At 71.9% G+C, this 57158-nt stretch carries 52 protein-coding genes (1 of these 52 only partly in view); 28 read left to right on the top strand and 24 right to left on the bottom strand.

What is annotated here, in order from left to right; genetic code table 11:
• From D9V37_RS20505 to D9V37_RS14090, 4 genes are all read right to left on the bottom strand, one after another.
• Positions 1-327: TauD/TfdA dioxygenase family protein (locus D9V37_RS20505; RefSeq protein ID WP_198412555.1), on the bottom strand; the 327-nt coding region annotated here is incomplete at its 3' end.
• A complete protein-coding gene (locus D9V37_RS14080) occupies positions 324-1130 on the bottom strand; it encodes an O-methyltransferase (protein ID WP_198412556.1) in 807 nt (268 codons plus the stop codon). The genes D9V37_RS20505 and D9V37_RS14080, both read right to left, overlap by 4 nt.
• Positions 1127-2344: a sedoheptulose 7-phosphate cyclase gene (locus D9V37_RS14085; RefSeq protein ID WP_121806825.1), complete on the bottom strand. Its 1218-nt coding sequence runs from the start codon at positions 2342-2344 to the stop codon at positions 1127-1129. Before D9V37_RS14085 ends, D9V37_RS14080 begins: the two co-directional genes overlap by 4 nt.
• The gene (locus D9V37_RS14090; RefSeq protein ID WP_121806826.1) at positions 2341-3006 is read right to left on the bottom strand and encodes an HAD family hydrolase; all 666 of its coding nucleotides are present in this window, start codon (positions 3004-3006) and stop codon (positions 2341-2343) included. Before D9V37_RS14090 ends, D9V37_RS14085 begins: the two co-directional genes overlap by 4 nt.
• Before the next feature lie 112 nt (positions 3007-3118).
• Here D9V37_RS14090 and D9V37_RS14095 point away from each other — a divergent pair, with 112 nt between their 5' ends.
• Positions 3119-3940 (top strand): MerR family transcriptional regulator, encoded by an 822-nt coding sequence (locus D9V37_RS14095; RefSeq protein WP_158604479.1) that lies wholly within the window; start codon positions 3119-3121, stop codon positions 3938-3940.
• 24 nt (positions 3941-3964) lie between these two features.
• On the opposite strand, the gene D9V37_RS14100 is transcribed toward D9V37_RS14095, so the two are convergent.
• From D9V37_RS14100 to D9V37_RS14120, 5 genes are all read right to left on the bottom strand, one after another.
• Positions 3965-4444, bottom strand: coding sequence for a DNA polymerase ligase N-terminal domain-containing protein (locus D9V37_RS14100; protein WP_198412557.1), 480 nt, complete (start codon positions 4442-4444; stop codon positions 3965-3967).
• Positions 4445-4448: 4 nt separating this feature from the next.
• Complete coding sequence (locus D9V37_RS14105) at positions 4449-5147, bottom strand: class I SAM-dependent methyltransferase (protein WP_232524929.1); 699 nt, start codon at positions 5145-5147, stop codon at positions 4449-4451.
• A gap of 10 nt (positions 5148-5157) precedes the next feature.
• The gene (locus D9V37_RS14110; protein ID WP_198412558.1) at positions 5158-5973 is read right to left on the bottom strand and encodes a VWA domain-containing protein; all 816 of its coding nucleotides are present in this window, start codon (positions 5971-5973) and stop codon (positions 5158-5160) included.
• A gap of 74 nt (positions 5974-6047) precedes the next feature.
• Positions 6048-7019: an AAA family ATPase gene (locus D9V37_RS14115; protein ID WP_121806922.1), complete on the bottom strand. Its 972-nt coding sequence runs from the start codon at positions 7017-7019 to the stop codon at positions 6048-6050.
• The gene (locus D9V37_RS14120; protein ID WP_121806828.1) at positions 7016-8140 is read right to left on the bottom strand and encodes an NDMA-dependent alcohol dehydrogenase; all 1125 of its coding nucleotides are present in this window, start codon (positions 8138-8140) and stop codon (positions 7016-7018) included. Before D9V37_RS14120 ends, D9V37_RS14115 begins: the two co-directional genes overlap by 4 nt.
• A gap of 241 nt (positions 8141-8381) precedes the next feature.
• On the opposite strand from D9V37_RS14120, the gene glmU reads away from it, so the two are divergent.
• The 4 genes from glmU to D9V37_RS14140 all read left to right on the top strand — a co-directional run bounded on the left by glmU (position 8382) and on the right by D9V37_RS14140 (position 12583).
• Positions 8382-9869: a bifunctional UDP-N-acetylglucosamine diphosphorylase/glucosamine-1-phosphate N-acetyltransferase GlmU gene (gene glmU / locus D9V37_RS14125; RefSeq protein WP_121806829.1), complete on the top strand. Its 1488-nt coding sequence runs from the start codon at positions 8382-8384 to the stop codon at positions 9867-9869.
• On the top strand, positions 9866-10846 hold the full coding sequence (locus tag D9V37_RS14130; protein WP_121806830.1) for a ribose-phosphate diphosphokinase: 981 nt from the start codon (positions 9866-9868) through the stop codon (positions 10844-10846). The genes glmU and D9V37_RS14130 overlap by 4 nt, the downstream gene beginning before the upstream one ends.
• An 86-nt stretch (positions 10847-10932) precedes the next feature.
• Entirely contained in the window at positions 10933-11883 is a 951-nt protein-coding gene (locus tag D9V37_RS14135) for an SGNH/GDSL hydrolase family protein (RefSeq protein WP_121806831.1), read from the top strand.
• Positions 11884-11941: 58 nt separating this feature from the next.
• A complete protein-coding gene (locus D9V37_RS14140) occupies positions 11942-12583 on the top strand; it encodes a DUF4232 domain-containing protein (protein WP_121806832.1) in 642 nt (213 codons plus the stop codon).
• On the opposite strand, the gene pepN is transcribed toward D9V37_RS14140, so the two are convergent.
• Positions 12568-14940, bottom strand: coding sequence for an aminopeptidase N (gene pepN / locus D9V37_RS14145; RefSeq protein ID WP_121806833.1), 2373 nt, complete (start codon positions 14938-14940; stop codon positions 12568-12570). The genes D9V37_RS14140 and pepN overlap by 16 nt on opposite strands.
• A gap of 196 nt (positions 14941-15136) precedes the next feature.
• On the opposite strand from pepN, the gene D9V37_RS14150 reads away from it, so the two are divergent.
• From D9V37_RS14150 to D9V37_RS14160, 3 genes are all read left to right on the top strand, one after another.
• On the top strand, positions 15137-15838 hold the full coding sequence (locus D9V37_RS14150; protein WP_121806834.1) for a 50S ribosomal protein L25/general stress protein Ctc: 702 nt from the start codon (positions 15137-15139) through the stop codon (positions 15836-15838).
• A gap of 3 nt (positions 15839-15841) precedes the next feature.
• The gene (gene pth, locus D9V37_RS14155) at positions 15842-16432 is read left to right on the top strand and encodes an aminoacyl-tRNA hydrolase (RefSeq protein WP_121806835.1); all 591 of its coding nucleotides are present in this window, start codon (positions 15842-15844) and stop codon (positions 16430-16432) included.
• A gap of 133 nt (positions 16433-16565) precedes the next feature.
• Positions 16566-17999, top strand: coding sequence for a glycoside hydrolase family 25 domain-containing protein (locus D9V37_RS14160; RefSeq protein ID WP_121806836.1), 1434 nt, complete (start codon positions 16566-16568; stop codon positions 17997-17999).
• Positions 18000-18128: 129 nt separating this feature from the next.
• On the opposite strand, the gene D9V37_RS14165 is transcribed toward D9V37_RS14160, so the two are convergent.
• Complete coding sequence (locus D9V37_RS14165) at positions 18129-19133, bottom strand: aldo/keto reductase family protein (RefSeq protein ID WP_121806837.1); 1005 nt, start codon at positions 19131-19133, stop codon at positions 18129-18131.
• Positions 19134-19156: 23 nt separating this feature from the next.
• Here D9V37_RS14165 and D9V37_RS14170 point away from each other — a divergent pair, with 23 nt between their 5' ends.
• From D9V37_RS14170 to ligD, 3 genes are all read left to right on the top strand, one after another.
• On the top strand, positions 19157-19951 hold the full coding sequence (locus tag D9V37_RS14170; RefSeq protein WP_121806838.1) for a 3'(2'),5'-bisphosphate nucleotidase CysQ: 795 nt from the start codon (positions 19157-19159) through the stop codon (positions 19949-19951).
• Positions 19952-20010: 59 nt separating this feature from the next.
• On the top strand, positions 20011-20613 hold the full coding sequence (locus D9V37_RS14175) for an HAD family hydrolase (protein ID WP_121806839.1): 603 nt from the start codon (positions 20011-20013) through the stop codon (positions 20611-20613).
• A 74-nt stretch (positions 20614-20687) separates the two neighbouring features.
• Positions 20688-21632, top strand: a complete 945-nt coding sequence (gene ligD, locus D9V37_RS14180; RefSeq protein ID WP_121806840.1) for a non-homologous end-joining DNA ligase — start codon at positions 20688-20690, stop codon at positions 21630-21632.
• Here the strand turns inward: ligD and D9V37_RS14185 are convergent.
• From D9V37_RS14185 to D9V37_RS14195, 3 genes are read right to left on the bottom strand one after another with little or no spacing between them, the layout of a single operon-like run.
• A complete protein-coding gene (locus D9V37_RS14185) occupies positions 21629-22135 on the bottom strand; it encodes a hypothetical protein (protein ID WP_147455954.1) in 507 nt (168 codons plus the stop codon). The two genes, ligD and D9V37_RS14185, sit on opposite strands and share 4 nt — an antisense overlap.
• Before the next feature lie 10 nt (positions 22136-22145).
• The gene (locus D9V37_RS14190) at positions 22146-24038 is read right to left on the bottom strand and encodes a hypothetical protein (RefSeq protein ID WP_121806842.1); all 1893 of its coding nucleotides are present in this window, start codon (positions 24036-24038) and stop codon (positions 22146-22148) included.
• 16 nt (positions 24039-24054) lie between these two features.
• Positions 24055-24387, bottom strand: a complete 333-nt coding sequence (locus D9V37_RS14195) for a hypothetical protein (RefSeq protein ID WP_121806843.1) — start codon at positions 24385-24387, stop codon at positions 24055-24057.
• A gap of 154 nt (positions 24388-24541) precedes the next feature.
• Here D9V37_RS14195 and D9V37_RS14200 point away from each other — a divergent pair, with 154 nt between their 5' ends.
• From D9V37_RS14200 to guaA, 6 genes are all read left to right on the top strand, one after another.
• Positions 24542-26137, top strand: a complete 1596-nt coding sequence (locus D9V37_RS14200) for a succinic semialdehyde dehydrogenase (protein WP_121806844.1) — start codon at positions 24542-24544, stop codon at positions 26135-26137.
• Positions 26137-27846 (top strand): GMC oxidoreductase, encoded by a 1710-nt coding sequence (locus D9V37_RS14205; protein WP_121806845.1) that lies wholly within the window; start codon positions 26137-26139, stop codon positions 27844-27846. The genes D9V37_RS14200 and D9V37_RS14205 overlap by 1 nt, the downstream gene beginning before the upstream one ends.
• Positions 27847-27865: 19 nt before the next feature.
• Positions 27866-29128 (top strand): ABC transporter substrate-binding protein, encoded by a 1263-nt coding sequence (locus D9V37_RS14210; RefSeq protein ID WP_121806846.1) that lies wholly within the window; start codon positions 27866-27868, stop codon positions 29126-29128.
• Complete coding sequence (locus tag D9V37_RS14215; RefSeq protein ID WP_121806847.1) at positions 29125-30018, top strand: carbohydrate ABC transporter permease; 894 nt, start codon at positions 29125-29127, stop codon at positions 30016-30018. Before D9V37_RS14210 ends, D9V37_RS14215 begins: the two co-directional genes overlap by 4 nt.
• A complete protein-coding gene (locus tag D9V37_RS14220; protein ID WP_121806848.1) occupies positions 30015-30839 on the top strand; it encodes a carbohydrate ABC transporter permease in 825 nt (274 codons plus the stop codon). The genes D9V37_RS14215 and D9V37_RS14220 overlap by 4 nt, the downstream gene beginning before the upstream one ends.
• Positions 30840-31305: 466 nt before the next feature.
• On the top strand, positions 31306-32868 hold the full coding sequence (gene guaA / locus D9V37_RS14225) for a glutamine-hydrolyzing GMP synthase (protein WP_121806849.1): 1563 nt from the start codon (positions 31306-31308) through the stop codon (positions 32866-32868).
• 16 nt (positions 32869-32884) lie between these two features.
• On the opposite strand, the gene D9V37_RS14230 is transcribed toward guaA, so the two are convergent.
• The 5 genes from D9V37_RS14230 to D9V37_RS14250 are packed head-to-tail and all read right to left on the bottom strand — an operon-like array spanning position 32885 to position 38633.
• The gene (locus D9V37_RS14230) at positions 32885-33910 is read right to left on the bottom strand and encodes an amidohydrolase family protein (protein ID WP_121806850.1); all 1026 of its coding nucleotides are present in this window, start codon (positions 33908-33910) and stop codon (positions 32885-32887) included.
• The gene (locus D9V37_RS14235) at positions 33907-35568 is read right to left on the bottom strand and encodes an MFS transporter (RefSeq protein WP_198412559.1); all 1662 of its coding nucleotides are present in this window, start codon (positions 35566-35568) and stop codon (positions 33907-33909) included. The genes D9V37_RS14230 and D9V37_RS14235 overlap by 4 nt, the downstream gene beginning before the upstream one ends.
• Before the next feature lie 26 nt (positions 35569-35594).
• The gene (locus tag D9V37_RS14240) at positions 35595-36569 is read right to left on the bottom strand and encodes a VOC family protein (RefSeq protein WP_121806851.1); all 975 of its coding nucleotides are present in this window, start codon (positions 36567-36569) and stop codon (positions 35595-35597) included.
• Positions 36566-37252: a 4-carboxy-4-hydroxy-2-oxoadipate aldolase/oxaloacetate decarboxylase gene (locus D9V37_RS14245; protein ID WP_121806852.1), complete on the bottom strand. Its 687-nt coding sequence runs from the start codon at positions 37250-37252 to the stop codon at positions 36566-36568. Before D9V37_RS14245 ends, D9V37_RS14240 begins: the two co-directional genes overlap by 4 nt.
• A 34-nt stretch (positions 37253-37286) precedes the next feature.
• Positions 37287-38633 carry an MFS transporter gene (locus D9V37_RS14250; RefSeq protein ID WP_121806853.1) on the bottom strand — a complete coding sequence of 449 codons (1347 nt, stop codon included), beginning with the start codon at positions 38631-38633 and terminating at the stop codon, positions 37287-37289.
• Positions 38634-38766: 133 nt separating this feature from the next.
• Between D9V37_RS14250 and D9V37_RS14255 the strand changes: the two genes are divergently transcribed.
• The 3 genes from D9V37_RS14255 to D9V37_RS14265 are packed head-to-tail and all read left to right on the top strand — an operon-like array spanning position 38767 to position 41149.
• Positions 38767-39684 (top strand): DUF6282 family protein, encoded by a 918-nt coding sequence (locus tag D9V37_RS14255; protein ID WP_121806854.1) that lies wholly within the window; start codon positions 38767-38769, stop codon positions 39682-39684.
• On the top strand, positions 39681-40469 hold the full coding sequence (locus tag D9V37_RS14260; protein ID WP_121806855.1) for an NAD(P)-dependent oxidoreductase: 789 nt from the start codon (positions 39681-39683) through the stop codon (positions 40467-40469). Before D9V37_RS14255 ends, D9V37_RS14260 begins: the two co-directional genes overlap by 4 nt.
• 23 nt (positions 40470-40492) lie before the next feature.
• A complete protein-coding gene (locus D9V37_RS14265) occupies positions 40493-41149 on the top strand; it encodes a GntR family transcriptional regulator (protein ID WP_198412560.1) in 657 nt (218 codons plus the stop codon).
• A 35-nt stretch (positions 41150-41184) separates the two neighbouring features.
• Here D9V37_RS14265 and D9V37_RS14270 read toward each other — a convergent pair whose 3' ends face one another.
• The gene (locus D9V37_RS14270; protein WP_158604480.1) at positions 41185-41988 is read right to left on the bottom strand and encodes an SDR family NAD(P)-dependent oxidoreductase; all 804 of its coding nucleotides are present in this window, start codon (positions 41986-41988) and stop codon (positions 41185-41187) included.
• Positions 41989-42011: 23 nt separating this feature from the next.
• Between D9V37_RS14270 and D9V37_RS14275 the strand changes: the two genes are divergently transcribed.
• From D9V37_RS14275 to D9V37_RS14285, 3 genes are all read left to right on the top strand, one after another.
• A complete protein-coding gene (locus D9V37_RS14275) occupies positions 42012-42941 on the top strand; it encodes an SDR family NAD(P)-dependent oxidoreductase (RefSeq protein WP_147455955.1) in 930 nt (309 codons plus the stop codon).
• 287 nt (positions 42942-43228) lie between these two features.
• Positions 43229-44188, top strand: a complete 960-nt coding sequence (locus D9V37_RS14280) for a TIGR03557 family F420-dependent LLM class oxidoreductase (protein ID WP_121806858.1) — start codon at positions 43229-43231, stop codon at positions 44186-44188.
• 106 nt (positions 44189-44294) lie between these two features.
• Positions 44295-45527 carry a S1C family serine protease gene (locus D9V37_RS14285; protein WP_121806859.1) on the top strand — a complete coding sequence of 411 codons (1233 nt, stop codon included), beginning with the start codon at positions 44295-44297 and terminating at the stop codon, positions 45525-45527.
• Positions 45528-45547: 20 nt separating this feature from the next.
• Here D9V37_RS14285 and D9V37_RS14290 read toward each other — a convergent pair whose 3' ends face one another.
• Both D9V37_RS14290 and D9V37_RS14295 read right to left on the bottom strand, forming a co-directional pair.
• Positions 45548-46552 carry a PDR/VanB family oxidoreductase gene (locus D9V37_RS14290; RefSeq protein WP_121806860.1) on the bottom strand — a complete coding sequence of 335 codons (1005 nt, stop codon included), beginning with the start codon at positions 46550-46552 and terminating at the stop codon, positions 45548-45550.
• A 14-nt stretch (positions 46553-46566) separates the two neighbouring features.
• On the bottom strand, positions 46567-47718 hold the full coding sequence (locus tag D9V37_RS14295) for an aromatic ring-hydroxylating dioxygenase subunit alpha (protein ID WP_121806861.1): 1152 nt from the start codon (positions 47716-47718) through the stop codon (positions 46567-46569).
• 77 nt (positions 47719-47795) lie between these two features.
• Between D9V37_RS14295 and D9V37_RS14300 the strand changes: the two genes are divergently transcribed.
• Entirely contained in the window at positions 47796-48404 is a 609-nt protein-coding gene (locus D9V37_RS14300) for a PadR family transcriptional regulator (protein WP_121806862.1), read from the top strand.
• On the opposite strand, the gene D9V37_RS14305 is transcribed toward D9V37_RS14300, so the two are convergent.
• Complete coding sequence (locus tag D9V37_RS14305; RefSeq protein ID WP_121806863.1) at positions 48401-49321, bottom strand: hypothetical protein; 921 nt, start codon at positions 49319-49321, stop codon at positions 48401-48403. The genes D9V37_RS14300 and D9V37_RS14305 overlap by 4 nt on opposite strands.
• A 404-nt stretch (positions 49322-49725) precedes the next feature.
• On the opposite strand from D9V37_RS14305, the gene D9V37_RS14310 reads away from it, so the two are divergent.
• The 3 genes from D9V37_RS14310 (at position 49726) to D9V37_RS14320 (ending at position 55199) form a co-directional block, all read left to right on the top strand.
• Positions 49726-51462, top strand: a complete 1737-nt coding sequence (locus D9V37_RS14310; RefSeq protein WP_121806864.1) for an ABC transporter substrate-binding protein — start codon at positions 49726-49728, stop codon at positions 51460-51462.
• Between the two features lie 130 nt (positions 51463-51592).
• The gene (locus D9V37_RS14315) at positions 51593-53749 is read left to right on the top strand and encodes an EAL domain-containing protein (RefSeq protein WP_121806865.1); all 2157 of its coding nucleotides are present in this window, start codon (positions 51593-51595) and stop codon (positions 53747-53749) included.
• Positions 53750-53753: 4 nt separating this feature from the next.
• On the top strand, positions 53754-55199 hold the full coding sequence (locus tag D9V37_RS14320; RefSeq protein ID WP_121806866.1) for a GGDEF domain-containing protein: 1446 nt from the start codon (positions 53754-53756) through the stop codon (positions 55197-55199).
• On the opposite strand, the gene D9V37_RS14325 is transcribed toward D9V37_RS14320, so the two are convergent.
• The gene (locus tag D9V37_RS14325) at positions 55162-55899 is read right to left on the bottom strand and encodes an SDR family oxidoreductase (RefSeq protein ID WP_121806867.1); all 738 of its coding nucleotides are present in this window, start codon (positions 55897-55899) and stop codon (positions 55162-55164) included. The two genes, D9V37_RS14320 and D9V37_RS14325, sit on opposite strands and share 38 nt — an antisense overlap.
• A 197-nt stretch (positions 55900-56096) precedes the next feature.
• On the opposite strand from D9V37_RS14325, the gene D9V37_RS14330 reads away from it, so the two are divergent.
• Positions 56097-57158 carry the 5' portion of an EAL domain-containing protein gene (locus D9V37_RS14330; protein WP_121806868.1) on the top strand. 1047 nt of this gene lie beyond the right edge of the window, so 1062 of the gene's 2109 nt are visible here — the first part of the coding sequence; its start codon is at positions 56097-56099; its stop codon lies beyond the right edge, outside the window.

Below are 57158 nucleotides of genomic sequence, written 5' to 3' on the forward strand. Positions count from 1 at the left end.
GGCCGGCGGGCGCGACACGTAGCTGGTGTCGACGTGGAAGACGCTGCGCGGCGGTGTGGATCGGCCGACGTTGCTGATGACGTTGAGGTCGGGGTGCCCCTCCAGGGGCGTCTCGCCCTCGGTGAACACCAGGTCGCCGAACCCGCGCAGCAGCGTCGTGAAGCCGTCGTCGTCGAGCGCCTGGCCTCGGGCCACGACGACGCCGTGCTCGGCCAACAGAGCTCGCAGCTCGCTCACCAGCACTGCCAGGGCGCTGCTGTCCGCCACCACGGCGGCGAGATCGACGTCGAGCCGAAGGCCGAAGGGGTCCAGGGCGCTGGTCCTCATGCGGGCTCCGTGGGGAGGATCAGGGTCAGCCCGTCGCGCAGCGGCAGCAGCACCTGGTCGAGGCGGGGGTCCTCGGCCACGGCGCGGTTGAAGGCTGCGATCGACGCGCCGTTGGCGCTGGGCTCGCCGTAGGCCCAGGGCTGACCCTGAAGCAGGGTGTTGTCGACGCAGACCAGCGCTCCCGGCGCCAGCAGGTCGAGGTCGAGCAGGGTGTGCAGGTAGCCGAGGTACCCGGCCTTGTCGGCGTCGATGAAGACGAGGTCGAAGCAGGCGCTCTCGGCGCCGAGCGCACCGAGGGTCTCCAGCGCCGGGCCCAGGCGGACCTCGATGCGCTCACCGGCCGGTGTCGTCGCGAAGCACCGCTGGGCGATCTCGGCGGCTCGGGTGTCGACCTCGCAGGCGACCACCCGTCCGTCGTCGGGCAGGGCCATCGCCATGGCCAGCGCCGAGTAGCCGGTGAACATGCCGATCTCGAGCACGCGCCGGGCGCGGGTGGCGCGGACCAGCATCTGCAGCAGCTTGCCCTCGACGTGCCCCGAGAGCATCTCCTGCTCCAGCGGCGCCGTCCAGGCCGTGGCGCGGGTCGCCGCGTCCAGGTCCTGCAGCGCGGGCGACTCCGGCCCGGCGTTCACCTCGAGGTAGGGGTCGAGGCCGGCCAGCAGCTGGTGGATCTGCGCGACCTCGGCGCGCACCTCGTCGTCGGCGATGCGCGGCAGCACCCGCGTGAGCTGCTCCACCGCGATGCCGACCGGCGTGACCGGCCGGGGGTCGTCGAGGTGATCCTCGAGGGGGCCGGCGCTCACGAGGGTCGAGCGCTGACCGGGTCCACGAAGACCTGTTCGCCGATCCCCCCGCGCGGGTAGCGCCGGCACGTCTCGCGGTGCGCCTCGAGGGCCGCCAGCAGCTCGTCGTGGCTCAGGTCGTCGACGAAGGTGCAGCTGCCGATGGGGTGCGGGACGGCGGCCCGCAGCCGGCCGTCGCGCGTCTGCAGGATCGCCTCGGTGCCGCGGGCGAGCAGCTCCGGTGTCAGGTGCTCGCTGTCGAGGGAGAGACCGAGCCGGCTCATGAGCCACAAGATGCGGTCGTACTCGCTCTGCGCGATGTAGCCGCGACGGTGGGCCAGGGTCGTCGACAGTGCCATGTCGATGTTGATCGCGTGGCCGTGGAAGAACGGCGGCTCCGGCGTGAGCTCGAGCGTCGGGCTCCAGGTGTGCCCGAAGGCGATCACCCGGTCCAGCTCCAGCTCCTGGAGGTTGGGCACCTCCAGCTCCAGCATCGTGCGGATCGCCTCGTAGGTGATGCGGTCGGCGACCTCGCGCAGCTCCGGTGTGCCGTCGACGTGGCCGAACCGCGTGGTCAGCAGGTCCTCGCCGTACTTCTCCAGCAGCTCGAACACCTCGTGGTTGCCCACCACCGAGATCTTGACCAGCTCGGCCATGCCGTTGCGGACCTGCTCGACGGGCAGCGTGGCCAGGAACGAGAAGTCCAGCAGCACCTGCTGGGAGGCGTGGAAGGCGCCGAGCCGGTTCTTGGCCTTGCCGTGGTTGACCGCGACCTTGATCGCCACCGAGGCGTCGATCAGCCCGATCAGGGAGGTCGGGATGCGGATGTAGTTGGTCGAGCGGCGGAACATCGAGCAGGCGAACCCCGCGACGTCGGTGGTCAGACCGCCGCCGATCACGAGCACCGGCTCCTTGCGCACGAGCCCGAAGTCGGTGAAGGCGTCCACGATCCGCTCGGCGGTGCGCATCGTCTTGTCCTGCTCGGCGATGCGGATGGCGAACACGCGCAGCTCGATGCCGTGATGGGCGAAGTAGGCCCGCAGCCGCTCGCCGTAGAGGGCGTCGAGGTTCTCGTCGACGACGGCCAGGCAGCGGCCCCAGCTGCGGTACGCCTTCGCCAGCACGTCGCTGGCGGGGTCGAGCACGCCGTCGACAATGCGCAGGGTGTAGTCGACGGGCTGCTGCGCCCGGACCCGGAACTCGCGGTCCTCGACCTCCAGGCCGGGAGCGCTCACCGGGCCTCCTCGTGGGCCGCACGTAGCTCGGCGAAGTCGAGGGAGGCCACCACCTCGACGTCGCCGAAGTCATGGTCCTCGGTGTTCTCGTTGGGGAAGGCAACGCAGGCCAGACCCGCCGCGGTGGCGGCCTCCACGCCGCCCACGTTGTCCTCGACGGCCACCGAGCCGTCGGCGTCCTCGCCGAGCTCGTCGAGCACCGCTGCGTAGACGTCCGGGCTCGGCTTGGGGGAGTCGACCGTCGTGACGTCGGTGATGATGTCGAAGTCGGCCTCGCCGAGGTCGTCGAGGCCGGCCAGGAGGGCGTCGATGTTCGCCCGCGACGTGGTGGTGACCAGGCCCACCGCCCAGCCGGTGTCACGGGCGGCGGCCACGCTCTCGCGGACGCCGGGCCGGGTGGTCACGCCGCCGTCGGCCAGGGAGCGCTGGAAGATCTCGGACTTGGTCTGGTGCACGGCAGCCGCGTCGACCTGCTCGCCGCGCTGGCGGGCGTAGGCCGCGATGCGGTCGGCGCCGCCGTTGCCGGTGAGGAGCCCGCGGTACTCCTCCTGGCTCCACTCCCAGTCCAGGCCGTGCTTGACGAAGGCCTGGTTGAACGCCGAGCGCTGCAGCTCGGAGGTGTCGGCGATGGTGCTGATCGAGCCGAGGAGGAGGGCTGGCATGGGGGGCTCCTGACGTCGCGGGCAAGTTCGAGAGAGTGCAGAGGTTTGAATCTCTGACTTCAACATGCTGTCTAAGAACTATCATGGCGTCTCCATCCCGGAGGAGGTAGTGATGGCGACGCCTGCATCGCCGGGCGGCCTCAGCATCGGCGACCTCGAGGCCCGGACCGGGGTCGGCGCCGCCACCGTGCGATCGTGGGAGCAGCGGTTCGGCTTCCCCGTCCCGGCTCGCTCCGTGGGCGGTCAGCGGCGCTACACCGAGGGCCACGTCGAGCAGGTCCGGCGGCTCTTGGCCGAGCGCGAGCGCGGTCTAGGTCTCGCCGCGGCGATCGAGGTCGTCACGCGGCAGGCCGGCGGCGACCGCACGCTGTTCGCCGAGCTGCGGGCCGCGCATCCCCAGCTCGACGTGATGACCGTGGGCCTGCGCGTCATGCGCGACCTGGCCTGGGCGATCGAGGACGAGTGCCTGGCCCGCGCGTCGCGACCTGTGCTCTGGGGCTGCTTCCAGAACGTCGCCAGCTACGAGCGTTCCGGGCGACGCTGGCGCGAGCTGGCGCGGCGCGCGCGCCGCGCCGTCGTGCTGGCCGACTTCGAGGAGACCTCCTCGCGTCCCTCGCCCGAGCGGGTGGCGCTGCCCGGCGACTCGCCCCTGCTCGAGGAATGGGGCGTGGTCTGCGAGGCCGAGGAGATCTCCGTGGTGCTGATCGGCTGGGAACGGCCACGCCGGGACGGGTCCGACCGCCGAACCTTCGAGGCCCTGGTCAGCGTGGACCCACCCGTCGTCCGCGACGCCGCGGCCCGCTATGCCCGCGCTGCCGAGGCCGGTGGTCTGCGCGGCGCCGAGCCGTCGGCGCCGACTCCCCTCGTGTCGGCCGCAGGTTCGCTGAGCTCCATGTCGCTGCTGCGGCGCTTCGCGGTCTACACCGACCGCTGAGGCGGCACGGCGGCCCTGGGCTCCTCAGTGGTGGTGCTCGAGGTCGGCGTTGGAGCGACCGGAGAGCACCGAGGTGAGCTCGGTGGCCACCGGATCGTGCTCGCGGTCGGCGTGCTCGTCGTCGACCTTGACCAGCAGCCAGTTCGCCTCGTCGCCACCCATCCGGGTCTGGGTGAGCGCGAAGCCGCCGGTGAGCCGGTGGCCGTGCAGCTCGACCTTGACGTGGCCCCGCTCCAGCCCCGTGGCGACGTCGACGTCGCCGAGGTCGGCGTAGCTGCCGGTGTCCCACACGATCACCGTGCCCGGTCCGTCGCCCAGGCCGCTGCCCTCGACATCGGCATGGGCCAGGTCGTGGTCGCCCACGCGGTGCGCGAGCCGCTTCACCGACGGGTCGAGGGAGGGGCCCTTCGGCACCGCCCACGACACCAGCACGCCGCCGACCTCCAGTCGCAGGTCGAAGTGCAGGTTCGTCGCGTGGTGGCGCTGCACGACGAAGATCGGCACGGCGCTAGACCCGCTGGATCAGGAAGGTCGCATCCTCGACCTCGACCGGCTCGCCGTCGCGCACCAGCGTCCGCGCTCGCTGCTCGGCCGCGACAACCTCGAAGCCCTCGGGCAGCGCCGGCACCAGGTCCTCGGCCCAGAACATCGCCCGGCGGTGGCTCGCGGTGTGGTGGGTGAACAGCTCCGAGGGGGCGTGGCCGACCACGAGCAGGCGCCCGCGGGGGGCCACCGCAGCGGCCAGTCGCCCGACCACGGCGGGCATCCCGGCGTCGGGCGGGTGCAGGTAATGGGTGGTCACCAGGTCCCAGGTGCGCCCGTCGGCGTCGAAGCCGCGGGCGTCGACCTGCCACCAGTCGCAGCGCTCGGCCACGCCGGCCTGCTCGGCGTGCCGCCTCGCGCGGGTCAGCCCGTTGGCGGAGAAGTCCGCGCCCGTGACCCGCCAGCCCTGCCGGGCCAGCCAGACGACGTCGCCGCCCTCGCCGCAGCCGACGTCGAGCGCCGTGCCGGGCGCCAGGCCCTCGGCGGCGGCGACCAGCTGCGGGTTGGGGTTCCCGCTCCACACCGACTCCTCGCCGGCGTAGCGGTCCTCCCACGCCGGCGGCTCGAACATCTCGGTGCCGTCAGTGCCGTCAGTGCCGTCGGTGCCGTCGGTGCCGTCAGTGCCGTCGGTGTCTTCGGTGCTCTCGTGATCGTGCTCGCTCACACCGCCATTCTCACGCGTCGAGCAACCGGGCCAGCGCGGCCGGCACCTGCGAGGGCCCGCTCACCGTGGCCACGCGGGCTCCCGTCGCGCGGGCCAGCGCGAGCGCGGCCGCCGGATCGCCGGCCGGGGCGAGCACCACCAGCTCCTCGTGACGTCCGGCGGCCGCCGGCACCTCCTCGGGTCGCGTGGCCCGGCAGTCCGAGAGCAGCACGGTCACCCGGCGTCGTGCCGCGGTGCGACCGAGCTGGTCCGCGGCGGCGTCGAGGGCGGTGGCGAGCTCGGTGGTGCCGCTCCCGCGGAGCGCGAGCACGCGGTCCAGCACGTCGTCGTCGCGGCGGCCGTCGGCCATCGAGGCCAACGCCACCACGTCGTCGGCGAAGGAGAGCACCGCCCGCTCCCGCCCGGCCCGCAGCAGGAAGGCGCCGGTGGCCAGGGCGGCCGTGGCCAGCGCCTCGCCGTGCATCGAGCCGCTGCGGTCGAGCAGCAGGCACCACGCCGTCGGCGCCCGCCGCCAGGTGGTGGTCCACAGGTCGTCGGGGTCCACCGCCTGGCCGGCGGCGCGCGCCCGCACCAGCGCGTCGGTGCTGCGCTCGAGGTCGACGTCGCCCTCGTGCGGGCGATGACGCACGCTGCGCATGCGGCTGACGCCCCGGTCCTCGGCCGCCCCGCGGCGCGCGTGGGACCAGAACAGCCGAGCGGCCAGCCGTCGAGCGGCCTCGCGCAGCCGCTCGTCGGTGGCCGTCGCCATCAGCGCCACCAGCTCCAGGGCGGCGTCCGGGTCGGCGTCGTGGGCGGCCTCCACCGCGGCGACGTCGAGCTCGCCCACCTCGGGGGACGCGTCGGCGAAGCCGGGCGAGGTCGCCAGGGTCCGTCGCGGGGTGGTGCGCCGGGCGTCGCGGCTCAGCCGCTGGTCGGCGGCATCGCCCTCGACGACGTCGGGTGCGGGGCCCGGTGGTCGTCGGCCGCCGGGCTCGGGGCTTTTCCCGACGGCACCGCGTCCTCGGCGGCGGGTCTACCGAGGACCGACCACCACAGCTCCTCGACGACGTCCTCGGCCGTGCGGCCCGAACCCTCGCGCACCTCGATGCGGCCGGAGAGGGCCAGCAGGGCGGCGTCCAGGCCGAGCGCCGGGTCGCTCGCCGACGCGGCGCGCAGTGGTGCCAGCGACGCCGCCACCTGCACCAGGTCGATCGCCCCGCGCACCGACGATCCCGAGCGCAGGTCGGGGTGCTCGCGCGTGCGCCGCACCACCTCGACGACCTGCGTCAGCCAGGGGTCCGGCTCCGCGCCCGTGCGGGCGGCGACGATGGCCACCTCCTCGGCGCTGCTCTGGTAGCCCAGGGCCAGTCGGCACATCCGGTCGCGGATCGCCTGGGAGATCCGCGCGGTGCCGACGGCGTCGAAGGGGTTCATCGCGGCCACGATCCGAAAGCCCGGCTCGGCGGCCACCTGACCCAGCCGGGGCACGGTCAGCAGCCGCTCGCTCATCACGGTGACCAGCACGTTGAGCGTCTCGTCGGGCACCCGGTTGAGCTCCTCGACGTACAGCACCGAGCCGGCGCGCAGCGCGGCGACGAGCGGTCCGTCGAGGAACACCGCCGGGTCGTAGCCCTCGCTGAGCACGCGGGCGGGGTCGAAGTGGCCGACCAGCCGCGCCGGGGTCAGCTCGGCGTTGCCCTCGCACAGCACGAACCCCACGCCCAGGCCCTCGCTGACCGCGCGCAGCAGCGTCGACTTGCCGGTACCGGGCGGGCCCTCGAGCAGCACGTGCCGGTCGGCGGCGAGAGCCGCGAGCACCAGCTCGCTCTCGCGCCGCCGACCCAGGACCGTGGTGGCGAGCTGCTCCAGCAGCCCCCGCGTGGCGTCGATCAGCTGTAGACGATCACGCCGCGGACGTTCTCGCCGTCGCGCATCGCCTGGTAGCCCTCGTTGATCTCGTCGAGGGTGTAGGTCTTCGTGATCAGGGAGTCCAGGTCGTACTTGCCCTGGACGTAGAGCTCGAACATCCGCGGGATGTCGGCCCGGATGTTGCACGAGCCGAACAGCGAGCCCACGACCTGCTTCTCGTTGAGCGTGAGGTCGATGCCCGGCACCTGCAGGCCGACCTCGGTGCTCAGGTGCAGGTTCGTGATGACCAGGCGGCCCCGCTGACCCAGCAGCGCGTAGGCCTTGCCGACCTCCTCGGCGGTGCCGACGCCCATCGTCATGATGACCTTGTCGAAGCCGCGGCCCCAGTGGACCTCCTCGCCCTTCTCCGCAGCCTCCTCCGAGGAGGCGTAGGAGTGGGTGGCGCCCAGCTTCGCCGCGGTCTCCCGCTTGAACTCGACCGGGTCGATCGCCACGACCGCGCGCGCCCCGGCCATCGCCGCGCCCTGGATCGCGTTCTGGCCGAGACCGCCGCAGCCGACGACGGCCACGTAGTCGCCGGGGCCGACGTCGGCGGTGTAGACCGCGGAGCCCCAGCCGGTGAGCACGCCGCAGCCGAGCAGGCAGCCCTTCTCCAGCGGCCAGTCCTTGTCGACCTTCACGCACGAGGCCTCGTTGACCACGGTGTGCTCGGCGAAGGTGCCGAGCAGGCACATCAGCCCGAGGTCCTCGCCGTCGCTGGTGTGGTGGCGCGAGGTGTTGTCGGCGATCTGCAGACCGCTGGGGAAGTTGGCCAGGCCCTCGCACAGGTTCGAGTGGCCCCGGCTGCACTGGTAGCAGCGCCCGCAGGCCGGCACGAAGCCGAAGACCACGTGGTCACCCGGCTCGACGCTGCTGACCTCGGGGCCGACCTCGAGCACGATGCCGGCTCCCTCGTGGCCGCCGACCATCGGCGCCGGCGGGCAGACACCGGGCAGGTCGCCCTGGATGACGTGCTCGTCGGAGTGGCACATCCCGGAGGCAACCAGCTTGACCAGCACCTCGCCCCGGCCGGGCGGGTCGAGCTCGATCTCCTCGACGCTCCACGGCTGGTGCAGCTCGCGGAAGATGGCGGCGCGCGTCTTCATCTCGTCTCCGATCGTCGGGGGTCCTCGGTGACCCTGATCGGGACGCTAGGGGTGACGCAGGCCACACGCAAGAGGGTCAGACGTTCGACAGCGAGTTCTTGGGATCGTCACGCGTTTGTCGCACGACTCGGTCGTCGCCGTTGTGCGGTGCGGTCGATGACGGCCGGCCCGGTCGCCTCGACAGCGACGCCGACTAGCGTAGGACCCGACAACCCGCCTGACCGCTCGTCCCAGGAGCCGCATGAGCGACCTCACGGTCATCGTCCTCGCCGCCGGCGGCGGCACCCGGATGAAGTCGAAGACGATGAAGGTGCTGCACCCCATCGCCGGCCGCAGCATGGTCGGCCACGTGCTCGCCGCCGTGGCCGCGGTGCAGCCGACCTCGGTGGTGGCCGTCGTCGGCCACGGCCGCGAGCAGGTCGGTCCGCACATCCAGCAGCTGCTGCCCTCCGTCGTGCTCGCCGTGCAGGAGGAGCAGCGCGGCACCGCCGACGCCGTGCGGGTGGCGGTGGAGGCGGCGGGCACGACGAGCGGCACCGTGCTGGTGACCTACGGCGACACCCCGCTGCTGGAGGGCGCGACGCTGCGCGCGTTCGCCGACGACCACGTCGGCAGCGGCCGCGCGATGAGCATCCTGTCGGGTCACGTCGCCGACCCGACCGGCTACGGCCGGGTGGTACGCAGCGCCGACGGCAGCGTCGAGGCGATCGTCGAGCAGCGAGACGCCAGCCCGGAGCAGGCCGCGATCAGCGAGATCAACTCCGGCATCGTCGCCTACGACGCCGCCTTCCTGCTCTCCGCGCTGCCCCGGATCGGCAACGACAACGCCAAGGGCGAGTACTACCTGACCGACACCGTCGCCCTCGCACGCGGCGACGGCCTCGACGTCGACGCCTTCCCGGTCGAGGACGTCGACCAGACCGAGGGCGCCAACGACCGCTTCGAGCTCTCCCAGCTCGCCCGCATCAAGAACCAGCGGATCCTGCGCCACTGGATGGCCGAGGGCGTCACCGTCATCGACCCGGCCACCACCTGGATCGACGTCGACGTCACGCTCGCCCCCGACGTCACCGTCCTGCCCGGCGTGCAGCTCCTCGGCGCTTCGGCCGTCGCCGAGGACGCCGTCGTCGGTCCCGACTGCACGCTCAAGGACGTCGAGATCGGGGCCGGGGCGAAGGTGGTGCGCACCCACGCCGAGCTGGCGGTGATCGGCGCCGAGGCGCAGGTCGGCCCGTTCTCCTACCTGCGGCCCGGCGCGAGGCTGGCGCCACGCAGCAAGGTGGGGGCCTTCGTGGAGCTCAAGAACGCCGAGCTCGGCGAGGGGGCGAAGGTGCCGCACCTGTCCTACGTGGGCGACGCCGAGATCGGCGAGGGCACCAACATCGGCGCCGGCACCATCGTGGCCAACTACGACGGCGTCGCCAAGCACCGCACCGTGGTGGGCCGCCACGCCAAGACCGGGGCGAACAACACCTTCGTCGCCCCGGTCACCATCGGCGACGGCGCCTCGACCGGAGCCGGGGCCGTGGTGCGCGAGGACGTGCCGCCGGGCTCGCTCGCGCTGAGCGCCGGCAAGCAGTGGCACCTCGACGACTGGGTGCTCAACAAGCGGGCCGGGACCGCTTCGGCGACCGCGGCGCAGGAGGCGCTGGACCGGACCGATCCGGGCACAGGGTCGGGCACAGGGTCGGGGACGGGGTCGGACGTGGGGGAGGATGGGTCGCGATGACCGGCATGAAGCGCACCACCGAGAAGAACCTGATGGTCTTCAGCGGTCGTGCCAACCCCGAGCTGGCCCACGAGGTGGCCGCGGGCCTGGGCACCGGACTGGTGCCGACCTCGGCCTACGAGTTCGCCAACTCCGAGATCTACGTGCGCTACGAGGAGTCGGTGCGCGGCTCGGACGCCTTCGTGATCCAGAGCCACACGGCGCCGATCAACGAGTGGATCATGGAGCACCTGATCATGGTCGACGCCCTCAAGCGGGCCTCGGCCAAGCGGATCACGGTGGTCATGCCGTTCTACGGCTACGCCCGCCAGGACAAGAAGCACCGCGGCCGTGAGCCGATCTCGGCCCGGCTGATGGCCGACCTGTTCAAGACCGCCGGCGCCGACCGGCTGATCGCCGTCGACCTGCACGCCGACCAGATCCAGGGCTTCTTCGACGGCCCCGTCGACCACCTCATGGCGCTGCCGATCCTGGCCGACCACGTGCGCGACAAGTACGGCGACCAGCCGCTCGCGGTCGTCTCACCCGACGCGGGCCGGATCAAGGTCGCCGAGCGCTGGTCGGCCCGGCTCGGCGGAGCACCGCTGGCCTTCATCCACAAGACCCGGCGCGAGGACCGGCCGAACGAGACGGTCGCCAACCGGGTCATCGGCGACGTGACCGGTCGGATCTGCGTGCTGGTCGACGACATGATCGACACCGGCGGCACGATCGTGAAGGCCGCCGACGCGCTCATGGCCGACGGCGCGGCCGGCGTCGTCATCGCCGCCACCCACCCGATCCTCTCCGACCCGGCCGTCGACCGGCTGAAGAACAGCCCGGCCACCGAGGTCGTCGTCACCAACACGCTGCCGCTCAGCGACGACCAGCGCTTCGACAAGCTCACGGTGCTCTCGATCGCCCCGTTGATCTCGCGGGCGATCAAGGAGGTCTTCGAGGACGGCTCGGTGACGTCGATGTTCGACGGCCACGCCTGAGGGTGCGCGACCGGGTTGATTGACCCGGCTGGGGGGCGGGGTTAGCGTCGCCAGGGTCTCGGGCGGTCGACGGAAGCAGGCACCTCATGAACCTCTCAACCCGTCGGCGCACGCGGTGGAGCCTCGTCGCCCTGCTGAGCGCGGTCGCGCTGGTCTGCGGGTTCGCGACACCGTCGCTGGCCACCGCGACGCGCCACCGGCCGGCTCACCACGGTGCGCAGGCGCCGGTCGTGCCGGGCTCCCGCTACCTGGCGCTCGGCGACTCGGTGGCGTTCGGCTACCGGGAGGCCACGACGTTCCCGCCGCCGAGCTACGGCGACCCGACCAGCTTCGTCGGCTATCCCGAGGAGATCGGCTCGGCTCTCGGTCTGCACGTCACGAACGCCTCGTGCCCGGGCGAGACCTCCGGCAGCTTCGTCAGCACGGCGAACCCCAGCTACGCCTGCGAGACGGACTCGGGGTACCGCACCAACTACCCGCTGCACGTCGGCTACCGCAGCAGCCGTCAGAGCCAGCTGGACTTCGCGGTCCGCTACCTGCGGCGCCACCCCGGCACCCGGCTGGTCACCCTCGGCATCGGCGCCAACGACGGGTTCCTCTGCCAGGCCGACAACGGCGGCACCTGCACCGGCGCCGCGCTCACCGCGACGCTGAAGGGGATCACGCGGAACGTGCGGACGATCCTGTCGGCCCTGCGGTACCGCGCCCACTACCGCGGCCAGATCGTCATCGTCGACTACTACTCGCTCGACTACGGCTCGGCCGCCGACAACGCGAGCAGCCAGGGCCTGAACCAGGCGATGGCCAGCGCGGCCCGGCCCTACCGGGTCCGGACCGCTGACGAGTACGCCGCCTTCGCCAACGCGGCGCTGCACTCCGGCGGCGACAGCTGCGCCGCCGGGCTGCTGACCCAGCTGTTCCCCTCCCAGACCGCGACCGCCAGCGGGCCCCAGGCCGGCTGCGGGGTCCACCCCAGCGTCGCCGGCCAGGACGTGCTGGCCCACGCCGTCGAGTCCGTCGTGGCGCGTCACCGCTGAGGCGAGCCCCCGCGCGCCGTCGGTGCCGCGAGACATCCCCACCTGTCACAATGGCCCCATGCGTCACATGCTGCTCGGGACCTCCGTCGCTCTCGTGCTCGCCGGCACCCTGACCGCCTGCGGCGGCTCGGGCGACTCCTCCGGCGACTCCTCGGCCTCGGCCACGGTGACCGAGACGGTCACGCCCAGCGCCACGGCCTCGGCCACACCCACCCCGACGGCCTCGGCCACGCCCACCGCGACGCCGACCCCGAGCGCGACAACCTCGAGTGCGCCGGCGGTCGCGGGCTGCCTGACCAGGAACCTCACCGTCACCGTCACCGACGGCGAGGGCGCGGCGGGCAGCACCTACTCCCAGCTGGTGCTGACCAACAAGGGCAGCACGCCGTGCGTCACCGGCGGCTTCGGCGGCGTCTCCTACGTGCAGGGCGAGAGCAACCGGCAGGTCGGCGCGCCCGCGCAGCGCAGCGGCGGCAAGGTCGTCCAGTTGACCCTCCAGCCCGGCGGCAAGGCCGTGGCCCAGCTGCGGGAGACCGACGCGGCCAACTACCCGGCCAACCGGTGCAAGCTCACCGACACCGACGGCCTCAAGGTCTTCCCGCCCAACGAGACGCACCCGGCCTACGTGCAGCACCCCTCGCAGGCGTGCGCCAACACCGCGATCAAGACCCTGACGATCTCGCCCTACAAGGCCGGCTGAGACCGAACCGTCAGCCACTGCTCGAGGTCGTCGAGCTGGTCGTTCCAGGCCCGGGCGAGGACGCTCGGGACGTCGCCGGCCAGCACCTCGCGCAGCTGGGTGACGGTCGCGTCGGTGACCGCCTGGAGCGGGAACGCGTGGCCGATCTCGCGGGCGAAGCCCTGGCCCCGGCGTCGGGCCCAGTCCGGCGCCTCGCGCAGGTAGCGCTCGACGTAGGGGGCCGACAGCTCGGCGTGCTCGGGCACCCACAGGCCCTCGGCGACGGCGAGGAACACCCGGTTGTCGACGTCGTCGGCGCTGAACACCTCCCAGGCCGCGGCCTTGGCCTCGACGCTGGGCAGGGCGGCCCGGGTGCGGGCCGCGCCGGTCACGGCCGACGTCGAGGGGCGGCGGGTCGCCTCGTCCTCGATGCGGCTCGCCTCGAGAGCGCCCAGCGCGGCCAGCCGGGTGAGCAGCAGCCAGCGCAGGGTGGGGTCGTCGGTGCCGTCCAGCAGCGCCTCGAGCTCCTCGGGGCGGGTGGAGCAACGGGCCAGGAGCCGGTCGGCGGCGGTCCGCAGCTCGGGCGAGGCGGTGGCGCGGGCCAGTCCGGCCAGCTGCCCGCGCGCCGCCGGCAGCTCCTCGATCGTCAGGGCCGACGCCAGCAGCCGCAGCAACCGGCGGGTGACGTGCTCCCACACCGACGGGTCGGGCTCGACGGGCAGCTGCTCAGCTGCCAGGTCGTAGGCCCCCTGGGCGGCGAGCTCGCCGGTGACCACCATCTCCAGCGCCGCGTCCCACAGCACGGCGCGCTGCTGCAGCGGGCGGGAGCCGAGGTCGCGCCAGAGCGTCGTCCAGGAGCCGGGATCGGTCCGCACCGAGGCGTAGGTCTGACCTCCGGCGTCGGGCAGCACCGCGGCCGCCGGCGGGAGCGGGGTCCGTGCCGCGACGACGTCCACCCAGCGCACCTCGTCGTCGAGCGCCACCTGCACGCGGTGCGGTCGGCTGCCCTCGCGCACCAGCACTGGCCCGCCGTCCTCGCGGAGTACGCGGAGCGTGTCGTAGCCGGTGGTGCGCAGCCACGCCTCGGCCCAGGAGCGGACGTCGTGCTCGCTGACGGCGTCGAGCGCGGTGAGGAAGTCGGCCAGCGTGGCGTTGGCGAACCGGTGGCTCGACAGGTAGCGGTTCACCCCGCGCAGGAAGGCCGCCTCGCCCATCCAGGTGGCGAGCTGGCGCACCACCGCGTTGCCCTTGGCGTAGGTGATCTGGTCGGTGGCCTCGAAGCCGGCGTCGGCGTCGCGGACCGACCCGGCCGCCGGCGCGACCGGATGGGTCGAGCGCCTCCGGTCGGCCGCGCGGCCCCACCAGGCCTGGCCCACCGTGAACTCCGGCAGCGTCGCGCCCAGTCCGGCGTGGCGGTGGGCCACCTCGAAGCCCATGTAGTCGGCGAAGGACTCGTTGAGCCAGATGTCCTCCCACCACACCGGGGTGGCCAGGTCGCCGAACCACATGTGGGCCATCTCGTGCGCGACCACCATGGCGCGGTGGCGGCGCTCGGAGACCGACGGCGGCGCGGGGGAGAGGAACTCGTCGCGGAAGGTGACGCAGCCCGGGGTCTCCAGTGCGCCCCAGTTCAGGCCGGGCGCCATCACCTGGTCGTAGCAGTCGAAGGCGTACGGCTCGTCGAAGACGCCGGTGTAGTGGTCGAAGTAGGCCTCGGTCATCCGGCGCAGCTCCTCGGCGTCGCGCTCGAGCGCCGCGCCCAGCGAGGCCCGCGCGTGCCAGCCGAACGGCAGCCCGGCGTGCTCCCAGCGCACCGAGGCGAACGGCCCGGCGCAGACCACGAACAGGTACGTCGAGATCGGCGGGGTGGGCGAGAAGACCCGTCGTCCGTCGTCGGTGGCGATCTCGCGGCCGTTGCCGAGCACCGTCCACCCCGAGGGCGCGGTCACGCTGAGGGCGAACGAGGCCTTCAGGTCGGGCTGGTCGAAGCAGGCGAAGACCCGGTGGGCGACGTCGCCGCCGAGGAACGCGCACAGGTACGTCGCGCCGTCGGCGGGGTCGACGTAGCGGTGCATGGCGTCGCCGCTGGTGCCGCACGGCATGAGCGCCTCGACCACGAGGGTGTTGTCGGCGCCCAGGTCGGGCAACGCGATCCGTCCCTCGGTGACCTCCACCTCCCGGCCGTTGAGCACCGCGGAGACCTCGAGCGCCTCCGCGAGCTCGGCGAAGCTGGCCGCTCCCGGCCTCCGGCAGCCGAACCGCACGGTGGTGCGGCAGCGGAACGTCTCGCCGGCGTCCAGGTCGAGGTCGACGGTGTAGGACTCGACCTCGAGCAGTGCGGCGCGCTCGCGAGCCTCGTCCTGGGTGAGGGAGGGCATCACCTCATCTAACCCGGTTCGCCACCGGAGCCCGTACTGGTTAGGATTCCGGGGTTGCCCCGGCGAGGGAGCGGTCGCCTGCGAACGTTCCGTGATCGACGTGGCCGGCTCTTCGTCAGACGTGCCGCGCCGCGCTCTCCCGGCCCACGCAACCACCGACGTCGACACACATCGCAATCGAGGAGCCAGACCCCGCATGTCCGAGGACAAGATCAAGGCCGAGCACCGCACCGAGTTCGGCAAGGGCGCCGCGCGCCGCATCCGGCGCGCCGACAAGGTGCCCGCGGTCATCTACGGCCACGGCAACGAGCCGATCCACGTCACCCTGCCCGGCCACGAGACGATGATGGCCATCAAGCACGGCGGTGCGAACGCCCTGCTGCACATCGACATCGACGGCACCGAGCAGCTCGCGCTGACCAAGCAGATCCAGTCCGACCCGATCAAGGGCTTCTTGGAGCACATCGACTTCGTGGCCGTCCGCAAGGGCGAGAAGGTCACCGTCGACGTGCCCGTGCACGTGGTGGGCGAGCCGGCCGCCGAGACCCTGGTCGTCACCGAGAACACCACCGTCTCGGTCGAGGCCGAGGCCACCAACATCCCCGAGTCCCTCGAGCTGTCCATCGAGGCCGCCGAGGTCGGCAGTCAGTTCCTGGCCAGCCAGCTGGTGCTGCCCAGCGGCGCCACCCTGCTCTCCGACGACGACCTGCTCATCGTCAACGTCACGCACGCCCCGACCGCCGAGGAGGTCGAGGCCGAGCTGGAGGAGGCCGAGGCCGACGCCGGCATCGAGCGCGACGAGTCCGAGGAGGACGCCGAGGGCGGCGACTCCGACGACTCCGGCGACGGCGAGACCGAGGGCGAGCCGGCCGGCGAGGGCTCCGACTCCGAGGAGTAGCCGATGGCGGCCGACGTCTGGCTGGTCGTCGGGCTCGGCAACCCGGGCCCGACGTACGCCGGCACCCGGCACAACGTCGGCTACCTCGTGATCGACGAGCTGGTGCGCCGGCTCGGGGCGTCGCTGCGCTCGCACAAGACCGGGCGCGCCGAGGTGGCCGAGTCCCGGCTGGGCCCACCCGGCACCGAGGGCCCGCGCCTGGTGCTGGCGCGCCCCCGCTCGTACATGAACGAGGTCGGCGGACCGGTCAAGGCGCTGGCCACCTTCTACAAGGTGGCGCCCGACCACGTGGTGGCCGTCCACGACGAGCTCGATATCGACTTCGGCCGGATCCGGGTCAAGCTCGGTGGTGGCCACGGCGGCCACAACGGCCTGCGCTCGTTGGACTCCTCCCTCGGCACCCGCGACTACCACCGCGTCCGCGTCGGCATCGGTCGCCCGCCCGGGCGCCAGGACCCCGCGGACTTCGTGCTCGCCGGTTGGTCCTCGGCCGAGCGCAAGGAGCTGCCCTTCGAGGTCGACCGCGCCGCCGACGCGGTGGAGTCGCTGGTGCTCGAGGGCCTCGAGCGCACCCAGCAGCAGTTCAACTCCTAGCCGCGCCGCGGGCTTGACGCGGGTCACACCCACCGAAACCCCGGTTCGGCTGCGCGCCTCGGCGTGCTTTGTCACACTTTTCGGGTGAAGCGGGCATTTCGGATCTTCCTCGTCGCGACCGAGGGATAGCCGCATGTCCAGCCACCGGTCGGGCTCCGGCCCGGCCCACCGTCCCGCGCGCACGTCCGGGCGCACTCGCAGCGGCGAGGGCACGCGCGGCTCGCACGCCGCCGGTCGTGCCCGCCACAGCCTGGTCGCCCGGGCCGTGATCGCGGCCTGCTCGGCCTCCGCCGTCGTCGCCGCCACCGCCGTGATGGTGGCCGCCGCCGCGTCGAGCACGCGCTCCACCGACTCCGGCAGCGCCGCCCTGCGCCAGGTGCAGGACGTCGTCACCACCCCGCAGACCCCGCTGCCCACCCACGCCGACCTCGGTGCGAACGCCGGCGCCGTGCAGCCGGCCGTCGCCGTGACGACGAAGCGACTGGCGATCAAGCAGCGCTACGGCATCGACGTCTCCTGGCCGCAGTGCGGCACCACGCTGCCCACCATCCAGCTCGACTTCGCCGTCATCGGCCTCACCGACGGCCACGCCTCCTCGGTCAGCCCGTGCTTCGGCGAGCAGGTCGCCTGGGCGAAGGCCAACCACCTGCGGGTGGCCGTCTACGTGGTGCCCAACAGCCCGGGCACCTCGAGCACCGCCTCGGTCGACATGCAGGACGGTCGCACCGCCGCCGAGACGTCGTGCGCGACCGCCGACGCCAGCTGCCCGGCGTACGCCGCCGGCGTGCGGCAGGCCCGCCACGCGCTGGCCGCCGCAGCCGCCGCCCAGCTGCCGCGGACCGGCTGGTGGCTCGACGTGGAGGAGTCCTCCGCCGGCACGCTGTGGAGCGACGACACCGTCGCCAACACCGCCGTCCTCCAGGGCTGGGTCGACACGCTGCGCGCCGCCCACCTGCCCGTCGGGGCGTACTCCACCCACGGCTACTGGACACAGATCACCGGCGGCTGGCAGGCCGACCTGCCGCAGTGGGTGCCGGTCGGGCTCGACGGCATCACCGACGCCCAGCAGGCTTGCACCGAGCCCTTCACCAGCGGCCCGGTGGTGATGACGCAGTGGCTGACCGGCCCCTACGACGGCAACCTGCTGTGCCCCAGCACCGACGGCGACCCCATGGCGCGCGCCTTCACCGGCCGCAGCTGGGCCCAGCACGTCACCGCGGGGGCGCCGGCGCTGCTGACCACGCCCGTGCCGCACCCCGAGATCGAGCAGGCCCAGGCCGAAGCGGACGCCGAGAGCCAGGACTGCGACCCGGCCGACGACGCCGATGATGACTCGTCCGGCAACAAGGACGCGAACCGCACCACGGACGACCCGAAGTCCGGCTCCGACGACGACGCCTCGTGCGACGACGACGGCAAGCCGAAGACCAAGGACACCAAGCCGAAGACGAAGACGAAGCACCACGGTCAGGGCGCTGGGTCGGGTCATACCTCAGGTCACAGCTCGGGCAAGCCCAAGATCAAGCACCACGACAAGCCGAACAAGGGCAAGCACCATCACGGGTGAATCCGGGCGCTGACCTACCGAAACTCGTCCTCGCGGGGCACTTCTGGACCGAATTTCTCGGGGTTTTGCCGGGCACCCGGCAAAACCCCCGCCGCTGACGACCGCCGCTGACGACCAGCCCCGCCGCCCCTAGGCCGGCCGCTCCCGAGGCGAGCGGGTCCGCCCCGGATCACTCACGGGCGCGTCGCCGAGCACCTCGTCGATCCGCTGGAGCACGTCGTCGTCGAGCTTCACGCCCGAGGCGACCGCGTTGTCGGTGACCTGCTCGGGCCGGGAGGCGCCGATGATGGCGCCGGCCACGTTGTCGTTGGCCAGCACCCACGCCACGGCCAGGGCCGCCATCGAGACGCCCACGTCCTCGGCGACGGGCCGCAGCTGCTGCACGTGGGTGAGCAGGTCTTCGTCGAGGAACCGCTTGATGTTGTTCGCGCCGCCCTTCTCGTCCGTGGCGCGGCTGCCCTCGGGCGGCGGCTGCCCGGGCTGGTACTTGCCGGTCAGCACGCCCTGCGCGATCGGCGACCACACCACCTGCGAGACGCCGAGCTCGCGCGAGGCCGGCACCACCTCGTCCTCGATGACCCGCCACAGCATCGAGTACTGCGGCTGGTTGGAGACCAGCTGGATCCCGAGGTCCTCGGCCAGCTCATGACCGGCGCGGATCTGCTCGGCGGTCCACTCGCTGACGCCGATGTAGAGCGCCTGCCCGCGGCGGACGACGTCGGCGAAGGCCTGCATCGTCTCGCTCAGCGGCGTCTGGGCGTCGTAGCGGTGGGCCTGCAGCACCTCGACGTAGTCCAGGCCGAGCCGGCGCAGCGAGTTCTCGATGCCCTCGCGGATGTGCTTGCGGGAGAGTCCGACCTCGTTGACGCCACGCTCGCCGACGGGCCAGTAGACCTTGGTCAGCACCTCGATGCCCTCGCGGCGGACGCCCTTGAGGGCCTCGCCGAGGACGGTCTCGGCCTCGCCGTTGGCGTAGACGTCGGCGGTGTCGAAGGTGGTGATGCCGGCGTCCAGGGCCGCGTGGACGCACGCGATCGCGGCGTCGTTCTCGACCTGCGACCCGTGCGTGAGCCAGTTGCCGTAGATGATCTCCGAGACCTTCAGCCCGCTGTCGCCCAAGAACCTGTGCTCCATACCGCCACCCTAGGGTGGCTCCCATGACCGACTTCGACCCCGGCGCTCCGCCCGCGGGTGCCGACGACCACGCCTTCGCCGCCTGGGCGGCCACCACGGCCGGCGAGCTGCTGCTGCGCATCCGCGCGGAGGGGCTGACCGGCAAGGAGCTCAAGGATGCCGGCGACCTCGGCTCGCACGACCTGCTGATGCGGCTGCTGGCCGAGCACCGTCCCGACGACGCCGTGCTGTCGGAGGAGGGCAAGGACGACAAGGCCCGCCTGGCCGCCGACCGGGTCTGGATCGTCGACCCGGTCGACGGCACCCGCGAGTTCTCCGAACCGCCGCGCGACGACTGGGCGGTGCACGTGGCGCTGTGGACATCGGGAGAGGGGGAGAAGGGCGAGCTGACGGCCGGCGCCGTCGCCCAACCCGCGCTGGGGCGGACATTCGGCACCGGCGAGCCCCCGGTGGTGCCGCCGCGCTCCAGCGAGCGGCCCCGCATCGTCGTCTCCCGCACCCGCCCGCCTGCGTTCGTGGCGGCCCTCGCCGAGCACCTCGGAGCCGAGCTGGTGCCGATGGGCTCCGCCGGCGCCAAGGTCATCTCGGTGACCCGCGACGTCAGCGACGCCTACGTGCACGCCGGCGGCCAGTACGAGTGGGACTCCGCCGCGCCCGTCGCCGTCGCTCGGGCCGCCGGGCTGCACTGCAGCCGGATCGACGGCTCGCCGCTGCGCTACAACCAGGACGACGTGCTCCTGCCCGACCTGGTGGTCTGCCGCCCCGAGCTCGCCGACCCGATCCTGGCCTTCATCGCGGAGCACGGCACCGGCGCGTGACGTCATACGAAAGGGTCGTGACCGCAACCACCTCGTATGACGTCCGGCGGGGGTAGGACGTGGAGATCGCGGCCGTCCTCTGGGACGCCGACGGCGTGCTCCAGCAGGGCCCCACATCGACCGACCCGTTCGTCGAGGTGCTGGGGGAGCGGGCCGAGGAGTTCGGGGCGCTGGTCTGGGGCCGGCTCGACGACGCCCTGGCCGGGCGGCTGCACATGGCCGACCACGTCACGGCGGCCCTGGAGCAGCTCGGCCTCGCCGACCGGCGCGAGCAGGTGCTCGCGCTGTGGGACCTCCTGACCCCGCTACCGGCCCCGCGCGCGGTCGTGGCGGCGGTGCGTGAGACCGGGTTCGGCTGCTACCTCGCCACCAACCAGGACGACCTGCGCGCGGCCGCCATGCGGCGGCTGCTGGGCTACGACGAGCTGCTCGACGCCAGCTTCTACTCCTGCGACCTCGGCGTCGCCAAGCCCTCCCCGGACTACTTCCTCGCGGTCGCCGACGCCCTCGTGCTGGCCCCCGAGCAGCTGCTCTTCGTCGACGACAACCTCGAGAACGTCGAGGGCGCCCGCGACACCGGGCTCTACACGATCCACTGGACCCATACCGACGGCGTCGAGGTGTTGATGCGCCGCCTCGGGGTGCACGGGATCCGCATCTAGCCGGGTCGTGTGCTGGAGAGGTCGCTCCAGCGACCACCTGAGCACACGACTCAGAGCTGGCCTAGTCTCCTGCCGTGGCCTCACCCTTCGTTGAGATCGAGGTCGACGACAAGGTCGTCAAGCTGACCAACCCCGACCGTGAGTACTTCCCGGCCCGTGGGGAGACCAAGCGCGACCTGGTCGAGTACTACCTCAGCGTGCGCGACGGCATCGTCAACGCGCTGCGGGAGCGGCCCTGCATGCTGCACCGGTTCCCGACCGGCGTGAGCGGGGAGAAGGTGCACCAGAAGCGGCTGCCCTCGGGTGCGCCGCCGTGGATGGACACCGTGCAGGTGTACTTCCCACGCTGGAAGCGCACCGCCGACGAGCTGTGCGTCACCGAGGTCGCGCAGGTGGTCTGGGCCGTGCAGATGTCGACGGTGGAGTTCCACCCGTGGAACAGCCGCCGTGCCGACGTCGAGAAGCCCGACGAGTGGCGCATCGACCTCGACCCCGGCGACGACTGCGGCTGGGACCGGGTGCAGCGGGTCACCCACGTGGCACGCGAGGTGCTCGACGAGCTCGGCGCCGTCGGCTGGCCCAAGACCAGTGGCGGCACCGGAATGCACGTCTACGTCCGGATCGCGCCCGAGCACGGCTTCGCCGACGTCCGCCGCGCGGCGCTGGCCTTCGCCCGCGAGGTGGAGCGACGCGCGCCCGACGACGTCACCACCACCTGGTGGCGCAAGGACCGCGACCCGGCCAAGCTGTTCGTCGACTTCAACCAGAATGCCCGCGACCACACCATTGCCGCCGCGTACTCGGTGCGTGGCAACCCGATCGGCACCGTCTCCACCCCGATCGGCTGGGACGAGGTCGACGACGTGCACCCCGACGACTTCACGATCGCCACCGTCCCCGCGCGTTACGCCGAGCTGGGCGACCTGCACGCCGGCATCGACGAGGCCGTGTACGACATCACCGAGCTGCTGGAGTGGGCCGAGCGCGATGAGGCGGCGGGGAAGGACCCCGCGCCCTAGGAGGCGTAGCCGCCCGAGGGGTCCTTGCAGTCCTTGTCGGTGCCGACGTAGGTGTTCAGCGGAGCGGTCAGCCCGTCGGAGAGCGAGTAGACGACTGCCGGGTCCTGCAGCCAGGCGTTGAACGCGCTCCAGCGGCCGGGATCGCTCTGCAGCCAGGCGTAGTAGGAACGGCCGCTGGTGCCGGACACGGGCTTCTCGAGGTTCGGGGTGTCGCCGTCGACGAGGAACGAGGCGCCGCAGGCCTTCTCGTACAGCCGCGGGTCGCCTGTCCAGCGCCGACCGTTCTTCGTCACGGCCTTGAACGCGCCGTACTTCCCGGAATCGCGCAGCCGCCAGCGGGTGGTCGCGTCCAGCATCCACTCGGTGGGGTAGCGCGGGGTGACTGAGGCGCTCGGGGTCGAGGACGGCGAGGCCGATGCGCTCTTCTCGGCGCTCGCCCCCGAGCTCCCGCAACCGGCCACGAGCACGAGGGCCGCCGCGGAGAGGACGAGAGACAGACGCATCATCGTGATCCTACTTTCCCTGCAGTCCGCCGGTCTCCTCGTAGTCGAACCCGTCGGAGACCGCGTTCTGCACCGCCGGGTCGTGCAGCCACTCGTTGTAGCTGCTCCACGCGGCGGGGTCCTTCTTGATGTCGTCGGACATCTCGCCGTCGTGGATGTACTGGGTGAAGTCGCCGTTCGGAGGCGAGGGGTGGGTGTACAGCGTGGGGTTGCCGTCCCAGGTGACGTCGCCGTCGTCGTAGGTCTTGAACGGCAGCTTCTGGTCCTTGGCGAAGTCGGGGTTCGTGGCCAGCCTGATGATCGCGTCCTTGGCGAAGCCCTGCTTCACGTCGAAGTCGCCGTCCGGCATGCTCGGCATGGGGGTGGCCTTGACGGTGGCGTCGATCGCCATGCCGATGAGGTCCTTGAGCCCATCGACGCCGACGTCGGTGGCGAAGCCCTTCGGGTCCATCGCCAGGCTGATCCCCTTGTCGACCAGGCCCTTCCACATGTTGCGCTGGTCCTCGGCGTCCTTGTCGCGGTCCGAGGCGACCTGCGAGAACAGGTTGAGGAACGTCGACTGCATCGCGCCCATCGTGTAGCGGTCCCAGAACGCCGCCTGCGCGCTGTCGGACGGCGAGTTCACCTCCGCCTGGTTGACGCTGATGCGCAACTGGTCGATCTTCGCCTTCATCGCGTATCCCACGGCCTTGATGCCCTCGTTCGTGCTCATCGAGGTCTTGAGGAACTTCTGCCAGTCCGCGGTGGAGACGCTGACGCCGTCGTGACCCGGGTCGGTCACGGAGCCGACGTCGATGGAGGAGCCGAGGGTGCGCGCGTAGTCGTCCATGTACTCCGAGGACATCGCAGCGAAGGTGTCGGTCATCTCGCCGTACCAGTCGTCGCCGTCGCCGGCGACCTTCTTCATCAGCCACTCGGCGTTCTTGATCGCCGGATTGTCTCCGGGCTTGTCGAGGTACTGCAACGCCATCTGGTCGCGGGAGTCGATCGTCGCGCTGTGGACGAACGAGGCCCACGCCGACTTGGTGCCGTCGAACAGCATCTTCTCGTTGCGCATCATCGGATAGAGCGTGTCGTGGTTGTTCGCGAAGTAGTGCGCGGAGGCCACAGGGTTGTTGGCCAGCCCCTTGAGGATCGACTGCTCGACCCGCTGGTCGGAGTCGTTGCCGATGAAGTCGTCGTCGGTGCCGGTGCCCTTGAAGCGGATGTCGGCCATCTGGGTGAGCGCCTTCTCCGACCACACGCCCTTTTGGATGTAGGGCGCCATGATGTAGAGCGGGTCGGGATAAGCGTGCCCGTCCAGCGAGCCCTTGATGTGGGGGTAGTCGAAGTCGCAGCGGTAGCTCGCCGTCGCCAGCATGTTCGCGAGCACCTGCGTCGAGGGGTCGTCCGCGACCTTGTCGTCGGGGAGCGAGAGCTGCTGGTCCCGCAGCATGTTGAGCACGCCGGAGCCACCCAGGTTCTTGACCAGCGCCTCGGCGTAGTCGGGGTCCAGGCCGTGGTCCTGGATGTCCTTCAACGTCGCGTCGGACAGGCCGTTCTTCTTGACGTCGTCGGCGATCTTCTTGGCGGCGGCCTGCGCGGCGGCGGTGGTCGTGAAGTCGCCGAGGTCGTCGCTGACGTGGGCCACGCCGTTCCATTCCGGGTGCTGCGAGCAGGCGAACTGGGCGAGCGAGATGCGGCGGGTCAGCTCCGGGCCGAGGTCGGAGATGGTGCTGGCGAAGTGGCCGAGCTTGTCGAGGTGGGACGTGCTGACACCGCCGGTCGCGAAGCGATCGCGCAGCGGCACGATCGAGCTGGTGATGCCGGAGGCAGTCTTGGTCAGTGCCGTCGCCGCACCCTGGAGCTTGGTGGGGTCGATGGACGAGTAGGTGCCGCCACCGTCGGGGGCCGGTCGGTTCACGGTGCTCTGCTTCCCTTCAGTTGTGGCCGTAGAGGTCGATGCGAATCACCTTCGCCTCGACCGCCGTGACCTCCTTGGGCGACACGGCGTCCATCGCGTCCTGGACGTCGCCGGCCAGCGACTGCAGGCAGGACCGCAGGGTGGGAGCGATGCCGGCGAGCTCCTCGTGGACGGCCTTGGCGCGGGTACCCGTCCAGGCCGAGCCCGCGCTGATGGCCGACGTCGGTGCCTCGATGTCGGGAGTCGAGGCGACGGCGCTCTCGACGCTGGACTTGAGCGAGCGCAGGTAGCCGATCATCGGGTTCTCGACGTTGGCCGGCGCCTCGGTCTCGGTGCTGTTCGTTCCCACGAGTGCTCCCCCCCGCTTCCGCCTCGGTCGATGGCGCTCGGGCTGCGGACCGACCGCGCGCTGGCTCGGCAGTCATCTTCCCCCGTCGCGCGAGGATCAAACGAGGAGCTGCCACCGTTGTCTGTCGATGTGACTCGCGAGTAACGTCAAGAGCATGAGCCTGGAGACCGAGCTCCCGCACGACCCCGAGCACGACCCGCGCGCGTCGTACGCGCTGGAACCCGACACGGTCCGGGCGCTCACCGACCGGATCGTGGCCACCACCGGGCGCAGCGAGGCGTCGTACACCCCGATCACGGGGCAGCCGCTGGCCACGATCCCGCAGTCCGACGCCGGCGACGTCGACGAGGCGTTCCGCCGGGCCCGCGCCGCCCAGCAGGTGTGGGCGCGTACGTCGCTCGACCACCGCAGCGAGCTGCTGCTGCGGCTGCACGACCTGGTGCTCGACCGTCAGGCCGAGATCATGGACCTGGTCTGCTGGGAGTCCGGCAAGGCGCGCAAGGACGCCTTCGCCGAGGTGCTGCACGTGGCGCTCACCGCCCGCTACTACGCCCGCACCGCGCACCGCCACCTCGACACCGAGCGCCGCGGGGCGTTCCTGCCCGGGCTGCAGCGCGTCGAGGTCAACCGCATCGCGAAGGGCGTCGTCGGGATCATCTCGCCCTGGAACTATCCCTTCACCCTCGCCGTCTGCGACGGGCTGCCCGCGCTGCTGGCCGGCAACGCCGTGGTCATCAAGCCCGACGCGCAGACCATGCTCACCGCCCTGCTGGGCGCGCAGCTGCTGGAGGAGGCCGGCTTCCCGCGCGACCTGTGGACGGTGGTCGCCGGCCCGGGTCCGGAGATCGGCACGCCGCTGATCCAGCACGCCGACTACGTCTGCTTCACCGGCTCCACCGCCACCGGCAAGCTCATCGCGCAGCAGGCCGCCGAGCGGCTGATCGGCGCCTCGCTCGAGCTGGGCGGCAAGAACCCGATCCTCGTGCTGCGCGACGCCGACGTCGCCAAGGCGGCCGAGGGCGCCGTACGGGCGTGCTTCTCCAACTCTGGCCAGCTGTGCGTCTCGACCGAGCGGATGTTCGTCGCCGACCAGGTCTACGACCGCTTCGTGACGGCGTTCGTCGACCGGGTCCGGGCGATGAACCTCGGCGCGGGTCTGGGCTGGGAGGTCGACATGGGCACGCTGATCAGCCAGAACCAGGTCGACGTCACCACCGCCCACGTGCGCGACGCCGTGGAGCACGGTGCCACGGTGCTGGTCGGCGGTCGGGCCCGGCCCGACGTCGCGCCGTACTTCTTCGAGCCCACCGTGCTGGAGGGCGTCACCCCGGCGATGACCTGCTTCGGCCACGAGACCTTCGGGCCCGTCGTGAGCCTCTACCGCTTCCACGACGAGGCCGAGGCGATCGAGCGCGCCAACGACGGCGACTACGGGCTCAACGCCAGCGTCTACACGCGCGACACCGCCCGCGGCCGCGAGGTAGCCCGCCGCATCAAGTGCGGCACGGTCAACGTCAACGAGGCCTTCGCGGCCACCTTCGCCAGCATCGACGCCGAGATGGGCGGCATGCGCCAGTCCGGGCAGGGCCGCCGGCAGGGCTCGGAGGGCATACACCGCTACACCGAGACCCAGTCGGTGGCGGTGCAGCGCGTCGGGAGGCTCAGCCCGATGCTGGGTCTCGACGAGGAGGGCTTCGCGAAGGCGACCACCGCCGGGCTGCGGCTGTTCAAGAAGCTCGGAAGGGCCTGATGGCCTACGACTACGACGTCCTGGTCGTCGGCTCGGGCTTCGGCGGCGCGGTCAGCGCACTGCGACTGACCGAGAAGGGCTACCGCGTCGCGGTGCTCGAGGCGGGCCGGCGGTTCGCCGACGACGAGCTCGCCGAGAACTCCTGGGACCTGAAGAAGTACCTGTTCCGCCCGGAGGTCGGCTGCTACGGCATCCAGCGCATCGACCTGCTCAAGGACTGCGTCATCCTCTCCGGGGCCGGAGTGGGCGGCGGGTCGCTGGTCTACGCCAACACCCTCTACGAGCCGCTGGCCGCCTTCTACGACGACCCGCAGTGGCGCGACATCACCGACTGGCGCAGCGAGCTCGCGCCCTACTACGACCAGGCGAAGCGGATGCTCGGCGTCGTGGAGTACCCCGGGTTCACCCCGGCCGACAAGGTGATGCAGGAGACGGCCACCGCGATGGGGGTCGGCGAGACCTGGCACCCCACGCCGGTCGGCGTCTTCTTCGGCGGACCCGACGAGCGTCCCGACGTCGCCGTGCCCGACCCGTACTTCGGTGGCGCCGGTCCCGCCCGCAACCCCTGCCGCAACTGCGGGGAGTGCATGAGCGGCTGTCGCCACAACGCCAAGAACACCCTGGCCAAGAACTACCTGCACCTGGCCGAGTCGCGTGGTGCGGTCATCCACGCCATGACCACCGTGACCCGCGTCCGCCCCCGTGAGGGCGGCGGCTACGAGGTCACCGCCCGCTTCACCGGCGCCAAGGGCCCGCGCAAGCGCACCCGCACCTTCACCGCCGAGCAGGTGGTCATGGCCGCCTCCGCCCTCGGCACACAGCGACTGCTGCACCGCATGCGCGACGAGGGCCACCTGCCGCACCTCTCCGACCGGCTCGGCGAGCTCTCACGCACCAACTCCGAGTCGATCCTGGGCTCGATCGCCCGCGGTCGCGACGTCGACTACTCCGAGGGCGTGGCCATCACCTCCTCGTTCCACCCCGACGAGCACACCCACATCGAGCCGTGCCGCTACGGCCACGGCTCGAACGCGATCTCGCTGATGCAGACCGTGCTCACCGACGGCGACGGCACCGGACCCCGCTGGCGCCGCTGGCTCCAGCAGCTGTGGGCCACCCGCCACGACGCCAAGCAGCTCTACGACCTCAAGCACTGGTCGGAGCGCACCGTCATCGCCCTGGTGATGCAGACGATCGACAACTCCATCACCACCTACACGAAGATCAACCCGCTCACCGGACGGCGGTTCATGACGTCGCGCCAGGGCCACGGCATCCCCAACCCGTCGTGGATCCCGGCCGGCAACCAGGCCGTGCGGCAGATGGCCGAGATCATGGACGGCACCCCGGGCGGCACGGTGGGCGAGCAGTTCAACCGGCCGCTGACCGCCCACTTCATCGGCGGCTGCGCGATCGGCACCGACCCCGAGCACGGCGTCGTCGACCCCTACCAGCGCGTCTTCGGCCACCCCGGCCTCCACGTCCTGGACGGCTCGGCGATCAGCGCGAACCTCGGGGTGAACCCCTCGCTGACCATCACCGCGCAGGCCGAGCGGGCGATGGCGTTCTGGCCCAACAAGGGCGACGGCGACGCCCGTCCGCGCTTGGGTGCGACCTACGAGCGGATCGAGCCGGTCGCGCCGGCCCACCCCGTGGTCCCCGACGACGCGCCCGGCGCGCTGCGGCTGCCCATCGTCGGGGTGAGCTGAGAACGCCTAGGGTGGCCGGGTGCGTCACCTCTCGGGACTGCTCGTCGTGCTGCTGCTCGCCTGCGGCACCGCGGCCTGCGGCGTCGGGACGGGCGACGACGGCGTCGAGCGCATCACCTACTGGAGCGCCTCGCAGCAGAGCACGCTGGACTGGATCGACTCCCACTTCAACGCCACGCACCGAGACGTCCAGGTGCACGGGGAGTACATCGCGAGCGCCGACGACCTGACGGCCAAGGAGATCTCGGCGCTCAAGACCAACACCTATCCCAACGTCGTCATCGGTCAGGACCCCTCGAACCTGCCGCTGCTGGCCGAGAGCCGCAAGGTCGTCGACCTGCGCCGCGCGCTGAAGGACGTGACCGACCGGCTCTACCCGGGCATCCGGCAGTCGGTGTTCTCCGGCGGCCGGCAGCTGGGGTTCCCGATCTCGGGTGTCGGCAACTTCGTGCTGTTCTACAACAAGGCCGACTTCGCCGCCGCCGGCATCACGCGGGCGCCGCAGACCTGGCCGGAGCTGATCGCGGACGCCAAGAAGCTCACCGTCGGCAAGCGCTACGGCATCTACATCCCGCTCGGCGCCTCGGAGTGGAGCAGCTACGTGTGGGAGACGCTGCTGTGGAGCAACGGCGGCGAGCTGCTGAGCAAGGACGGCCGCCACGCGGCCTTCGACAGCCCGGCCGGGGTGCAGGCGCTGACCTGGTGGACCGACCTGGTGCGGCAGGAGAAGGCGGCCCCGAGCACGAGCTACGCCCAGGCCGGCAGCTACGACGGCGCACCGGCGTTCGCCGGCCACGACGTCTCGATGATCATCGAGGGCCAGTTCGCGCTGTCGGTCTTCAAGGACGCCAAGATCGACTTCGGGGTCGCACCGCTGCCCGCCGGCACCACGGGGAAGGCGATCGGCGCGGTGGGCGTCGGCGTCGCGTCGGTGTTCGACAAGGGCGCACGGGCCAACCGGGCCGCCGAGACGTTCCTGGACTGGCTCGGGCAGCCCCGCCAGGGCGCCTACCTGGCCTCCTCCAACGGCGGGCTGCCCAGCTCGCCGGACCAGATCGACCAGCCGCTGGTGCGCAAGCAGATCGCGCAGGACCCCACCTACACCACGTTCTCCGACCAGCTGAAGTCCAGTCGGTCGCGGCCCACCGTGCTCGCCTACGCCGCGGTCTCGCAGGCGCTCTACACCCAGATCGACGCCGCGCTGCGCGGCCGGCTCTCTCCGCAGGCCGCGCTGCACAAGGCCGCGCAGCAGGCCGACGCGGCATTGAAGGAGACCCAGTGAGTGGCAGCGGCGGAAAGCCCGGACGCGGTCCCGAGCGCGCCGGCGGCTACGTGTTCGTCGCGCCGGTGCTGGTGCTGACGCTGGTGTTCTCCGTCGTGCCGCTGCTCTACGTGCTGCGCCGCAGCCTCTACGTCGGCAACGTCTTCGACCTCGACCTGCGCTTCGCCGGCCTGGACAACTACCGCGAGGTCCTCACCGGCGATGGCGGCCCGGCACTGCTCAACACCGCCGTCTACACCGTCGGCTTCGTGCTGGTGAGCATGCTGCTGGGGATGGGGGTGGCGCTGCTGCTCGACGTGCGGCTGCCCGGGCTGGCGCAGGTGCGGGCGTTCTTCATCATCCCGGTGGTGGTGCCCGCGGTGGCCACGGCGCTGATCTGGTTCACCCTGTTCCAGCCCAACAGCGGGCTGTTCAACCGCGTGCTGGGCGGCGTGGGGCTGCCCCAGGTCAGCCTCGACGACCAGCACACCGCGATGCTCGCCGTGATCGCCTTCGGCGCCTGGCAGTTCTTCGGCGAGGTCGTCATCCTCTACCTGGCCGCGCTCAAGGGGCTGCCGGGCGACGTGCTCGAGGCGGCCGAGGTCGACGGGGCCGGGGCGTGGCAGCGGCTGCGCTACATCCGGCTGCCGCTGCTGCGCCAGCAGACGGCGCTGATCGCCGTCGTGGCCACGCTGACCGGGCTGCAGGCGTTCACGCAGATCAAGGTGCTCACCAACGGCGGGCCGCAGGGAGCCACGCGCACCGCGCTGTACTACGTCTACGAGCAGGGCTTCAACCTCGGCGCCGGCGGCTCCTCGGGCCGAGCCGACGCCATGGCCATGATCTTGTTCGTCGTCTCGCTCGTGGTCACGCTCGTCCAGCTGGCGATCATCGGGAGGGCCGCTCGATGAGGATGTCCGTGCCGGCCAAGGTCGCCGTCTACGCGCTGGTCGTGGTCTCGGTGCTCGTGGTGATGTTCCCGCTGATCTGGATGGTGCTCTCGGCCTTCAAGACCAACGGCGAGATCGTCGACCCCGACGCGCCACTGGTGCCGAGCTCGTGGCAGTGGTCGAACCTCGCCACGGCCTGGCACGCCGCGCCGTTCGGCCGGTTCTTCCTCAACACAGCGCTGTTCAGCGTCGTCACCACGGTGGGCCAGGTGGCCACCGGCATGCTGGCCGGTTATGCGTTCGCGATGTTCGACTTCCCGGGCAAACGTGTGCTGTTCTACCTGGTGCTGAGCGGGCTGATGATCCCGTTCACCGTGGTGCTGCTGCCGGTCGTCGACCTGCTCGCGCACCTGCACTGGGTCGACACCTACCAGGGGCTCATCGTGCCCAACCTGGCCTCGGCGCTGGGGGCGTTCTTGTTCCGGCAGTTCTTCTTGACCGCGCCCGCCGAGCTCGGCGAGGCCGCCCGCATCGACGGGGCGGGCGTGTGGCGGGTCTTCTGGAGCGTCTACCGGCCGCTGGCGACGCCGATGGTCGCCTCGTTCACGATCATCGCCTTCCTGCAGAACTGGAACAACTTCCTGTTTCCGCTCATCGTCACCAACAGCCAGCGGCTGATGATGGTCTCCCAGGGTCTCACCGTCTTCCAGGCCCAGGTCAACAAGGTGTCCTACAACGTGCTGATGGCCGGCTCGCTGATCTCGGTGGTGCCGATCCTGGTGGTGGCGATGATCGCGCAGCGCCGCATCGTCGACGGCCTGGCCCTCGGCGCCGTGAAGTGACCTGATTCGCCTCGGCGACGGCGTCGGGCGAAAAGATCGCGACGGCGCGTAACCGAGGTCGCCGTGCGTCGTTGAGTGCGGTGGGACCACACGGTCTCGACACTGTCCGCGGAGCGTGGGCGTTGTCCAGGTCCCCGGCCACCCTCCCTCCCCGGCCGGGGACCTGGCACAGCCCCCACGCCCCCGCGGTCAGGGTGTCGTCCGGCCGGGGGGCCCGGACGACCAGTGCTCGGGGGCAGACCGGGGGACATGCCCGGGGGACCGACGGGGGAACGTGGGGGGACGTCGGGGCGAAGACCGGGGGAACCGGGGGGCCAGACGGGGGCCAGGGGGAGAGGGGGAGTGGCGCCGGCGACGGGTAACCCGACCCGGCGCCACTGCCTCGCCCGGCCACCGGCCGCACCGGTTGGCCGTGATCCACCCCGACCGGTCCACGACCTCGGCCGCGCGACACTAGGCTCGTGGCGTGAGCACCGACCACGACCTCGTCCTCGTCGTCGACTTCGGCGCCCAGTACGCCCAGCTGATCGCCCGGCGGGTCCGCGAGGCGAAGGTCTACTCCGAGATCGTGCCGCACACCATGCCGGTCGAGGAGATGCTGGCCCGCAACCCGCAGGCGATCGTGCTCTCCGGCGGCCCCTCGTCGGTCTACGAGCCGGGCGCGCCGGCGCTCGACCCGGCGCTGGTCGACGGCTCGGTGCCGGTCTTCGGCATCTGCTACGGCTTCATGGCCATGGCGCAGGCGCTCGGCGGCACGGTGGCGCACACCGGCCAGCGCGAGTACGGCCGCACCACCGTGGAGGTGCTCGAGCCGGGCACGATCCTGGCCGCGCTGCCCGATCAGCTGAGGTCGTGGATGTCCCACGGTGACGAGGTCACCGCGGCGCCGGACGGCTTCACCGTCAACGCCCGCTCGCCGCGGGCCACGGTCGCCGCGTTCGAGAACGTCGAGCGGCGGCTGGCCGGCGTCCAGTGGCACCCGGAGGTCATGCACTCCGACCACGGCCAGGAGATCCTCGAGCACTTCCTGCACGAGGTGGCCGGGTGCCGCCCGACCTGGACGATGGTCAACATCGTCGAGGAGCAGGTCGAGCGGATCCAGCAGCAGATCGGCCCCGAGGGCCGCGCGATCTGCGGCCTGTCGGGCGGCGTCGACTCCGCCGTCGCGGCCGCGCTGGTGCAGCGCGCCATCGGCGACCGACTCACCTGCGTCTACGTCGACCACGGCCTGATGCGCCACGGCGAGACCGAGCAGATCGAGCGGGACTTCGTGGCCGCCACCGGCGCCGACCTGGTGGTGGTCGACGCCGAGAAGCAGTTCCTCGAGGCGCTGGCCGGCGTCAGCGAGCCGGAGGCCAAGCGCAAGATCATCGGCCGCGAGTTCATCCGGGTCTTCGAGGGCGCCGAGGCCGACATCGTCGAGCGCGAGCCCGGCAAGGTCGGCTTCTTGGTGCAGGGCACGCTCTACCCCGACGTCGTGGAGTCCGGCGGGGGAGCCGGCGCATCGAACATCAAGTCCCACCACAACGTCGGCGGCCTGCCCGAGGACCTGCAGTTCGAGCTCGTCGAGCCGTTGCGCACCCTGTTCAAGGACGAGGTGCGCCTGGTGGGCGAGCAGCTCGGCCTGCCGCCGGAGATCGTCTGGCGCCACCCCTTCCCGGGCCCGGGCCTCGGTATCCGGATCATCGGCGAGGTCACCCGCGAGCGGCTCGACATCCTCCGCGCCGCCGACGCCATCGCCCGCGCCGAGCTGACCGCCGCCGGGCTGGACCGCGACATCTGGCAGTTCCCGGTGGTGCTGCTGGCCGACGTCCGCTCCGTGGGCGTGCAGGGCGACGGTCGTACCTACGGCCACCCGGTGGTGCTGCGCCCGGTGACCTCGGAGGACGCGATGACCGCCGACTGGGCCCGGCTGCCCTACGACGTCCTGGAGCGGATCTCCACCCGGATCACCAACGAGGTGCCCGAGGTGAACCGCGTCGCGGTCGACATCACCTCCAAGCCGCCGGGGACGATCGAGTGGGAGTAGCCGGGCCGCAGCGCGCTCACGCCCTGCTGGTCGCCGCGGTGGCGAGCGCGGCGTCCAGGCGCGGGTAGACCCGCCTGACGTTGGTCTCGAAGACGTCCTGGCGGGCCCGGGCCGACAGCGCGGACGCCTCCACGTACCGACGCGTGTCGTCGAAGTGGTGTCCGGTGCGCGGGTCGACGCCTCGGACCGCGCCCACCATCTCGCTGGCGAAGAGCAGGTTCTCGGCTGCGACCACCTCGACCAGGAGGTCGATGCCCGGCTGGTGGTACACGCAGGTGTCGAAGTGGACGTTGTGCATGAGGTGATCCTCGAGCTCGGGCTTGCCGAGCATGTCGGCCAGTCCGCGGTAGCGACCCCAGTGGTACGGCACGGCCCCGCCACCGTGCGGGATGACCAGCCGCAGAGTGGGGAAGTCGGCGAAGAGGTCGCCCTGGAGCAGCTGCATGAACGCCGTCGTGTCGGCGTTGAGGTAGTGGGCGCCGGTGGCGTGGAAGACCGGCGTGCAGCTGGCCGAGACGTGCACCATGGCGGGCAGGTCGAGCTCGCAGAGCACCTCGTAGAGCGGGTACCAGTACCGGTCGGTCAACGGGGGCGACGTCCAGCGACCGCCGCTGGGATCGGGATTGAGGTTCGCCCCGACGAAGCCCATGGTGGCGACGCGCCGCAGCTCGCGCACCGCCGCGTCGACCGGCGCGCCCGCGGCCTGCGGCAGCTGGGCCGCGCCGGCGAAGTTCTCGGGGAAGGCGGAGACCACGCGCGCGACGAGATCGTTGCAGACCTCGGCCCAGGCCGTGCTGGTGGTGATGTCGCCCTCGTGGTGGGCCATGGCGGAGGCGCGGGGAGAGAACACGGTGAGGTCGGTCCCCCGCTCCGACTGCAGCCGCAGCTGGGTGTCGCGGACCGAGGCACGGATGTCCTCCTCGGGTATCGAGGGATAGGCCGGTGCTCTCACACCGGCAGCCCAGGCGGCGAGCTGCTCCTCCCGCCACTGGGTGTGCGGCGCGGGTGCGGTCGTGTAGTGACCGTGGGCGTCGATGATCACCGACGCCCTCCGCGGGCACCGGCGTCGCCGGTCTCGGGTGCCGCCTCGACGAAGGCGTGGCTGTGCTGACGGCCGCCGAGCAGCGCAGCGGCGATGAGCGCCGCGAGCAGGGCCGCGATGCCGCACACGAGGTAGGCGATGCCGTACCCGTGGGAGAGCGCCTGGAAGGCGACGTCCTTGAGCGGGTTCGGCGGGTCGGGGATGGCGTTGGCGCCGAGCGGACCGGATCCCACCGCCTCCTTGAGGCCCTCGGGCACCTTGGTCGAGGAGTTGAAGCCCGCCAGCGCCTGCTTCAGGCTGGGGGTGGCGCTGACCTTGGCGGCGATGGCGTTCGAGGCGTTGGTCAGGGCGATGGCGGCCACGATGGCCGGACCGAGGGTCAGCCCGAAGTCGCGCAGCATGCTGGTGGCGCCGCTGGCCATTCCGGCCTTGGCGGTCGGGACGCTGTTGACGGCCACGACGGTGATGGCGGTGACCGCGGTCTTGAAGCCGGCGCCCACGACCAGCAGGGGCACGGCGATCGCGGTCAGGCCCGGGTGCGTGGCGGGGATGGCCGCGAGGGCGACGTCGCCGATGCCGATGAGGGCCATGCCCGCGGCGAGCACCCAGCCCGGGTTGAAGCGCTGCAGCATCCGGGTGCTGACCGGGAAGAGGACCAGGCCCATGATGTTGAGCAGGACGAAGCCCACCGAGGTCTTCAACGGCGTGTAGTTCTGGATGGCCGAGAGCCTGATGCTGGTGCCGTAGGCCGTACCGAGGTAGGCGAACATCCCCAGCACGGTGACCACGGCCGAGACCGTGAACATCCGGTTGTTGAACAGCTCGAGCTGGATCAACGGCTTCTCGACCCGCCGCTCGACGATCACGAACAGGGCCAAGAAGACCACCGAGGCCACGAAGCTCCCGATGATGAGGGGGTCGGCCCACCCGTCCTCGGCGCCCTGGACGACGGCGTAGATGAGCGTGAAGAGCGCCACCGCGATGAGGACCTGGCCGGGCCAGTCCAAGGAACGTCCCTCGGGGGAGGACGAGGTGCGGGCCAAGGCGAGCGTCACGACGAGGCTGACCAGCGCCAGGACGGCCATGGCCAAGAAGGCCCAGCGCCAGCTGGCGAACTCCCCGCCGGCGTGGTGGACCCGGGCCAGCACGCCGCCCATCAGCGGCGAGACGAAGCCTCCGGTGGTCAGGGCGGCCGCCCACAACGACAGCGCCCGGGCACGCTCGTGCACGGTGTGCGTCCCGTGGGCGATCATCGCGATCGAGGTGGGGAAGATGGCCGCGGCCCCGATACCGGCCACGGCCTGCCCGGTGAGCAGCAGGAAGGCGCCGTGGCCCTCCGGGGTGAGGAAGGACAAGACACCGCCGAGCGCCATGAGTGCCGCACCGGCGGCGAGCAGCCGCTTGCGTCCGAAGAGGTCGCCCACCACGCCGAAGGAGAGCTCGAGCAGCGTCACCGGAACCATGAAGGCGTCGGAGACCCAGGTCAGCGTGGTCGAGGTGACGTGCAGGTCCTGGTTGACGTACCCCTGGGTGGTGGCGGGGATGCTCACCCCCACCTGGGCCACGAAGCACGCGGCGACGGCGGCCACGAGCGTGCCGGTGGCCAGTGCAGGGAGGACCGACGGACTCTCGTCGGGGCGTGCGACGGTCTCGCTCATGGGCTCTCGTCCTTCTCGTGCGCTGTTCAGTCGACCGGCGGGGTGCCGTGGGTGTGGAAGGTGTCGATGGTCTTCAGGCCCCAGGCCTGTCCCTTGGCCCGCTCGGCGGCGGTCCAGCTGACCGGCCGCCAGTCGGGGGCCAGCACCAGGCGCGCTCCGGCGTTGCACAGCTCGATGCGGTTGCCGGCGGGCTCGTAGACGTAGAGGAAGAAGGTCTGCTGGATGGCGTGCTTGTGGGGGCCGGTCTCGATGTGCACGCCGGCCTCCAAGAAGACGTCGGCCGCGCGCAGGATGTCCTCGCGCTGGTCGACGGCGAAGGCCACGTGGTGCAGTCGTCCCGAGGAGCCGGTCCGGTCGGCGGTGTGCACCAGGTCGTAGGTCTTCTCGCCGAGGTGATACCAGACCGCGGACGGCACACCGTCGTCCTGCACGATCTGCTCGGTGAGCTGGCCGCCCAGCTGGTCGCGCAGGAACGCGCCGGCGGCGGGGACGTCGGCCGCCAGGTAGTTGACGTGGTCGATGCGGCGGATGTTGGCGCCGCGCCCGGGGAACGGCTCCGCCTGGTTCTTCAGCGCCGGACGGGGTCGCTCGTCCCACTGCGTCTCGGCGTACCACTCGGTGTCCCAGTACAGGCCGAAGTCGTGGCCGTCGGGGTCGTGGAAGAGGTAGGTGCGCCCGATGCCCACCTCGCCGTCCACCCACGTCCCGCCGAACCCCGTGCGCTCGAGGTGCTCGACCCGTCGTTCCAGCGCCTGCGGTCCGGCGGCTCGCAGCCACGTGCGACCGATGCCCGGTCGGGAGGCGCCGGTGACCTTGACGGTGAAGCGCTCGTAGTCGTCCCACGCGTGCAGGTAGACCGAGTCGCCGTCGCGGGCGACCTCGGAGAACGCCATCAGCCGCACGAAGAAGTCGACCGTCTCCTCCGGTACGTGCGAGAAGAGCTCGACCGCGGAGAGGTGGGCGACGTCGCGCGGGCGGTCACCGCTGACCGAGGAGCTCATCGTGGCGCCTCCTCGTAGGTCACACCCAGGTCGGCGAGGACCTCACGCAGCTCGTAGCGGTCCAACCCCAGCTGCCCCTCCCGCAGCCGGGCACGGGTGGCCTCCTCCTTCTCCTCCCTGGCGGCCGAGGCGTCGATGACCTGGCGCAGCGACCGGCGTCCCACCACGCACACGCCGTCGTCGTCGGCGACCAGCGCGTCGCCGGGATGCACGACCACCCCACCCACGGCCACGGGTACGTTCACGGCGCCGGCCGTGGCCTTGACGCTGCCTTGGGCGCTGACGGCGCGTGACCAGACCGGGAAGGGCATGGCGCGCAGCTCCGCGACGTCGCGCACGCCCGTCGTGAGCACCGCCCCGCGCACGCCCCGCGAGCGCAGCGAGGTCGCCAGGAGCTCACCGAAGAGCCCGTCGGTGCAGGGGGAGGTGGTCGTGACCAGCAGGACGTCACCCTCTGCGCACTGCTCGACGGCGGCGTGGATCATCAGGTTGTCCCCGGGCCAGCACACCGCCGTCACCACCGAGCCGACGATGCGAGCACCCGGCACGCGGGCGACCAGGTCGGGTCCCAGGTAACCAGTGCGGCCGGCGGCCTCGTGGACCGTCGCCGTGCCGAAGCCGGCGAGCGCGTCGAGATCGCTCAGCGAGGGCCGGGGGACGCCGGTGACGACGACGTTCCTCACCGGTGATCCTCGGCAATGGTGGCGGTCGTGGTGCTCATGCGGCGGTCCTCTCGGTCGTCGGCGCGACGTCGACGGCGAAGTCGACGTCCTTGGTCTCCGGTCCCATGGCGGCGCCGAGGGCGATGAGCGCTCCGCCGAGCACGAGGAGGACCACCGGGGTCCAGGGCGCCGGCATCAGGTGGCCCAGCCAGTCCTGGTAGTAGGCGTAGCCGGCGGTCACCAGCAGCGGGGTGCTGTAGCCCAGGCCGAAGCCGCTGCCTCGCACCGCCGCCGGGAAGCGCTCGCACAGGTAGGAGGGCGTGACGGCGAACATGCTGGCCCCCGACACCCGGATGACCAGCGTCAGCACGAACACCGGCACGAGCCCCGAACGATGCCCTCCGGCGAGGTAGGCGAAGCACGCCGCACACACGACGCCGACGCCGAACCCGCAGGCCAAGAAGAAGGGCCGTCGTCCGATGCGGTCGACCAGCAGCCCGAAGAGCGGGAAGCACCCGGCGTGCACGAACTGGGCGAGCACGAGCACCCCGGTGATCTCGGTCGCGCTGAGCGTGGTCTGCGAGGCCAGCGACGCCGGGAGCAGGCCGGAGGCCATGTTGGAGGCGAACCAGACCCCGGTCATCAGCACGAAGACCTGCCCGAACGCGCGGCGCGAGGGGCCCAGCACCACCGTCCGCAGCGGGTTCTCACGTTTCGCGGCGACCGACCAGACCGGCGACTCCTTCACGGTGCGGGCGTAGAACACCAAGAACACCACCGAGAGCGCGGCGCCGACCAGGAACGGGATGCGCCAACCCCAGCGCACGTAGTCCGAATCCGGCCCACCGGCCGGCGCGAGGTGCAAGGTCACGAAGGTCAGCAACGAGATCGCGCAGTAGGCCAGCGGGAACCCGATGCTGACCAGGCCGCCGTACAGGCCGCGTCGGTGGTTGCCGGCCGACTCCATCGCCAGCGGGATGGCGCCGGTGTACTCCCCGCCCAAGAAGATGCCGTCGACCAGGCGCAGTGCGATGAGGACCCAGACCGCGCCGAGTCCCCAGCTGTCGTAACCGGGCAGCACGGCGATGAGCAGGGTCGTCACCCCGCAGCCCGCGACCGACCACAAGGTGACCCGGCGTCGCCCGACCCGGTCGGCGAAGCGACCGAAGACCACCGAGCCCAGTGGTCGACCGACCAGGGTGGCGACGAAGACCAGGGCCGCGATGAGTGAGGAGGTCGAGGCCGGCACGTCGGCGGGGACGAAGAAGGTGAGCGCGGGGGCCAGCGCGATGGTCGGCAGGTACACGTCGTACATGTCGACGAAGAAGCCGAACGCTCCGCCGATGGTGGCGGCGCGCAGCTGGGTTCGCGGCGGGGGGTCCTGCGAGGGGGTGGGATGCACGAAGCCTCCGATAGATTGTTGACAATCTCTTGGTTGTGAAGACTCTTGTCAAGCAAAAATCTGCGTTCTTGACCGCAAGCCTGTTACAGCGTCACAGTTACCCTCGATTGATTGTTGACAATCGAGGAGAGCGATGACCGAACATCAGGTGCCGAGCGATCGTGCGCGCGACCTGGTCCGCGGGGGATACGACACCCACGTCCACGTCGCACCGGACGTCATGGAGCGTCGTATCGACGACATCGACCTGTCCTCGCGCTTCCTCGAGGTCGGGCTCGCGGGCTTCGTGCTGAAGTCGCACTACGTCCCGACGGCCGAGCGGGCCTCGGTGGTGCGCAAGGCCGTACCCGGGATCGACGCGTTGGGTGCCATCACGTTGAACGCCTCGGTAGGCGGCCTGAACCCCGTGGCCGTCGAGATCGCCGCACGCCAGGGAGCCCGCGTGGTCTGGCTGCCCACCGTCGACAGCCTCAACCAGCGCCGGTCGCGAGCCGAGATGCCCGCCGGGGCCACACCGCCGATGTGGGCCGCGGTGCAAGACGACCTGCGCGACCAGGGCATGGAGCCCGACGCCGTCCACGTGGTCGACGACGCGGGCTCGCCGACGAAGGGCTGCCGCGATCTCCTGCAGCTGATCGCCCAGCACCAGATGACGCTGGCCACCGGCCATCTCTCCGGCCCGGAGATCGTCGCGGTGGTGGACGCGGCGGTCGACGCCGGGGTCAGGCAGGTCGTCGTGACCCACCCGGAGTTCACCTCCCAGCGCCTGCCCGTGGACGTCCAGCGTCGGCTCGCCGCCCGGGGTGCCCTACTGGAGCGCTGCTTCACCACGCCCCACACCGGCAAGGTCAGCTGGGAGACGATGATCGACAACATCCGCGCCACCGGCCCCGAGCACTCGGTCGTGTCCAGCGACCTGGGACAACCGTTCAACCCTCCGGTCGAGGACGGTCTCGCGCTGATGGCCGACCACCTGCTCGACGCCGGGTTCGACGAGGACGAGGTGGTCGTCATGACGCGTACGAACACCCTCGCGGTCGCAGGAGCATGACCACGGTCGCCGTTCTCGGTCTCGGTGAGGCCGGGTCGGCGCTGGTCGCCGACCTGGTCAGCGCCGGTGCCCGGGTCCGGGCCTACGACCCCGTGGTGGAGTCGCCGCGCGGGGCGCTCGCCTGCGCGGGGGAGGCCGAGGCGGCCGCCGGCGCCGACCTCGTGCTCAGCGTCAACAGTGCCGAGGCGGCCACAGCCGCCCTCGATCGCGGCCTGGCGGGTTGTTCGCCGACCTCGGTGTGGGCCGACCTCAACACGGCGTCGCCCGCGCTGGAGGTCGAGCTGGAGAACCTCGCGTCGCTCGCCGGCGTCGGTTTCGCCGACGTCTCGCTCATGGCCCCGGTACCGGGTCGGGGTCTGCGAACGCCCATGCTGGCATCGGGAATGGGCGCTTCCCGTCTCGCGGACCTGCTGGTCCCGCTGGGGTCCGGCGTCGAGGTACTGGACGCACCGGCCGGTGAGGCCGCACGCCGCAAGCTGCTACGCAGCGTGTTCTTCAAGGGCATGGCCGCAGCCGTCGTCGAGGCCCTCTCGGCGGCGGCGGTGCTGGGTCTCGAGGACTGGATGCGCGAGCTCGTCGCCGACGAGCTGACGGGCGCCGACGCCGACTTCGCGGACCGTTTGGAGACCGGCAGCCTGCGTCACGCCGTTCGACGCACCGAGGAGATGTCGGCCGCCGCAGCGATGCTCGACGAGCTGGGCGTGCCGACGCGGGTGACCCTGGCCAGCCGCGACTGGCTCGCGGACCTGCGGACCGTCGACACCGGTAGGATCGTCGCACCCTGACGCGGCCGGACCGGGAGTGAGCGATGACCGCAGCCGGCGATGCCGAGATGGTCCACGGGCACCTGGCCGACCTGGTGCGAGAGGCGATCCTGGTCGGCGAGCTCGAGCCGGGTGACCGACTGGTCGAGGCCGACCTCGCGGGCCGCTACGGAGCGAGCCGCGGCGCGGTGCGGGCGGCCTTGATGGAGCTCGCTCACGAGGGTCTGGTCGAGCGGCTCCCGAACCGCGGTGCCCGGGTGCGCGAGGTGGGTCTGGCCGAGGCGATCGCCATCACCGAGGTCAGGCTCGCGGTCGAGGCGCTGTGCGCAGCGAAGGCCGCCGAGCGCGTGAGCGACGAGCAGATCGCCGAGCTGCGATCACTGGGGCGGCAGATGCAGACCGCGGTGGCCACGGGCGACGTCGAGGTCTACTCCGGCCTCAACCAGCTCCTGCACAGGCGCATCCGAGAGATCAGCGACCAGCCCGTGGCCGCGCAGGTCCTCTCCCGCCTGCGGGCCCAGAACGTCCGCCATCAGTTCGCTCTGGCTCGACGGCCGGGACGGGTGCAGGTCTCCCTGCCCGAGCACCTGGCCATCATCGACGAGATCTGCGCGCGCAGTCCGGGCGGGGCCGAGCGAGCCGTGCGCCGCCACATCACCAGCGTCCTGGAGGAGCTGCAACGCACCGCGGAGGAGGTGTGAGGCGCAGACCGATCACTTCCAGGTGGCGCTTCTCATCAGACCCGGTGGCTGCGGCGCGAGGCGAGCTCGAACGCCGGCCCCACCAGCCGGTCGTAGACTCCCGGCAGCAGCCGGAACGCGGCTAGCAGCACGTGGTTGCTCCACGAGGTCTGGTGCTCCAGACGCCGCGATCCGGCCGCACGCAGGACGACCGCGGCGGCCCGGTCGGCGGAGATCGTCGGCGGGGGAGGGGCGTTGACGCCGCCGGCCGCGTCGAGGGCGTTGTCGTAGATGGGGGTGTCGACGCTGCCCGGGGACACGTGGGTGATGCGCACCTGGCGCAGGTCGCGGTTCTCGATGCGCAGCTGACGGGCCAGTGCCCGCACGCCCCACTTGCTCACCACGTACGGCGTCATCTCCGGTACCGCGAGGTGGCCCAGCAGCGAGCCGACGAGCACCAGGTCGCCGCGCGCCTGACGTCGCAGCACCGGCACCACGTGCCGGGCCACGGCGGCGCTGCCCAGCAGGTTCGTGTCCAGCGTGGTCTCGAAGTCCTCGGCGCACACCTCCTCGGTGCGGCCGTAGGCGACCACTCCGGCGCAGTGCAGCACCGCGTCGATACGGCCGTGCCGGTCGAGCGTGCTGCGGACCAGCCCCGCCACGGAGGCGTCGTCGCGGACGTCGGTGGGCACGACGAGCACCGATGCGGCCCCGGCCTCGCGGCACTCCTCGGCGCACTCGACCAGGTCCTCGCGGGTGCGGGCCCCGAGCACCAGGTGGTCACCGCCGCGCGCCGCGAGGCGGGCGGTCGAGCGCCCGATGCCGCTGGAGGCACCGGTCACCACGACCACGCGGTTCACGCCCGCTCCGTAGATTGGTGGGCGTGGCCCGGTCGGTGATGGTCGTGGGCGGCACCTCGGGCATCGGGCTGGCCGTCGCCCGCCGCTGCGTCGAGCGCGGCGACCGCGTCACGCTGGTCGCCCGCGACGAGGCCCGCCTGGCGCGGGTGGCCACCGACCTGGGCGGTCGCGACGCCGGCGTCGCCTATCGTGCGGCCGACGTGGTCGACCGGGAGGCCGTGACCGGCGCCGTCGAGCACGCGCTCGAGCGGCACGGGCGGCTCGACACCGTCGTCACCACGGCCCAGGCGATGGTCTACGGCCGGGTGGAGGAGGTGCCCGCCGCCGCGCTGAGCCGGATGCACGAGGTGGCGGTCGTCGGCACCTCCCACCTGGCCGGGGTGGCGCTGCCGGCGTTCCGGGCCCACGGGTCGGGCAGCCTGGTGGTGGTCGGCTCGCTGCTCTCGCAGATCGCGGTGCCCGCGATGGGTGCCTATTGCGCGGCCAAGGCCGCCCAGCACGCCCTGGTGCGCACCTTGCAGCAGGAGGTCCGCGACGACCCCCGGGTGCGGGTCGCGCTGGTGCTGCCCGGGGCCGTCGACACCCCGATCTACCAGCAGGCCGCGAGCTACGCCGCCAGCGCGGGCTCCGCTCCGCCGCCGGTGGTCGGCGCCGATCGCGTCGCGGCGGTGTGCCTGGCCGCCGCCGAGGGCCGGACGCGTCCGGTGGTGCACGTCGGCGTCGCCAACCGCGCCGCGGTGCTGGGCTACCGCTGGGCGCCCTGGCTCTACGACCGCCTGGCCGGTCCCCTGGTCGACCGCGTCGTGCTGCGGGGGCCGACCCTGACCGAGCCGCAGCCGGGCAACCTGTATGAGCCCCATCCGGCGCAGGAGGGGATCTCCGGCGGCTGGACGACGTGGGGCCGGCTGCGCGACCGGCGCGGCCGCGCGCGCTGGCGGCGACGCGAGCCCTGACAGACACCGTGGGGTGGGTCGGGGGATGGGCAGGCTGAGCGCCCGCATGGCGGCTCCTTCGTCAAAGGCGCAGCGTGACGGGAGGTGGGGTGCCTCCGTCGCGTCTGGGGCCGTGGTGGAAGCGGGGCTCCTCGCCACGGTAGGACCTCGGACCCGTCGGGCGGCCCACCCCGGGGGGCCGCACCCGCGGCGGAGGCCCGCAGGGTCTCGACAAGGACCCGGCGGGGTGGAGCCCGACCTCGATGCCGCGTGAGAGACAGGTGTCTCGACGACGAAGGAGGCGTGAGGTGGAGCTGGGCTTCTTCCTCTCGTGCGAGGAGTTCGAACCCGAGGACCTGCTGGTCCAGGCACGGGCGGCGACCGACGCCGGCTTCACCAGCCTGTGGATCAGCGACCACTACCTGCCGTGGAACGACGCGCAAGGCTCATCGGCGTTCGTCTGGTCGGTGATCGGCGCCCTCTCCCAGGTGACGGACCTGCCGATCACCACCGCGGTCACCTGCCCCATCGTGCGCCAGCACCCCGGGCTGGTCGCCCAGGCGGCTGCGACCTGCGCGGTCCTCACCCGCGGCCGCTTCGTCCTGGGCATCGGCACCGGTGAGGCGCTCAACGAGCACGTCTTCGGCGACCGCTGGCCCGGCTTCGACACCCGGCTGGAGATGCTGGAGGAGTCGGTGGAGGTCATGCGGATGTTGTGGGAGGGCGGCTTCGTCTCCTGGCGCGGCGAGCACTACGAGCTCGACCACGCCCGCATCTACACGCTGCACGAGCAGCCCGTGCCGGTCTACGTCTCCGGTTTCGGCCCCAAGGCGACCGACCTCGCGGCCCGCATCGGCGACGGGTACGTCAACGTCGCTCCCGAGGGCGACCTGGTGCGTCGGTTCAAGGACGCCTCCGGGGGCAAGCCCGCGCAGGGCGGGGCGAAGGTCGCCTACGCCCCGACCCGCGACGAGGGCATCGACCTGGCCCACCGGATCTGGCCCAACGACCAGCTGCCCGGCGAGCTGGCCCAGGTGCTGCCCTCCCCGCGCCACTTCGAGCAGGCCTCGGAGCTCGTCACCCGCGAGATGGTGGCCGACGCGGCGGTGGCGGGTCCGGACCCCGAGGTCCACCTCCAGCAGGTCGAGGCCTACCGGGAGGCCGGCTACGACCAGATGTACGTCTCGAACATGGGTCCCCACTACCTCGACATGATCGAGTTCTACGGTCGCGAGATCATCCCGACGCTCGGTGGCAGCACCAGCTGAGACCGCCGCCCGCGTCGTCTCAGGCTCACCTCATGGGCTTCTCGGGACCCCCTCACCGCTGCCACAGCGCAGCCACAAGGAGGCGGGTCACTCTCGCTGAGTGACCATGACCGAGCCCGCACCGCTGCCGCCCACCCCGCCCGCTCCGCCCACGTCGAGCCGCACCCGACGCCGACGGCTGGCGATGTTCATGGCCGGCGGGACGCTGGTGGTCACCGGTGCTGCGGCGGGCGGGGTGGCGGTCGGCGCGCAGCTGCACGGCGGCACCACCCAGCAGGAGACGTCGACGTCGACCACGCGCCAGTGGCAGGGCGGCTACGGCGGGTGGAGCGACGGGTCGCCCGGCGGGTCGAGCGGTGGCTCGTCCAGCGGCGGCATGCAGGGGATGCAGGGCCAGGGTCTCCAGGGCCAGCAGCAGACCCAGGATCAGACGAGCGACCAGACCACCAGCGACGCCACGACGTCCCAGACCAGCGGGCTGGTCTTCATCACCTCGACGCTGGCCGACGGCGAGGCCCGGGGCACCGGCATCGTGCTGACCTCCGACGGCGAGATCGTCACCAACCACCACGTGGTGGCCGGGGCCACCAAGATCGAGGTCACCATCGCCTCGACGAACAAGACCTACACCGCCACCTACGTCGGCGGCGACAGCACCAAGGACGTCGCCGTGCTGCAGCTGGAGGACGCCTCCGGGCTCACCACGGCCAAGACCAGCACCGCGGCGGTCAGCGTCGGCGACACGGTCACCGCCGTCGGCGACGCCAACGGCGACCGCGGCACGATGACCGCCGCGCCGGGCACGGTCACCGCCACGGACGAGTCGATCACCGTCTCCGACGAGGACGGCACCAAGCACCGGCTCACCGGGCTGGTCGAGATGGACGCCGACCTGATCTCCGGCGACTCCGGGGGAGCGGTGCGCGACTCCGACGGCACCGTCGTGGCGATGAACGTGGCCGCCTCCAGCGGTTCGGCGAACGTGACCGGCTACGCGATCCCGTGGGCCACCGTCACCTCCGTGGCCGACCAGATCACCGCGGGCCAGGCCAGCAGCGAGGTCACCCTGGGCACCTCGGGCTACCTGGGCGTCGGCATCTCCACCCAGAGCGGTGGACCGCTGGTCGTCGAGGTCACCAAGGGCGGTCCGGCGGCCGACGCCGGCATCGAGGCCGGCGACACCATCACCTCCGTGGGCGGCACCAACGTCAGCACGCGGGCCCAGCTGAGCAAGGCGATCACCTCGCACGCCGGCGGCGACGAGGTGAGCATCACCTGGACCGATAGCGACGGCGACTCCCACACCGCGACCGTGACGCTGGACAGCATCGTCGCCTGAGCCGGCAGGTGCCGGGGGCCTCAGCGGACGTCGACCACCACGCGCGCGGTGCCGCTGACGCCTTCGCCGGGCGGCACCGCGGCGCGGGAGACGCAGACGCAGAGCCGGTCGTCGGCGGCCTTCTGGTCGTCGTCGAGGAAGACGTCGCGGTGGTCGACGCGGCCGCTGACCTCGAGCAGCCGCACCACGCACAGCCCGCACTCGCCCTTGCGGCAGTCCGAGAGCACGGGCACGCCGGCCTCCTCGAGGGCGTCGAGCAGGGTGGTGTCGGCCGGGACGCGCACCTCGCGCGACAGGCGCGGGACCTCGACGACGAGCTCCTGGGCCTCCCACGAGCCGCTGTTGCCGAAGGTCTCGAACCGCAGGTCGACCGCCGGGAGCCCGGCCGCGCGCCAGGCGCGCCGGACCGCGTCCATCAGCCCGATCGGACCGCACTGGTAGAGCTCCGTGCGCCCGGGCCGCGCCGCGACGTCGGCCACGAGCGCCTGGACGTCGAGCCCGGTGCCGTCGTCGTCGACGTGCAGCTCGAGCCGGTCGCCGTGCGTCGCGGCGAGCTCGGCGAGGTAGGGCATCGTCGCCCGGCTGCGACCGACCACGACCAGCCGGTAGTCCGCGCCGCGCGAGCGCAGCGTCTCGGCCATGGCCAGCAGGGCGGTCAGGCCGATGCCGCCGGCCAGCAGCACGTATCTGGGCGCGCCGACGCCGAGCGGGAAGCTCTGCAGCGGCGCGGTGACGGCCAACCGCTCGCCCGGCTCGAGTGCGTGCATGCGGCGTGAGCCGCCGCGGCTGGCCGGCGAGAGCGCCACGGTGAGGGTGAGGCGCCGGCCGCCGTCGTCGCTGCGCACCACCGAGTAGGACCGGGTCAGCGTGCGGGTGCCGTTGCTCAGCCGCAGGTCGACGTGGGTGCCGGGGCGGGCGTGCACCGGCTCGTCGGGCTCGAGCACCACACGGCGGACGCCATCGGCCACCGCCTCGACGTCGGCGACCGTCGCGGTGCCCCACCGCACGGTGGACTCGACGGCCATCAGCTGCTCACTGCTCAGCCGACCGGGCGCAGCCGCGGCGCGGCGGTGCCCGATCCCGGGCCGGATCCAGGGCCGGCTCCCGCGTCGGGGTCACGGCCCTCGGCGGCCAGCATCTCGTCGAGGATGCGCCGCACCCACATGCCGCCGCCGTCGACGTTGAGGCTGTAGAAGGCGTGGTCGGGGTTGGCGTCGATGGCGCGCTGCTGGGCGATGAGCATCGCCTCGTCCTCGGCGAACACCCCGTGGACGCCCTCGCGCAGCTGGGTGGTGATCAGCTGGCTCTCGAGCCGGTAGTTGCGCATGAAGGCCCAGAAGTAGTGACAGGTGCGGTCGGTCGCGGGGGTGATCGTGTTCATCACGTAGCCGTTGACGCCCTGGCTGCGGTCGCCCTCGGGCGCACCGGTGCCCGCCTTGGCGACTCCGACGTCGATGCAGATCGTGCCGGGGGCCTCGTAGTGGATGATCTGCCAGCGGTCGACCTTGCCGGAGAAGCCGGGGAAGGCATCGCGCATGTTCTTGAGCCAGAACGGCGGCGGGTCGATGTCGCGCATCCACCGGGCGACGGTGGCGCGACGCTCGCCGTCGCGGGTCACCTCGAACTCCGACTCGCTCAGCTCGGCCTGGCCGATGCTGCCGGCGTGGACGAACTCCTCGTGGGTGAGGTCCATCAGGTTGTCCAGCACCAGCTGGTAGTTGCAGCCGGCCTCGATGGTGAGGCCGTCGCCGGCCCAGGCGGGGTCGTCCATCTGGTGCATGTCGGGGACCAAGCCGGGGTCGGCGAGGTCGGGGTCGCCCGGCCAGACCCACACGTAGCGGTAGCGCTCGAGGACCGGGTAGGCCGGCACCGCGGCGCTGGGGTTCACGGTGCGCTGGGCGGGCATCGCGGTACAGCGGCCCGAGGAGTTGTAGCGCAGCCCGTGGTAGGGGCACTGCAGCTCGTCGCCGCGCACGGTGCCCATCGACAGCGGGGCGAGCCGGTGCCAGCAGGCGTCGGCCAGCGCGCTGACGGTGCCGTCGGAGGTGCGCCACAGCGCCATCGGGACGCCGGCGACGGTGCGGGCCATCGGCGCCTTGGCGGTGACCTCGTGGTCCCACGCCGCGACGTACCAGGCGTTACGGGGGAAGTCGAAGACCTTGGCCGTGACCGACCGGGGAGGGGTGTCCATGCCGTCTCCAAAGTACCTATGGGCAGAGGGATGTCGTCGCCGTCACAGTACCTACCGACAGAGGTATCGTCCAGGGGGTGAGCCTCCCGCACGCGCTGCTCGCGCTGCTCAGCGGACGCGAGATGACCGGCTATGAGGTCTCCCAGCAGTTCGGCCGCTCGACGGCGCACGTCTGGCAGGCCCCGGACTCCCAGATCTACCCCGCCCTGCGCCGCCTGGCCGAGCAGGGTCATCTGGAGGTGGAGGAGGTCGACGACGGCGGCCGCGGCACCAAGAAGCGCTACCGCGTGACCGACGCCGGCCTGGACGAGCTGCGGTACTGGCTCGCCTCGCCGACCCAGTACCGCCGCCAGCGCGACCCGGCCTACCTCAAGGCCGCCTACCTGGAGTGGGCCGAGCCGGCCGTGGTGCGCGAGCTGCTCACCGAGCACATCGCGTTCCACGCCGAGCACCTCGAGCTGCTCGAGCGCACCCGCGCCACGCTGCTCGACGGCTCGCACCCGACGCTGGCCCGACGCCTCGAGCGGCACCCGGTCGCCGAGCACGAGCAGATCGTGGCCTGGAAGGTTTTCGCCTACGACGGCCTGATCGACCAGGCCCGCACCGAGATCGCCTGGGCCCGGCGCGGGCTGGACCTGGCCGACCGGCTGGCCGGCCAGGTCACCGATCGGGTCGGGCGGGCCTAGGCCCGACCCACCACGAACCGGCCGACGGCTGCGCCGTTCTTGAACAGTCGCACCACCTTGGCGTGACGACGGTTGTGGTTGACGAAGCGGTAGGACGCCTTCTCGCCGGGCCCCTGGCTGACGGTGAAGCGTCGGTGGCCGTTGACCGTCACGACCCACTGCACGTCGCGGCCCGCCGTGGTGCCGTTCGGCTGGGCGTTGGAGACGAAGCGGAACCCGACGGCGTGCCGGGTCTGGTGCACCACGCGGCTGCCGGTGACGTCCACGACGACCGGCGCGTCGACCTGGGCGCTCTGGTTGGTGAACCGGTACTGCGTCGCGCCGAGCCCGACGCGCGTCAGCACGCCCTGCTGCACCAGATCGGACGCACCGATGCCGGCGTACACGATGGTCGCGTTGGAACCGAGCCTGCCGGACCAACCGTGGAGCGATCCGTGGTCGGTCGCCCCGGACGCGCCGTCGTGGAGGGGGGCGGCGTTCTCGCAGTAGGTGGCGTTCTGCGCCAGGTCGCTGCCGGTGAAGTCGGTCGTGTCCTTGTTGAGCCAGACGTCGGTGCCACCGTAGGCCTGCTCGCCGATCAGCTCGCAGTCCACGGTGCCGTCGCCGTCACCGTCGACGTCGTACTTGATGCCGGGGCGGTTGTCGGTGCCGCTCCAGTCGTAGTCGACCGTGACCACCTGCGAGAGCGGCACGTTCGCCCGCCAGCGCAGCACGACGTAGGAGCCGTTCGCGTCGGGGACGTCGACGGCGATGCCGTCGCCGGTGAACGAGTGGCTGGCCTGGCCGCCGTCGCCGTTGGCGACACCCGGTAGCTCGACCAGGTCCGACGGGCGGATCTGCTGGCTGGCTGCGGCGTGCGCCGCGCCGGGGACGGCGAGCACGGAGATGGCGGCGGCAGCAACGATGATGCGCTTCAACTTCGCTCCTTCGAGAAAGACATGGCGCGGCTGGGGGTGCGCGCCGGGTCCGGTGACGTGCATGGTCGACAGCGCCGACGCGCCGCGTCCTGGCGTTGCGAAAAGTCGAGGTGAGTCGACGGTGGACGAAACGCGCAGACATACCGTCGACCTCACAAATCGACCGGATTCTTTCCCAGGACCCGGCGCCGCGGACGGATCGCTCGGCCCGGTGCGACTGCGCCGTGCAGGCCCCGCAGCCACCTACGCGGGCGCTGCTCCGCAGGGTCGATCCGTCCCAAATCGTGACCCGATCGCCGCCGCGTCGTGATCCACCTCACGACGAACCGGTGGTCTCATGGCCCGATCGGCGCGGGTGCGTCGCCGTCGTCCCGGTCCGCCGGGGACCTACTCGGAGGAGATCCATGACGAAGAACCAGGTGCGCGCCGCTGCAGCGGTCCTCGCCCTCGGCTCGCTCGCCACGACGCTGGCCGCGTGCGGTGGCAGCAGCAGCGGCGGCGGGAGCGACAACGCCAAGGCCACCAGCGGCGGCACGCTCTACTACTACGTCGACAAGCCGGTCGAGCACACCGACCCGCAGCGCACGTACGTCGGCAAGGACATCACCAACTGGACCCGGTTGGTCTACCGGCAGCTGGTCGCGTTCCCGATCTCGACCGACGCCGACGTGGCCAACAAGCCGGTCGCCGACCTGGCCACCGATACCGGCACCTCGAGCAACAACGCCGAGACCTGGAAGTTCACGCTCAAGGACGGCGTGAAGTGGCAGGACGGCAAGGCCGTCACCTGCGACGACTTGAAGTACGGCGCCTCGCGCGCGTTCGCCACCGACGTCATCACCGGTGGCCCGAACTACATCCTCACCTACCTCGACGTCCCCGAGGGCAAGGACGGGCTGCCGGAGTACACCGGCCCGTACAAGTCCTCGGCCGCGGGCAAGGCCGCCTTCGACAAGGCGATCACCTGCGACGGCAACACCATCACCTACAACTTCAAGAAGCCGTGGCCCGACTTCCCGCTGGCCGTGGCCTCGCTGCACATGATGGACCCCTACCGGCAGGACAAGGACCAGGGCAACAAGTCCAATTACCAGATCGTCTCCAACGGTCCCTACAAGCTGCAGGGCGCCTGGGACAAGGAAAAGGGCGCGACGCTGGTCCGCAACCCCAACTACGCCAAGTCCACCGACAGCACCAAGATCCGCAAGGCGCTGCCGAGCAAGATCGTCTTCGAGTTCGGCATCCAGGCCGAGACGATCTACGACCGGCTGATCGCCGACTCCGGCAACGACAAGTACGCCGTCACCTCCAAGAGCGTGCCGCCGGCGTACTACTCGCGGATCACCGGCGCGGTCGCGAAGCGCACGGTGAACGTCAAGGCGCCTTACATGGAGTACGCGCTGCCGAACTTCAAGAAGCTGACCAACGTCAAGGTCCGCCAGGCCCTGGCCATGGCCACCGACCAACAGGGCTACATCGATGCCGGAGGCGGCAGCAAGGCCTACGGCGCGGCCAAGTCGATCGTGAACCCGGCGGTCAACGGCTACAAGGAGAACCCGGCCTTCGCCGACATCCCGGAGAAGGGCGACGCCGCCGCGGCGAAGAAGCTGCTGCAGGAGGCCGGGGTGAGCATCCCGTACCCGATCACCTACACCTACCCGAGCTCCGACACCCAGGACAAGCAGGCCGCCGCGCTCAAGGAGGGCTGGGACGCCGCCGGCTTCAAGACCACGCTGGACGGTCTGGGCGACACCTACTACGACGTGGTGCAGAAGCCCAGCAACAGCGCCGACGTGATCTGGGGCAGCTGGGGTGCCGACTGGCCGTCGGCCATCACCGTCACGCCGCCGCTGTTCGACAGCCGGCCGAACCTGTCCTCGGCCTCCAACGGCCAGGACTACGGCAACTACAAGTCCGACGCGTTCAACGCCCTGGTCGACAAGGCGCAGGAGTCCGCCGACCTCAACGCCCAGACCACGGCGCTGCAGCAGGCCGACGCCCAGCTGGGCAGCGACGTCGCCTACATCCCGCTGGCGGTCGACAAGTTCTACATGACGCGCGGGTCGAAGGTGACCGGGTACGTCGTCGACCCGGCGTCCTCGATGTACCCCGACCTGGGGGCCATCGGCGTCCAGCAGTAGCAGCTGTCCCACCGGCCCGGCCCGGACCACCTCGCGGTGGTCCGGGCCGGGCCCGTTTTCGCTCAAGATCGCCGTCGTCCGGCCGATCTCCCGGGCTACAGGACACGGATGTCCGAAGAGGGGTACAGGGATGTCACCACGGGGTTGGAGCCTGCTCGTCGCCGTCGTGGCGGCGTGCGCGGGATCCGTGCTGCTCTCCTCCTACGACCAGTCCGCGATCCAGGCGGTCGTCGAGACCGCCGCCGTGGCCGCGGCTGCGTACTCCCAGAGCCGTCGCCATCGCGTCAGCGACCGCGGCTGGCTGGTGGGCCTGGCCGCCGTCGTCCTGCTCTGGCTCGGCGACGTGGTCGTGGCCGTCGACGGTGCGCTGGGGCTGGGCCCGTTGGGTCACCCGCTCCTCGACCAGGTTGCCGCCTGCTACCTGGTCGGCTCGGTCGCCGTGGCGGTCTCGGCGACGATGATCGCGCACGAGCGCAGTCGGTGGCTCGCGAACGACGGCTGGGCGGAGGCGTTGGTCCTCGGCATCGGCGCACTGGCGCCGGTCGTGCAGCTGATGGTGCTGCCGGGGGTCGCGGAGGCGAGGTCGCCGCTGACCCGGGTCATGGTGGTGGTCCACGCGATCGCCCTGGTCGCGGCGCTGGCCGCGGTGGCGCGGCTCGCGCTCAACGACGGCTTCCGGACGCCGTCGCTGGCGCTGCTGGAGATCGCGACCGTGGTGGGGCTGGCGGCGGGGCTGTGGTCGGTGGGTCACGACCTCGGCCTGATCCGCACCGATGCCGTGGTCAGATCGCTGCACATGGTCGCCATGGTGCTGTTCGCCGCCGCCACCTGGCACCACTCGCTGCGCCGCGTGTGCGCGGTCGGCGGTCCGACGTCGGCGGATGAACCGCCCGCAGCGCGCAACAAGATCCTGATGCTGACCGCCGGCCTGGTGCTGCCGGCGGCCTCGGTGCTCGCGGCGATCTGGAACCGCGACGTCAGCCAGCTGTGGCCGGTGGGCCTGGCCGGGGTGGCGGTGGCCGTCCTGGTCGGCGTCCGCATGACGATGCTGTTCACCCGGCTCTCTGCGCAGGCCGACGAGCTGGCCGAGGTGTCCCGCGTCGACGACGTGACGGGGCTGCCCAACCGCCGCGGCTGGGAGCGCGGGCTGGAGCTCTCGTGCCTGCGGGCGGCCGGCGACGAGCGGGCGCTGTCGGTGGCGATGGTGGAGATCGACGACCTCGCGGGCCTGCGCTCCGAGCAGGGCACCTCGGCCGCCGACCGGTTCCTGCGCCGGCTCACCGACGAGTGGTCCGTGGCGTTGCGCGAGGAGGAGCAGCTGGCCCGCTACAGCGACGCCCAGTTCGCGCTGCTGCTGCCCGGGATGGGTCTGGCCGACGCCATGGAGCGGGTCGAGCAGCTGCAGCTGCTCGTACCCGCTCAGCGTGCGACGTCTGCGGGCGTCGCCGAGTGGGCGCCCGGCCACGACGCCGGCGCGCTGATGATGCGCGCCGACGCCGCGCTCTACCAGGCCAAGTGCGACGGCGGCGGTCGCCCGGTCGCGGCACCGGTCGGCCAGCCCGGTCTGCCCGGACCGCTGCGCGACCTCCAGACCGCCGTCCAACCGATCGTGCACCTCTCGAGCGGCATCATCACCGCCTACGAATGCCTGAGCCGCTTCCCGCACACCACCCAGGTCGAGGCCGTCTTCACCGACGCGCACGCCCAGGGGTTCGGCGACCTCCTCGAGCTCGCCGCGGCGACCCGCGTGCTGGGCCGCCTGGACCGGCCCGACGACGTCGAGCTGTTCGTCAACGTCTCCGAGCGCGCGCTGCGCTCCCAGCGGTTCTGGTCCGACCTGCCGATGAACCTCGCCGGTGTCGTGGTCGAGCTGGTCGAGCACCGCGACGGCCTCAGCGACGGCGAGCTGATCGAGCTGCTGGCCCGGTTGCGCGTCCGCGGCGCACGGGTCGCGCTGGACGACGTCGGCTCCTCCTCGACCGACTTCGCGCGCATCCTGGCGCTGCGTCCCGACGTGGCCAAGATCGATCGCTGCCTCGTCGCCGGCTGCGACACCAACCCGGCCCAGGCCGAGGTGCTGCGGTTGCTGGTCTCCTACGCACTCTCCAAGGGCGTCGAGGTGGTCATCGAGGGGATCGAGACCTCCGGTGAGCTGGAGATCGCCCGCGCGGTCGGTGCGACCTACGGGCAGGGCTACCTGCTGGGTCGTCCCGAGTCGTCCTGGGCCCTGCCGACCACCGAGACGGCGACCCGCCCCCGCGACGAGGCGGTAGGTCCTCGTGGCTGAGCGAGTGAGCCGTCGGGCACTTCTGCTCGTCGCACTGCTGACGCTGTTCGTGCTCCTGCCGCCCGCCCTGCGAGGTCCGGTCCAGGCGGTCGTGGAGCTGACCTGCCTCGCGCTGTGCGTGCTGCACCTACGCGCTCGACCCGAGCTGCACCGCAGCTGCGTCGTGGTCCTGCTCGCCGGCGTCACGATCACCGTGCTCGGTGACGCCGCCTTCTTCCTGGCGCCGCTCGTGGGGAGGAAGGTGCCCTACGACGTCGGCGACCTGGTGCTCGTCGTGGGTTACGCCGTCATCGCCGCCGGGACGCTCGGCATCGCGAGGCTGGTCTCGCGCACCGCGCGCCGTAGCAGCTGGCTCGACGCGGGGATCTTCGGCCTCGGCACCGTGGCGCCGGTGCTGGTCTTCCTGGTCCTGCCCGACGCCCAGCGGCTGCTGGGGTGGTCGACACTGCTCACCGCGGCCTACGCGGCCTCGCTGGTGCTGCTGGGCACCGCGCTGGCGCGGTTGCTGCTCACCCGGACTGACGATCCCACGGCGGTGGTGCTGCTGGGCCTCGCGGGGTCGATGACGATCGCCACGGACTTCGTCGTGGCCGTCCTGGGCACGGGCTCCCGCCTGCAGCCGGGCGCGCAAGTGCCGTGGCTGCTGTGCTACCTGGTCCTCACCGCTGCTGTGCGACATCCCTCCTTCGTCGCGATGTTCGCCCGTCCCTCGTCCCGGACCAACCTGCGTCGCAGCGTCCGGCTGCTCTCGGCCGGCCTGGTGGTGCCCCCGGGGTCGCTGGTGCTCGCCCTCGTCCTGGGCTACCGCCACGTGTGGGCGATCGCCGGCGTCGCTTTGGTGGTCTCGTTGCTGGCGGCCCAGCGGCTGCAGGCGCTGGTGGTCCACGTGGAGCGGCAGAACGTCGAGCTGGGCGACCTGGCGCGCTCCGATGAGCTCACCGGCCTGCCCAACCGCCGCAGCTGGAACCACGAGCTGCCCCGGGCCTGTGCCGAGGCCGACGCGACGGGGTCCGGCATCGCCTTCGCCATGCTCGACCTCGACCGGTTCAAGGACTACAACGACAGCTTCGGTCACCAGGCCGGCGACGACCTGCTCCGCGCGACCGCGCGACGCTGGCAGGCGGCGCTGCGCCCGGGCGAGTTCCTCGCGCGCTACGGCGGGGAGGAGTTCGTGCTCCTGCTGCGCGGTGTCGACGTGGCGACGGCGGCCGAGCGTGTCGAGACCCTGCGGCGGCTCGTGGCCGAACCCGCCACCGCCTCGGCCGGCTTCGCGATGTGGCGACCAGGTGCCGACCCGGCCTGGGCGCTCGCTCGTGCCGACCGAGCGCTGTACCGGGCCAAGGGCGCCGGTCGCGACCGGACCGTCGCGGCCGACCGGCTCGCGCCGGTGCGCGCGACCTGTGAGGACCTGGTCAGCGACCGCCCGTCACGCGAAGCGTCGTACCCGTGATGTACGAGGCCTCCTCGCTCATCAGCCAGACCACGGCCGCGGCGATCTCGTCGGCCTCGCCCGCCCGCTCCATCGGCACGGTAGGCGCGATCCGCGCCGGCCGCCCGGGCTCGCCGGCGTCGGCGTGGAACCCGGTCTCGACCAGCCCCGGCGCGACGCCGACCACCCTGACGCCGTCGGTCGCGACCTCCTTGGCCAGCCCCATGGTCAGGGCGTCGACCCCGGCCTTGGCGGCGGCGTAGTGGACGAACTCGCCGGGCGAGCCGAGGGTGGCCGCGCCGGAGCTGAGGTTGACCAGCACGCCGCCCGGGCCGCCGTAGGACCGGCTCAGGGCACGCACCGCTGCCCGGGCCACGAGCACGGCGGCGGTCAGGTTCAGCTCGATCGTGCGGCGGACCACCTCGGGCGGGGTCTGCGCCAAGGGGGCCAGGTGCCCCGCGGCGCCGGCGTTGCTGACGACCCCGGTGAGCGGACCGGCCTCGCCGAAGAGGGTGGCGACCCCGTCGAGCGCGGTCAGGTCGGCCTGCACCAGCGTCGCACGGGCACCGAGGGCCTCGACCTCGGCCAGCGTGGCCTCGGCGGCCGCCTCGTCGCGCGCGTAGCCGAGCACGAGGTCGTGGCCGGCGCCCGCCAGCCGTCGGGCGATGGCCGCACCGATGCCGCGCGTGCCGCCGGTGACCAGGACGCGTCCGGCACTCATGGCCGAAGCGTAGGACCCACATCACGTACACCCCCACGGGTGGTCGCCGCACATTCGCCGCACATCGGACAGTGGCGTGCTTACCGTGGAGATGGGGGGTGGCAGCAGTGAGCGGACGATCCGCGACGGGGCGTCTCGTGCTGCCCGCCCGCGGTTGCGTCGAGACATCCGCGACCAGGGGAAGGCGTCGTACCGCGGTGCTCGCGCTGCTCGTGGTCGGCGCCGTCGTCGCCGCCGCTTCGCCCGTACCGTTCCGGCTGGTCGCCGTGTCCCTGGTGGAGCTGGCGGCCGTCGGCTGCGCGTGGGCGTGGCTGCTGCCCCAGCAGGGTCTGCCCGGTCGCGGCTACGGCATGAACACCCTCGCGCTGACGCTCGAGGCCGCGTGCGACCTCACCATGGGGGTGGGCAGACTGCGAGGCGCACCGATCCCCGAGCTGGTCCCCACCGCGATGCTCAGCGCGGCCTACGTCGTCGCTGCCGTCGGCTGCTGGCAGATGCTGCGCTTCTGCGCGCGCACCAAGACCCGCGACGGCAGCTCCGAGCTGGTCGTGCTGTGCTCCGGGCTCCTGGCGCCGGTCCTGCTCTTCGTCTTGGTGCCGCAGCTCGAGGCGGCCCCGTCCGCGCCGATGCGGGTCGTGCTGGTCTGCTACGCAGTGGCCAACGTCGTCGCCGTCCTCACGGTCGCCCGGCTGTGGATCAACGGCGTGACCCGTTCGCCGGCGCTGGTCTTCTTGATGTTGTGCAGCAGCGTCTCACTCGCAGGCGGTGTCTGGGCGCTGGCCTCGGGGGCGGTGGCGCCGTGGGCCCCCACCCCGGTGTGCCGGGTCTTGTGGCTGGCGATGATGCTGACCTGGACGGCGGCCATGGCCCAGCCCTCGCTGCGTGCGCTCAACCTCACCGCGCCGAGCCGCCCGGGCGCCGACCTGCGCAACCGGGTGCTGGTACTCGGTATCGGCCTGGTCCTACCCACCGCCTCGCTGGGCATCGCCCTGCTGCGCGGCGACGGGGCCCCGACGCTGTGGGTGATCGCCGGCTTCGGACTCATGGCCACTGCGCTGGCGGGTCGACGCGCGATGAGCCTGTTGGCGCGCGTCGAGGCCCAGTCGGCAGAGCTCGCCGTCATCGCCGGTACCGACGAGCTCACCGGCCTGCCCAACAGCACCGGGTGGCGCGAGCTGCTGGCGCGGACCGTCGCCGACGCCCGGCGCACCGGCCAGGGGTTCTGCGTGGTGGCCGTCGAGCTCGACGAGTTCGCCTCC

This window comes from Nocardioides mangrovicus, from assembly GCF_003674065.1.
Lineage (GTDB): Bacteria > Actinomycetota > Actinomycetes > Propionibacteriales > Nocardioidaceae > Marmoricola > Marmoricola mangrovicus.

Bases quoted from the DNA above. Each gene is read 5' to 3' on its own strand.
- D9V37_RS14185 (WP_147455954.1), bottom strand. From the start codon at position 22,135: ATGCGTCTGTCTCTCGTCCTCTCCGCGGCGGCCCTCGTGCTCGTGGCC.
- D9V37_RS14160 (WP_121806836.1), top strand. From the start codon at position 16,566: ATGTCCAGCCACCGGTCGGGCTCCGGCCCGGCCCACCGTCCCGCGCGC.
- D9V37_RS14315 (WP_121806865.1), top strand. From the start codon at position 51,593: ATGTCACCACGGGGTTGGAGCCTGCTCGTCGCCGTCGTGGCGGCGTGC.
- D9V37_RS14325 (WP_121806867.1), bottom strand. From the start codon at position 55,899: ATGAGTGCCGGACGCGTCCTGGTCACCGGCGGCACGCGCGGCATCGGT.
- D9V37_RS14140 (WP_121806832.1), top strand. From the start codon at position 11,942: ATGCGTCACATGCTGCTCGGGACCTCCGTCGCTCTCGTGCTCGCCGGC.
- pth (WP_121806835.1), top strand. From the start codon at position 15,842: ATGGCGGCCGACGTCTGGCTGGTCGTCGGGCTCGGCAACCCGGGCCCG.
- D9V37_RS14290 (WP_121806860.1), bottom strand. From the start codon at position 46,552: ATGGCCGTCGAGTCCACCGTGCGGTGGGGCACCGCGACGGTCGCCGAC.
- D9V37_RS14240 (WP_121806851.1), bottom strand. From the start codon at position 36,569: ATGAGCTCCTCGGTCAGCGGTGACCGCCCGCGCGACGTCGCCCACCTC.
- D9V37_RS14220 (WP_121806848.1), top strand. From the start codon at position 30,015: ATGAGGATGTCCGTGCCGGCCAAGGTCGCCGTCTACGCGCTGGTCGTG.
- glmU (WP_121806829.1), top strand. From the start codon at position 8,382: ATGAGCGACCTCACGGTCATCGTCCTCGCCGCCGGCGGCGGCACCCGG.
- D9V37_RS14150 (WP_121806834.1), top strand. From the start codon at position 15,137: ATGTCCGAGGACAAGATCAAGGCCGAGCACCGCACCGAGTTCGGCAAG.
- D9V37_RS14265 (WP_198412560.1), top strand. From the start codon at position 40,493: ATGACCGCAGCCGGCGATGCCGAGATGGTCCACGGGCACCTGGCCGAC.
- D9V37_RS14295 (WP_121806861.1), bottom strand. From the start codon at position 47,718: ATGGACACCCCTCCCCGGTCGGTCACGGCCAAGGTCTTCGACTTCCCC.
- D9V37_RS14260 (WP_121806855.1), top strand. From the start codon at position 39,681: ATGACCACGGTCGCCGTTCTCGGTCTCGGTGAGGCCGGGTCGGCGCTG.
- D9V37_RS14205 (WP_121806845.1), top strand. From the start codon at position 26,137: ATGGCCTACGACTACGACGTCCTGGTCGTCGGCTCGGGCTTCGGCGGC.
- D9V37_RS14255 (WP_121806854.1), top strand. From the start codon at position 38,767: ATGACCGAACATCAGGTGCCGAGCGATCGTGCGCGCGACCTGGTCCGC.
- D9V37_RS14095 (WP_158604479.1), top strand. From the start codon at position 3,119: ATGGCGACGCCTGCATCGCCGGGCGGCCTCAGCATCGGCGACCTCGAG.
- D9V37_RS14130 (WP_121806830.1), top strand. From the start codon at position 9,866: ATGACCGGCATGAAGCGCACCACCGAGAAGAACCTGATGGTCTTCAGC.
- D9V37_RS14200 (WP_121806844.1), top strand. From the start codon at position 24,542: ATGAGCCTGGAGACCGAGCTCCCGCACGACCCCGAGCACGACCCGCGC.
- D9V37_RS14120 (WP_121806828.1), bottom strand. From the start codon at position 8,140: ATGAAGACGCGCGCCGCCATCTTCCGCGAGCTGCACCAGCCGTGGAGC.
- D9V37_RS14285 (WP_121806859.1), top strand. From the start codon at position 44,295: ATGACCGAGCCCGCACCGCTGCCGCCCACCCCGCCCGCTCCGCCCACG.
- D9V37_RS14090 (WP_121806826.1), bottom strand. From the start codon at position 3,006: ATGCCAGCCCTCCTCCTCGGCTCGATCAGCACCATCGCCGACACCTCC.
- D9V37_RS14310 (WP_121806864.1), top strand. From the start codon at position 49,726: ATGACGAAGAACCAGGTGCGCGCCGCTGCAGCGGTCCTCGCCCTCGGC.
- D9V37_RS14165 (WP_121806837.1), bottom strand. From the start codon at position 19,133: ATGGAGCACAGGTTCTTGGGCGACAGCGGGCTGAAGGTCTCGGAGATC.
- D9V37_RS14135 (WP_121806831.1), top strand. From the start codon at position 10,933: ATGAACCTCTCAACCCGTCGGCGCACGCGGTGGAGCCTCGTCGCCCTG.
- D9V37_RS14235 (WP_198412559.1), bottom strand. From the start codon at position 35,568: ATGAGCGAGACCGTCGCACGCCCCGACGAGAGTCCGTCGGTCCTCCCT.
- pepN (WP_121806833.1), bottom strand. From the start codon at position 14,940: ATGCCCTCCCTCACCCAGGACGAGGCTCGCGAGCGCGCCGCACTGCTC.
- D9V37_RS14170 (WP_121806838.1), top strand. From the start codon at position 19,157: ATGACCGACTTCGACCCCGGCGCTCCGCCCGCGGGTGCCGACGACCAC.